The sequence below is a fragment of the Cyanobium sp. HWJ4-Hawea genome (genome assembly GCF_024345815.1).
Classification (GTDB): domain Bacteria; phylum Cyanobacteriota; class Cyanobacteriia; order PCC-6307; family Cyanobiaceae; genus Cyanobium_A.
In genome coordinates this window covers 1-42,444 of the sequence record NZ_JAGQBV010000017.1, presented here as the reverse complement: position 1 = coordinate 42,444, position 42,444 = coordinate 1, and the positions used below count along the sequence as shown (strand labels likewise).

At 61.0% G+C, this 42,444-nt stretch carries 47 protein-coding genes; 28 read left to right on the top strand and 19 right to left on the bottom strand.

Annotation, left to right across the window (positions count from 1 at the left end):
- Positions 1-1,230: succinate dehydrogenase (quinone) flavoprotein subunit (gene sdhA, locus KBY58_RS05665; RefSeq protein WP_255003371.1), on the top strand; the 1,230-nt coding region annotated here is incomplete at its 5' end.
- A complete protein-coding gene (locus tag KBY58_RS05660; protein WP_255003370.1) occupies positions 1,227-1,985 on the top strand; it encodes a succinate dehydrogenase/fumarate reductase iron-sulfur subunit in 759 nt (252 codons plus the stop codon). The genes sdhA and KBY58_RS05660, both read left to right, overlap by 4 nt.
- On the opposite strand, the gene KBY58_RS05655 is transcribed toward KBY58_RS05660, so the two are convergent.
- The 4 genes from KBY58_RS05655 to KBY58_RS05640 are packed head-to-tail and all read right to left on the bottom strand — an operon-like array spanning position 1,936 to position 4,267.
- Positions 1,936-2,271 carry a hypothetical protein gene (locus KBY58_RS05655; RefSeq protein WP_255003369.1) on the bottom strand — a complete coding sequence of 112 codons (336 nt, stop codon included), beginning with the start codon at positions 2,269-2,271 and terminating at the stop codon, positions 1,936-1,938. The two genes, KBY58_RS05660 and KBY58_RS05655, sit on opposite strands and share 50 nt — an antisense overlap.
- 39 nt (positions 2,272-2,310) lie before the next feature.
- Positions 2,311-3,312: a type I glyceraldehyde-3-phosphate dehydrogenase gene (gene gap / locus KBY58_RS05650; RefSeq protein WP_255003368.1), complete on the bottom strand. Its 1,002-nt coding sequence runs from the start codon at positions 3,310-3,312 to the stop codon at positions 2,311-2,313.
- Between the two features lie 25 nt (positions 3,313-3,337).
- Entirely contained in the window at positions 3,338-3,763 is a 426-nt protein-coding gene (locus KBY58_RS05645) for a hypothetical protein (protein WP_255003367.1), read from the bottom strand.
- 12 nt (positions 3,764-3,775) lie between these two features.
- Positions 3,776-4,267 (bottom strand): pentapeptide repeat-containing protein, encoded by a 492-nt coding sequence (locus tag KBY58_RS05640; RefSeq protein ID WP_255003366.1) that lies wholly within the window; start codon positions 4,265-4,267, stop codon positions 3,776-3,778.
- 70 nt (positions 4,268-4,337) lie between these two features.
- Here KBY58_RS05640 and KBY58_RS05635 point away from each other — a divergent pair, with 70 nt between their 5' ends.
- The 7 genes from KBY58_RS05635 (at position 4,338) to secF (ending at position 10,367) form a co-directional block, all read left to right on the top strand.
- Entirely contained in the window at positions 4,338-4,700 is a 363-nt protein-coding gene (locus KBY58_RS05635; RefSeq protein ID WP_254933350.1) for a YraN family protein, read from the top strand.
- Between the two features lie 39 nt (positions 4,701-4,739).
- Positions 4,740-5,561 (top strand): 16S rRNA (adenine(1518)-N(6)/adenine(1519)-N(6))-dimethyltransferase RsmA, encoded by an 822-nt coding sequence (rsmA, locus tag KBY58_RS05630; protein ID WP_255003365.1) that lies wholly within the window; start codon positions 4,740-4,742, stop codon positions 5,559-5,561.
- Positions 5,562-5,570: 9 nt separating this feature from the next.
- Entirely contained in the window at positions 5,571-6,536 is a 966-nt protein-coding gene (gene ispE / locus KBY58_RS05625) for a 4-(cytidine 5'-diphospho)-2-C-methyl-D-erythritol kinase (RefSeq protein ID WP_255003364.1), read from the top strand.
- Positions 6,536-6,865 carry a DUF3082 domain-containing protein gene (locus tag KBY58_RS05620; protein ID WP_255003363.1) on the top strand — a complete coding sequence of 110 codons (330 nt, stop codon included), beginning with the start codon at positions 6,536-6,538 and terminating at the stop codon, positions 6,863-6,865. The genes ispE and KBY58_RS05620 overlap by 1 nt, the downstream gene beginning before the upstream one ends.
- 64 nt (positions 6,866-6,929) lie before the next feature.
- A complete protein-coding gene (locus KBY58_RS05615) occupies positions 6,930-7,913 on the top strand; it encodes a pyruvate dehydrogenase complex E1 component subunit beta (RefSeq protein ID WP_255003362.1) in 984 nt (327 codons plus the stop codon).
- A 1-nt stretch (position 7,914) separates the two neighbouring features.
- A complete protein-coding gene (gene secD / locus KBY58_RS05610) occupies positions 7,915-9,393 on the top strand; it encodes a protein translocase subunit SecD (protein WP_255003361.1) in 1,479 nt (492 codons plus the stop codon).
- Positions 9,390-10,367 (top strand): protein translocase subunit SecF, encoded by a 978-nt coding sequence (gene secF / locus KBY58_RS05605; protein WP_255003359.1) that lies wholly within the window; start codon positions 9,390-9,392, stop codon positions 10,365-10,367. Before secD ends, secF begins: the two co-directional genes overlap by 4 nt.
- Positions 10,368-10,553: 186 nt before the next feature.
- Here the strand turns inward: secF and KBY58_RS05600 are convergent, their stop codons facing one another.
- The 4 genes from KBY58_RS05600 to mnmH are packed head-to-tail and all read right to left on the bottom strand — an operon-like array spanning position 10,554 to position 14,125.
- On the bottom strand, positions 10,554-11,555 hold the full coding sequence (locus tag KBY58_RS05600) for an AI-2E family transporter (protein WP_255003358.1): 1,002 nt from the start codon (positions 11,553-11,555) through the stop codon (positions 10,554-10,556).
- Positions 11,552-12,640, bottom strand: a complete 1,089-nt coding sequence (locus KBY58_RS05595; protein WP_255003357.1) for an AI-2E family transporter — start codon at positions 12,638-12,640, stop codon at positions 11,552-11,554. The genes KBY58_RS05600 and KBY58_RS05595 overlap by 4 nt, the downstream gene beginning before the upstream one ends.
- A 4-nt stretch (positions 12,641-12,644) precedes the next feature.
- The gene (psb28, locus tag KBY58_RS05590; RefSeq protein WP_255003356.1) at positions 12,645-13,046 is read right to left on the bottom strand and encodes a photosystem II reaction center protein Psb28; all 402 of its coding nucleotides are present in this window, start codon (positions 13,044-13,046) and stop codon (positions 12,645-12,647) included.
- A gap of 23 nt (positions 13,047-13,069) precedes the next feature.
- Entirely contained in the window at positions 13,070-14,125 is a 1,056-nt protein-coding gene (gene mnmH / locus KBY58_RS05585; protein ID WP_255003355.1) for a tRNA 2-selenouridine(34) synthase MnmH, read from the bottom strand.
- A gap of 61 nt (positions 14,126-14,186) precedes the next feature.
- Between mnmH and KBY58_RS05580 the strand changes: the two genes are divergently transcribed.
- A complete protein-coding gene (locus tag KBY58_RS05580) occupies positions 14,187-14,909 on the top strand; it encodes a GUN4 domain-containing protein (RefSeq protein ID WP_255003354.1) in 723 nt (240 codons plus the stop codon).
- Positions 14,910-14,953: 44 nt separating this feature from the next.
- On the top strand, positions 14,954-15,337 hold the full coding sequence (locus KBY58_RS05575) for an ATP-binding protein (RefSeq protein ID WP_315858034.1): 384 nt from the start codon (positions 14,954-14,956) through the stop codon (positions 15,335-15,337).
- Here the strand turns inward: KBY58_RS05575 and KBY58_RS05570 are convergent.
- Positions 15,334-15,627: a DUF6439 family protein gene (locus KBY58_RS05570; protein ID WP_254933337.1), complete on the bottom strand. Its 294-nt coding sequence runs from the start codon at positions 15,625-15,627 to the stop codon at positions 15,334-15,336. The two genes, KBY58_RS05575 and KBY58_RS05570, sit on opposite strands and share 4 nt — an antisense overlap.
- A gap of 53 nt (positions 15,628-15,680) precedes the next feature.
- On the opposite strand from KBY58_RS05570, the gene KBY58_RS05565 reads away from it, so the two are divergent.
- Complete coding sequence (locus KBY58_RS05565; protein WP_255003353.1) at positions 15,681-15,956, top strand: hypothetical protein; 276 nt, start codon at positions 15,681-15,683, stop codon at positions 15,954-15,956.
- Between the two features lie 4 nt (positions 15,957-15,960).
- Here KBY58_RS05565 and KBY58_RS05560 read toward each other — a convergent pair whose 3' ends face one another.
- Together KBY58_RS05560 and glnA are read right to left on the bottom strand one after the other, a co-directional pair.
- A complete protein-coding gene (locus KBY58_RS05560; RefSeq protein ID WP_255003352.1) occupies positions 15,961-17,058 on the bottom strand; it encodes a class I SAM-dependent methyltransferase in 1,098 nt (365 codons plus the stop codon).
- 62 nt (positions 17,059-17,120) lie between these two features.
- On the bottom strand, positions 17,121-18,539 hold the full coding sequence (gene glnA / locus KBY58_RS05555; RefSeq protein ID WP_255003351.1) for a type I glutamate--ammonia ligase: 1,419 nt from the start codon (positions 18,537-18,539) through the stop codon (positions 17,121-17,123).
- Positions 18,540-18,748: 209 nt separating this feature from the next.
- On the opposite strand from glnA, the gene KBY58_RS05550 reads away from it, so the two are divergent.
- Both KBY58_RS05550 and KBY58_RS05545 read left to right on the top strand, forming a co-directional pair.
- Positions 18,749-19,267, top strand: coding sequence for an allophycocyanin subunit beta (locus KBY58_RS05550; RefSeq protein WP_255003350.1), 519 nt, complete (start codon positions 18,749-18,751; stop codon positions 19,265-19,267).
- A 51-nt stretch (positions 19,268-19,318) separates the two neighbouring features.
- A complete protein-coding gene (locus tag KBY58_RS05545; protein WP_255003376.1) occupies positions 19,319-20,500 on the top strand; it encodes a pyridoxal-phosphate-dependent aminotransferase family protein in 1,182 nt (393 codons plus the stop codon).
- Here the strand turns inward: KBY58_RS05545 and KBY58_RS05540 are convergent.
- Positions 20,442-20,960, bottom strand: coding sequence for a nucleoside deaminase (locus KBY58_RS05540; RefSeq protein WP_255003349.1), 519 nt, complete (start codon positions 20,958-20,960; stop codon positions 20,442-20,444). The two genes, KBY58_RS05545 and KBY58_RS05540, sit on opposite strands and share 59 nt — an antisense overlap.
- 57 nt (positions 20,961-21,017) lie before the next feature.
- On the opposite strand from KBY58_RS05540, the gene KBY58_RS05535 reads away from it, so the two are divergent.
- Together KBY58_RS05535 and KBY58_RS05530 are read left to right on the top strand one after the other, a co-directional pair.
- Positions 21,018-22,448 (top strand): pyridoxal phosphate-dependent decarboxylase family protein, encoded by a 1,431-nt coding sequence (locus KBY58_RS05535; protein WP_255003347.1) that lies wholly within the window; start codon positions 21,018-21,020, stop codon positions 22,446-22,448.
- Positions 22,441-22,653: a hypothetical protein gene (locus KBY58_RS05530; protein ID WP_255003345.1), complete on the top strand. Its 213-nt coding sequence runs from the start codon at positions 22,441-22,443 to the stop codon at positions 22,651-22,653. Before KBY58_RS05535 ends, KBY58_RS05530 begins: the two co-directional genes overlap by 8 nt.
- Here the strand turns inward: KBY58_RS05530 and KBY58_RS05525 are convergent.
- The 4 genes from KBY58_RS05525 to KBY58_RS05510 are packed head-to-tail and all read right to left on the bottom strand — an operon-like array spanning position 22,586 to position 27,331.
- Complete coding sequence (locus tag KBY58_RS05525; protein ID WP_255003343.1) at positions 22,586-24,139, bottom strand: YcjF family protein; 1,554 nt, start codon at positions 24,137-24,139, stop codon at positions 22,586-22,588. The genes KBY58_RS05530 and KBY58_RS05525 overlap by 68 nt on opposite strands.
- A 15-nt stretch (positions 24,140-24,154) precedes the next feature.
- A complete protein-coding gene (locus tag KBY58_RS05520; protein ID WP_255003342.1) occupies positions 24,155-26,314 on the bottom strand; it encodes a transglycosylase domain-containing protein in 2,160 nt (719 codons plus the stop codon).
- Positions 26,295-26,762 carry a signal peptidase II gene (gene lspA, locus KBY58_RS05515; protein WP_255003341.1) on the bottom strand — a complete coding sequence of 156 codons (468 nt, stop codon included), beginning with the start codon at positions 26,760-26,762 and terminating at the stop codon, positions 26,295-26,297. The genes KBY58_RS05520 and lspA overlap by 20 nt, the downstream gene beginning before the upstream one ends.
- Positions 26,759-27,331, bottom strand: coding sequence for a biotin transporter BioY (locus KBY58_RS05510; protein ID WP_254933327.1), 573 nt, complete (start codon positions 27,329-27,331; stop codon positions 26,759-26,761). The genes lspA and KBY58_RS05510 overlap by 4 nt, the downstream gene beginning before the upstream one ends.
- Before the next feature lie 81 nt (positions 27,332-27,412).
- Between KBY58_RS05510 and KBY58_RS05505 the strand changes: the two genes are divergently transcribed.
- Positions 27,413-27,643 (top strand): NAD(P)H dehydrogenase assembly family protein, encoded by a 231-nt coding sequence (locus KBY58_RS05505; protein WP_254933326.1) that lies wholly within the window; start codon positions 27,413-27,415, stop codon positions 27,641-27,643.
- Between the two features lie 31 nt (positions 27,644-27,674).
- On the opposite strand, the gene KBY58_RS05500 is transcribed toward KBY58_RS05505, so the two are convergent.
- Both KBY58_RS05500 and KBY58_RS05495 read right to left on the bottom strand, forming a co-directional pair.
- Entirely contained in the window at positions 27,675-28,949 is a 1,275-nt protein-coding gene (locus KBY58_RS05500) for a M16 family metallopeptidase (RefSeq protein WP_255003340.1), read from the bottom strand.
- A complete protein-coding gene (locus KBY58_RS05495; protein ID WP_255003339.1) occupies positions 28,946-30,214 on the bottom strand; it encodes a M16 family metallopeptidase in 1,269 nt (422 codons plus the stop codon). The genes KBY58_RS05500 and KBY58_RS05495 overlap by 4 nt, the downstream gene beginning before the upstream one ends.
- A 68-nt stretch (positions 30,215-30,282) precedes the next feature.
- Between KBY58_RS05495 and KBY58_RS05490 the strand changes: the two genes are divergently transcribed.
- The 11 genes from KBY58_RS05490 (at position 30,283) to KBY58_RS05440 (ending at position 41,027) form a co-directional block, all read left to right on the top strand.
- Positions 30,283-31,017 carry a phycocyanobilin:ferredoxin oxidoreductase gene (locus KBY58_RS05490; RefSeq protein WP_255003374.1) on the top strand — a complete coding sequence of 245 codons (735 nt, stop codon included), beginning with the start codon at positions 30,283-30,285 and terminating at the stop codon, positions 31,015-31,017.
- The gene (locus tag KBY58_RS05485; RefSeq protein WP_255003338.1) at positions 31,017-31,937 is read left to right on the top strand and encodes an efflux RND transporter periplasmic adaptor subunit; all 921 of its coding nucleotides are present in this window, start codon (positions 31,017-31,019) and stop codon (positions 31,935-31,937) included. The genes KBY58_RS05490 and KBY58_RS05485 overlap by 1 nt, the downstream gene beginning before the upstream one ends.
- 53 nt (positions 31,938-31,990) lie before the next feature.
- Positions 31,991-33,121, top strand: a complete 1,131-nt coding sequence (gene devC, locus KBY58_RS05480; RefSeq protein ID WP_255003373.1) for an ABC transporter permease DevC — start codon at positions 31,991-31,993, stop codon at positions 33,119-33,121.
- Positions 33,122-33,129: 8 nt separating this feature from the next.
- Entirely contained in the window at positions 33,130-33,813 is a 684-nt protein-coding gene (locus tag KBY58_RS05475; RefSeq protein WP_396099543.1) for an ATP-binding cassette domain-containing protein, read from the top strand.
- A 36-nt stretch (positions 33,814-33,849) separates the two neighbouring features.
- Entirely contained in the window at positions 33,850-34,005 is a 156-nt protein-coding gene (locus tag KBY58_RS05470; RefSeq protein ID WP_011293689.1) for a hypothetical protein, read from the top strand.
- Between the two features lie 122 nt (positions 34,006-34,127).
- Positions 34,128-35,063: a glycosyltransferase family 2 protein gene (locus KBY58_RS05465; RefSeq protein WP_255003337.1), complete on the top strand. Its 936-nt coding sequence runs from the start codon at positions 34,128-34,130 to the stop codon at positions 35,061-35,063.
- Between the two features lie 111 nt (positions 35,064-35,174).
- Positions 35,175-35,888, top strand: coding sequence for a 30S ribosomal protein S2 (rpsB, locus tag KBY58_RS05460; protein ID WP_254933319.1), 714 nt, complete (start codon positions 35,175-35,177; stop codon positions 35,886-35,888).
- 55 nt (positions 35,889-35,943) lie between these two features.
- On the top strand, positions 35,944-36,603 hold the full coding sequence (gene tsf, locus KBY58_RS05455; RefSeq protein WP_255003336.1) for a translation elongation factor Ts: 660 nt from the start codon (positions 35,944-35,946) through the stop codon (positions 36,601-36,603).
- A 42-nt stretch (positions 36,604-36,645) separates the two neighbouring features.
- Positions 36,646-37,764 carry a hypothetical protein gene (locus KBY58_RS05450; RefSeq protein WP_255003335.1) on the top strand — a complete coding sequence of 373 codons (1,119 nt, stop codon included), beginning with the start codon at positions 36,646-36,648 and terminating at the stop codon, positions 37,762-37,764.
- A complete protein-coding gene (gene recG / locus KBY58_RS05445; RefSeq protein ID WP_255003334.1) occupies positions 37,728-40,286 on the top strand; it encodes an ATP-dependent DNA helicase RecG in 2,559 nt (852 codons plus the stop codon). The genes KBY58_RS05450 and recG overlap by 37 nt, the downstream gene beginning before the upstream one ends.
- A gap of 21 nt (positions 40,287-40,307) precedes the next feature.
- Positions 40,308-41,027 (top strand): M15 family metallopeptidase, encoded by a 720-nt coding sequence (locus KBY58_RS05440; RefSeq protein ID WP_255003331.1) that lies wholly within the window; start codon positions 40,308-40,310, stop codon positions 41,025-41,027.
- Here the strand turns inward: KBY58_RS05440 and KBY58_RS05435 are convergent.
- Positions 41,024-42,444 (bottom strand): NADPH-dependent assimilatory sulfite reductase hemoprotein subunit (locus KBY58_RS05435; RefSeq protein WP_255003329.1); only part of this gene is annotated, 1,421 nt, incomplete at its 5' end. The genes KBY58_RS05440 and KBY58_RS05435 overlap by 4 nt on opposite strands.

Sequence of the window (42,444 nt, the reverse complement as noted above, 5' to 3'; positions counted from 1 at the left end):
ACAAACGTCTATTACCTCTCAACCAATGCCCTGAAGTCCAATGCCAGTGCGATCTGGCGCGCCCACCAGCAGGGGGCATTGTTTGCCAATCCCTGTTTTACCCAAATCCATCCCACCTGCATTCCCAGCGGGGATGCCTACCAAAGCAAGCTCACCTTGATGAGTGAAAGCCTGCGCAACGATGGCCGGGTCTGGTTGCCGCTCACCCCTGGAGATTGCCGCCAGGCCGACCAGATTCCCGAGGCAGAAAGGGACTACTTCCTAGAGCGTCAATACCCCAGCTACGGCAACATGGTGCCCCGGGATGTGGCCTCGAGACGGGCCAGGGAGCTCTGCAATGGCGGCCGTGGGGTGGGTCCCGGTGGCCGATCCGTGTATCTAGATTTTAACGACGCCATCCAAAGCCAGGGTTCAGGGGTGATTGGGGCGCGTTACGGCAACCTATTTGAGATGTATCAGCGGATCACAGGTGACGATCCGATGCGATCACCGATGCGGATATATCCCGCACCCCATTACACGATGGGAGGCCTGTGGGTGGACTATCACCTAATGAGCTCGATTCCGGGGTTGTTTGTGCTCGGTGAGGCCAATTTTTCGGAGCATGGCGCCAATCGGCTTGGAGCCAGTGCCCTAATGCAGGGTTTGGCCGATGGCTACTTCATTGCGCCAGCCACCGTCACGGCCTGGCTGGCCGAGGCCGGTGCCCTGGGCCAGGGGGATTCCCCGCTCCAGGAGGCCTGCCGGGAGGCGATGGACAGGGCTGGGCTGCGTATAAATGGTTTGCTGGCCGTGGCTGGCGATAGGCCCGTCGACAGCTTCCACCGTGAGCTGGGGCATTTAATGCTGGAACACTGCGGTATTAGTCGCAGCGCCGCTGGCCTACGGGCCGCTCTGGTGGCAGTGGCCGATTTGGAAGGGCGTTTTCAGCGGGAAGTTCGGGTGCCAGGCGAGGCGCTGGAGCCCAATGCGGAGCTGGAGAAGGCCCTACGGCTCAGTGATTTCTTTGGTCTGGCCCAGTTGATGCTCCGGGATGCCCTGGCCCGGGAGGAATCCTGCGGGGCCCACTTCCGGGAGGAGCACCAGAGCCCGGAAGGTGAGGCCGTCCGCGACGACAAAAACTTTGCCCACATTGCGGCCTGGGAATATCGGCAGGGCGCTGATCCAATCAGGCACCAGGAGCCCCTCGCCTTCAGCCAGCTCCAGCCCAGCACCCGCAACTACCGATGATTAACCAGCTCTCCCTGAACCTGCGGATTTGGCGCCAGGAAAGGGCTGACCGGCCTGGCAGCTATGTCAACTATCGGCTGGAGCAGGTCTCGGCAGATCTCTCCCTGCTCGAAGCTCTAGACCTACTCAATGAGCAATTAATTGTGTCGGGTGAGCGGCCGGTGCTTTTTGAGCACGATTGCCGCGAGGGAATTTGCGGCAGCTGCGGCTTCCTGGTCAATGGTCAGGCCCATGGTCCCCAGGCGGCTACCACCGTTTGCCAGCTCTATCTGCGCCGTTTCAAGGACGGCGACACCCTCACCCTTGCACCTTGGCAGGCGAAGGCATTCCCCTTGATCCAAGACTTGGCCGTGGATCGAGGCGCCCTTGATCATCTGATCGAGGCAGGCGGTTTTTGCTCGGTAAATACCGGCAGTGCCCCAGATGCTAATGCCCTATTGGTGGGCCGCCAGCAGGCCAGTTCAGCCTTTGAAACCGCCACCTGTATCGGCTGTGGTGCATGCGTAGCAAGCTGCCGCAACGCATCCGCCAGCCTGTTTGTGGCCGCCAAGCTGGCCCACTTGGCCCAGCTTCCCCAGGGGCAACCAGAGCGCGCGACCAGGGCTGAAGCGATGCAGCGGCAGATGTTGAAGGAAGGTTTTGGAAGTTGCAGTAGCCAGCTCGAATGTGAAGCGGTTTGCCCCAAGCAGATTTCCGCCGATTGGATCAGCTGGATGCATGGTGAGCGGCGCAGGTTGGCTGAAAGCGGCGGATGAATTGTTCGAGCTGCATTGGCCCACAGCGGCGCTGCCAATTACTTGAATTGGGGTAGCGCCGCCAGCACTCAAGGCTGATGCCGTGGGCTTTCTGCTCCAGGCGGTATTGATAACTGCAGTCGATACCGCATGCCTGCCCCCTGAGCTCACTTGGCAGCAGACCTTCGCAGGCGATGGTGGCTGCCAGCCAGGCAGCCACATCCTGGGGCCGGCCAGCAGGGAGCAGCAGGTTTAGGGGCGGCTGGGAACCCTGGCTGCTGAAGGTGAGGATGGCTTTTGGACCCACGGGGCAAGGAGCGACACCCTTACCTGTGCCACACCTGTCTCAGACAACCGTCGCCATGTGGAGCATCAGGTCAAGGCACTTGCAGCTGTAACCCCATTCGTTGTCGTACCAGGCGACCACCTTCACGAAGGTGTCGGTGAGGGCAAGGCCGGCGCCGGCATCGAAAACCGAGGTGCAGCTCTCACCGAGGAAATCGCTGCTGACCACTTCGTCTTCGGTGTAGCCAAGGATGCCGGCCATGGGCCCCTCAGCCGCTGCCCGCATGGCGGCCTTGATCTGCTCGTAGCTGGCCGGCCTCTCCAAGTTCACCGTCAGATCCACCACCGAGACGTCGGGGGTGGGCACCCGGAAGGACATCCCGGTCAGTTTGCCGTTGAGTTCAGGGATCACCCGGCCAACCGCCTTGGCGGCGCCGGTGGAGCTGGGGATGATGTTCTGGCCGGCACCTCGGCCACCGCGCCAGTCCTTGGCCGAGGGGCTATCGACGGCCTTCTGGGTGGCTGTGGTGGCGTGCACCGTGGTCATCAGGCCGTTGACGATGCCGAAGCTGTCGTTGAGAACCTTGGCCATCGGGGCCAGGCAGTTGGTGGTGCAGCTGGCATTTGAGACCACGTCTTGGCCTGCATAGCTGCTGTGGTTGACCCCCATCACAAACATCGGCGTTTCGTCCTTGGAGGGGGCGCTCATTACGACCCTTTTGGCGCCGGCGTTGATGTGGGCACGGGCACTTTCATCAGTTAGAAAAAAGCCGGTGCTTTCCAGCACGTAATCGGCGCCAATCTCCCCCCACTTGAGCTGGTTGGGATCGCGCTCGGCCGTAATGCGGATGCTCTTGCCGTTGACCACCAGCTGGCCGTTTTCTATGCGTACATCACCCTGGAATCGGCCATGGGTTGAGTCGTAGCAAAGCATGTAGGCCAGGTACTCCACATCGATCAGGTCATTGATCCCCACCACCTCAACTTCGCCCAGGCTGCAGGCCCGGCGAAAAGCGAGGCGGCCGATGCGACCAAAACCGTTGATACCGATGCGAATGGCCATGGACACTGACTAGTCAAAAACCAACCTAGGAGCTTTCTCCTAGGTCATCGTCTTCGAGTAGCAATTGCTGAAAAACGGTATACAGCTCGGCATCCCCCATGCCAGGGGCCCGCTTGGGTTTCCCCGTGTTGGTGGGGGACTTCCCTGAAGCAGCTTTATTCGGGAGAGCTGCTTGGGGAGGAGCCACTGCGGTGGCCCGCTGCCCCTCGGCCTTTTTGAGTCTTTCCAGCAGATGGGGGGGCACCGTTCCATCGGGGCTTACCTGCATCAATTCGCGAAAAAGGGCATCCGGGTCCTCTTCGGTTTCGACCCGATGGCGCCTCTCGCTGGCCCTAGTGCCTGCAGCTGCCTGGCTGGGGATGTCGCTGTTTTGGACAGGTGTAGGCAGGGCTTTAGGCAGGCTGCGGCCCAGCTCCTTAAGCCGCTCCAGGCTGTGGGCGTCAAAGCTCATGGCACACTCCGCTCAACTACACCCAAGGGTGTCGCGGGTGCTGCGACCTGTCACTGAATTGCTGCCATGGGCACTGGCGCACAGGGTTTTCAGGGCATCGGCGCGCAGCGGCACATTGGTGAAATCGGCGCCCTCGATCACTACATTCTTGAATTTGGTGTTGAACGCAAAGGCGTCTTCGAGCACGGCATTGGTGAGGTTGGTGCCATCGAAGATCGCTGAATCGAGGGTGGCCTCCTTCAGGTTTGTGTTGCTTAGGTCCGCATCCTGTAATTTCGCGCCAAAGAGGCTTGCCCCCTGCAGGTCAGAACCGGCAAAGGTTGCATCCCTCAGGTTCGTGAGATTGAAGGTGGCTCCCCTCAGCTCCTGGCCGCTGAAATCGGCCCCAATTAATACCTGCTTGGCCACGTCCATGGCCGCGTAGGCGGGCTGGGCAAAAACGCCTGAGAGAAGCAGGCATAGGGCACAAAGCAGCCCCCAAACAGGGCTGTGGCGGCGGGCCATGGCGGCTGTGCAACAAACCCCAGCCTACGAACCTTCCCGGTGGGAACCATGGGCTAGCGGCAATTTTCCGATGGCCTTGCCCCCAAAAATTGGCGGTGGTTGGGCCGAGCAGCGGGCCCTGGGGCTCCTGCGTCAAAACGGCTGGCAAATGCTCGATCGCAACTGGCACTGCCGCTGGGGGGAAATCGACCTACTGCTCCATAAGGCTGGTCGGTTGCTTTTGGTGGAGGTGAAGGGTCGCAGCAGCAGTGGCCGAGATGGCTGGGGTTTGGCCGCCATCAACGTTCTCAAGCGCAAGCGCCTGGAGAGGGCCTTTAGTTGCTGGCTGGCGGAGCATCCCCACTGGCAACACAGCACCCTGGAACTGGTGGTGGCCCTGGTGCCCCTTCCACCGGTAAGAAGGCCAGTGCGTTGGATCCGCTGGGGGCATTAGGTACTTCGCCAGGCAATCTGGGGCGAGGAGTTAATAGCCATGGGCTTTGCCGCACACCGCGCCCGTAAACGTTTCGGCCAGCACTGGTTGGTTGATCAAGGTGTGCTGAGGGCGATTGTGGCGGCTGCCCAGCTAGGTGCTGGGGATAGGGTTTTAGAGGTGGGGCCTGGCCGGGGCGCCCTTACGGAAAAACTGCTGGAATCCCCGGCTGCTGCGGTGGCGGCGGTGGAGCTGGACCGGGATCTCGTGGTCGGCCTGAGCGGGCGATTTGGGGGGGAGCCCCGCTTCAGCCTTACGGAGGGCGACGTGTTGGCGGTGCCGCTGCCAGAGGCCACCAAGGTGGTGGCCAACATCCCGTACAACATCACAGGCCCCCTACTGGAGCGGCTGGTGGGTCGATTGGATCGGCCCATAGAGCAGCCCTACCAACGGCTGGTGTTGCTGGTCCAACAGGAGGTGGGGGAGCGAATTCGCTGCATGCCGGGCAGCAGCAACTATTCAGCCCTAAGTGTGCGGATGCAATTGCTGGGCCATTGCCAGAGCATCTGCCCCGTGCCGCCTCGCTGCTTTCAGCCACCCCCCAAGGTGATGTCAGAGGTGATTGCCATCGATCCCCTACCGGCTGATCAACGGCTGGCCCCAGCACTAGCTCGCACCGTCGAACAACTGCTTAAGCGCTGCTTCCTGGCCCGTCGCAAGATGCTGCGCAATACCCTCGCGGGCCTTCAGCCAGAAGCCAGGCTGGAAGCCCTGGTGGCTGAAGCTGGTGTCAGCCTGCAACAACGGCCCCAGGAGCTGACCCCCTCCCAGTGGGTGGCCCTGGCGGCCGGCTTGAATCACAGCACTTCCGACCTGGGATAGAGCGGCGCCATGGCCCAGCTGACGGTTTCTTCCCCCGCCAAAATCAACCTCCATCTCGAGGTGTTGGGCCAGCGCAGCGATGGCTTCCACGAGTTGGCGATGGTCATGCAGACCATTGATTTGGCCGACACCCTCAGGTTCAAAACCACGGCGGACGGCCAGATCCAGTTGGAGTGCAGCCGCCCTGACCTGCCCACCGATGCCAGCAACCTGGTTTTGCGGGCGGGGGAGTTGCTAAGGGCCCGCTCTGGTTTCCCCGAACTGGGCGCCCATATTCAGCTGGATAAACGCATTCCGATCGGTGCTGGCCTGGCCGGGGGCTCGAGCAATGGGGCGGCCGCCCTGCTCGGCCTGAATCGGCTCTGGGGCCTGGGATTTGAGGCTCCAGAGCTAACGGCCATGGCCGCAGAACTTGGTTCAGACATGCCCTTTTGCATGGCAGGCGGCACCCAGCTCTGTTTTGGCCGCGGTGAATTGCTTGAGCCCGTGCTGCCTGCTGCAGCAGGCACCTTGGCCGTGCTGTTGATCAAGCAGCCCGAGGCCCACGTCAGTACCCCCTGGGCCTACGGCCGCAGCAGGGAGCTGCGCGGCGACTTTTACCTGAGCGAGGAGCAGGAATTTGCCCAGCGCCGCGATGCCCTGCGCCAGAACCCCCTACTGGCCCAATTGGCCGAGGGGCGCTGCCCCCCCAGGCTGCGAAATGATTTGCAGCAACTGGTGGAGCCGGAGGTGGAGAGTGTCCGCGGTGCCCTGGCGTTGTTGGCCCAGCTATCTAATAACTCCCAGACAGCAAACCCCCAGCTTTCCCCACCCCTGACTGTGGCGATGAGCGGTTCGGGTCCGAGTTGTTTTGCCTTATTTGCTGACCTGGGCCAGGCGACGGCCGCCCACGGCCTCTTGGCGAATGCCCTTGAGACGGCAGGATTTGAGGCCTGGTGCTGCTCTTTTAACCCGGTGGGTGTCAGCCTGATCTGATGGCAGATATGAATACTGATCAAAACCCACCTGCCCCCCAGGAGGCTGGGCCGCCCCGCAAGGGGCCCCTCAGTTTTCTTTCCGGCTCGATCACGGCAGCTCTGCTGGGCTGGCTTTGTCTGGGGTTGAGCCAGCGGGTTGTGGCCCATTACGCCCTGCATCCGCCGGTTTTTGCGGCCGCCTTCGCCCAAAGCATTGCCACTGCCATCAAAACCCTGGCTGTGGGCATGTGTTTTCTGGCCACCTTCAGTTTTGGCTTCATCGCCTTAGGCCTGTTTTTAGTCTTCATCCGCAGCCTGTTGCCGATTAAGGCCGAAGAATCGGCCTAGCCCCTCGCTTGCAAGGGGTGTGAGTGTCTGAGATAGGTTGACCCCAACCGGTTCAAGCCAACTCGTGGCAGAGACGCTGCTGTTCAACGCCCTGCGCGACGCCATTGACGAGGAAATGGCCCGCGATCCCCACGTATGTGTGATGGGAGAGGACGTCGGCCAATACGGCGGCTCCTACAAGGTGACCAAGGACCTCTACGAAAAATATGGCGAGCTGCGGGTGCTCGACACCCCGATTGCCGAGAATGGCTTTACTGGCATGGCGGTAGGTGCCGCGATGACGGGCCTGCGCCCAATCGTCGAGGGCATGAACATGGGCTTCCTGCTCCTGGCCTTCAACCAGATCTCCAACAACATGGGGATGCTCCGCTACACCAGTGGCGGCAACTACACCATCCCCACCGTGGTGAGGGGCCCCGGGGGTGTGGGGCGCCAGCTAGGAGCGGAACACAGCCAGCGGCTAGAGGCCTATTTCCACGCGGTTCCGGGCATCAAGATTGTGGCGGTGAGTACGCCCACCAACGCCAAGGGCCTGATGAAGGCGGCGATTCGCGACAACAACCCCGTGCTCTTCTTTGAGCACGTGCTCCTCTACAACCTCTCGGAGGAAATCCCTGAAGGTGATTACATCTGTGCCCTTGATCAGGCTGAGGTGGTCAGGGAGGGCAGGGACGTTACGGTTTTGACCTACTCGCGCATGCGCCATCACTGTTTAAAGGCAGTGCAGCAGCTGGAGCAGGAGGGTGTGGATGTGGAGCTGATCGATTTGATCAGCCTCAAGCCCTTCGACATGGAGACCGTTGCCAGGTCGATCCGTAAGACCCACAAGGTGATTGTGGTGGAGGAATGCATGAAGACCGGTGGCATTGGAGCCGAATTAATTGCCCTGATTACTGAGCATTGTTTCGACGACCTAGACGCCCGCCCGATCCGGCTCTCTTCCCAAGACATCCCCACCCCTTACAACGGCACCCTGGAGAACCTGACGATCATTCAGCCCCACCAAATCGTGGAAGCTGCCAAGGCACTCCACACAGGCCAGATCTGAGATGGCACGTCAGCAGGGGTGGTTTGCCCTGATTTTGGCCCTGGCGATTGCGGCAGGAGCCCTGGTCCTAAATGTGCCGCCGCCCTTGGGCCTGGATCTCCAAGGCGGAAGCCAGCTCACCCTCCAGGTGCTCCCCAGTGGGGCGATCAAGAAGGTGGAAAAGGAACAGCTGGAATCAGTAAAGGAGGTTTTGGATCGGCGCATTAATGGCCTCGGGGTATCCGAATCAACCCTGCAAACCGTTGGCAATGACCAGCTGATCCTGCAACTGCCCGGTGAACAGGATCCCAGTAGGGCAGCCAAGGTGCTTGGCACCACAGCGCTGCTTGAATTTCGGGCCCAAAAAGCTGGCACCGATGCGGAAATGCAGGGCCTGTTGAAACTCAAGCGCCAGGCCACTGCTGCCAGGATCAAGGCGGCCAGTGAAGATCCATCGCCCGACACGAAAATCAAGGCAGAGGAACTGGCGGACGCTCTCAAGGCCCTGGGCATTGCTGTGCCCCCAGGCAGCAGTGAAACCGATCAACTGGAGCTGTTGCTGGCAACGGTTAACACCAAGATCGTTGGCCTCTATGAGCCCTCCCAGCTCACCGGCAAGGATTTGGTGGGTGCGGGCCGGCAGCAGCAGCAAACTGGCAACGGCTGGGATGTGACCCTGACTTTCAACCGTGAGGGCGGCGAAAAGTTCGCAGAACTAACTAAGTCGATTGCCGGTAGCAACCGTTTGCTCGGGATCGTTTTGGATGGACGCTCAATCAGTGAGGCCAGCGTGGGGCCCCAATTCCAGGTGGCAGGAATTACGGGAGGTGCCGCCAGCATTACGGGCAATTTCAGCTCAGAGGAGGCCCGGGATCTGGAGGTTCAGCTCAAGGGTGGCTCCTTGCCCCTACCGGTGCGGGTGATCGAACAGCGCACCATTGGGGCAACCCTGGGCACTGAAAACGTGCGCCGCAGCCTGGTGGCGGCCCTTTCTGGCTTGGCCCTAGTGGCCCTGTTCATGGTGGTTGTTTACCGCCTGCCTGGGGTGGTGGCAGTGATCGCCTTGAGCCTCTACGCCCTGTTCAACCTGGCCATCTACTCACTGATTCCAGTCACCCTCACCCTGCCGGGGATCGCGGGATTCATCCTCTCAATCGGCATGGCAGTGGATGCGAATGTCTTGATCTTTGAGCGGGTCAAGGAGGAATTGCGCTCGGGCAACACCCTGATTCGCTCAATGGACACCGGCTTTTCCCTGGCCTTCTCTTCGATCATTGATGGCCATGTGACGGGCCTTATCAGCTGCGTGGCCCTATTTGCCCTGGGCACTGGCCTGGTTAAGGGCTTTGCCGTAACCCTGGCAATCGGTCTGCTGCTGAGCCTGTTCACCGCCCTCACCTGCACCCGCACGATCCTGCGACTGTTGCTCAGCTACGGCGCTTTGCGCCAGCCCAACTATTTCCTACCCGCCAACCAATTGCCCGTCAAAGCAGCCGGATGATTTCTTCAGCTTCCACCCCTTCTCAGCCCCGTTTTCGGATCAGTCGCCACCGGCATACGGCCTGGTGGGGTTCCGGTGTGGCCGCCATTTTGAGTGTGGTCGGCCTGGTCCTCTGCTGGTTAAACCCATCTATTCAGGCGCCCCTCAAGCCTGGCCTTGATTTCACCGGCGGCACCCAGATCCAGCTGGAACGGGTCTGTGACCAGCAAGCCTGCTCTGGGATCAGTGCCCCTGAGATCCAGGCGGCCCTTGCCCAGTTGAGCCTGCCCGCCCAGGACGGCCAGCCGGCCCCAAACCTGGCCAATGCGGTGGTTCAGGTACTTGATCAGGGCCACTCCCTAGTCATGAGGCTCCAGGACCTGGGCCCCATCCAGACGGCAGCCCTGGTGCAGCAGATGCCAAAAATTGTGGGTCCCCTTGATCCAAATGGCATTTCTGTGGACACGATCGGGCCAACCCTTGGCCAACAATTACTGCAGGGCAGCGTTCTTTCCCTTTTGGTGAGCTTTGCCGCCATCGCCGTTTATATCACTTTTCGCTACAACGGTGTCTTTGCCTTCCTGGCCCTTTTCACCCTTGGCCACGATGTTTTGCTTACCTGTGGAGCCTTTGCCTGGCTTGGCTTATTAGCCGGTGTGGAAGTGGATTCCCTTTTTGCCGTTTCCCTAATTACGGTTGCTGGCTATTCGGTAACTGACACAGTTGTGGTTTTTGACCGGATCCGTGAACAGCGCACAACCCTTGCCGATTTGCCGCTAGTTGAACAGGTGGATGTGGCTGTTGATGCAACCCTCACCAGATCCTTGTACACATCTCTGACCACCATTTTACCCCTGCTGGGCTTGATATTTTTTGGCGGCGCTAGTCTCTTCTGGTTTGCGGTGGCGCTGACCATAGGTATTGCCGTGGGTAGTTGGTCAAGTATCGGTGTTGCCCCCACACTTTTGCCAGTGCTTTCTAGGCCCCGCAATTGAATCAGCCACTTCGCTGGCTGCCATTTTTTTTGGCGGTTCTGGCAATTCTTGATTTACGAGTCGAGTTGGTGCTGCTACTAGATCACTTCACATTTACTAGCTTGGCAACGGGGATTGCAACCCATCCCTTGGCTATTGCTGTGCTGGTGTTTATGCCGTCGTTAATACGTCGATATCGCTAGTTGATCAAGCCCAGCGATCCATTAGCTCCTTGACGATCACTTCCTCGCATATCACCTGTAAAACAACTACCAGCGGCAGGGCAAGCAGCACCCCCGGCAGCCCCAGCAGGGCCCCTAGGCACAACTGGGCCATCAGGGCAACTGTGGGGAGCAGGTTCACCGTGCGGCTTAGCAGGATTGGCGTGATTAGGAATGCTTCAACATTCTGAATGATCAGCCTTAGAATCAATACCTGAACCAGGGCTGTTGGTGATACCAGCAGAGCCACCGCAAGGGGTAGCAAGGTGGCCACCGTAGGGCCAATGGTGGGCACAAAGGTGAGCAGACCACAGGCCAATGCACTCAGTAGGGCCAAGGGTATCTTTAAAAGCGACAGGCCTGCCCAGGTAAGTAGGAAAACGCTTGCCGCCGAAATTGTCATGCCGGCTAGCCAGCCACCCAGGGCTACGCGGCACTCCCCAAGCACTTCCTTGGTCTTATATCTCCAGAGCTTTGGGGTGATCGCAATTAGGAGGTTTTGATGATTGCGAGGATCTAATGCCAACAGCAGGGCAAGTAAGACCATCAATAGCAACTGAATGCTTGTGTTTGCGGCCCCGCCCGCCAGGCCTAGCAGCTGGCTGCCCACCGGCTGTAGTTTTTCCAGTAGTCCGGGTTGAAGCAACTGGTTTTCTATGGAGGGCAGCCAGGTCACATGGCTTGCCATCGTCACTATTCGCTGAGACAGCACCGGGATCAGGATCGAGAGCTGGTTGATCTGATCGAGCAGCTCAGGAATTAACAGCTGTCCCAGCCAGCCCCCAACAACCACGATCGCCACGATCACGCTTACCAGGGCGGCCGGGCGATTCAGGGGCAGGATTCGACGCAACAGGGTGATTGGCACATCCAGGGCCACTGCCAGTACTACGGCCCCAAACAACACCAGCAACACCCAGCGCAGTTCCCAGGCCAGCAGGCCCAGCACCACAAGCGCCAGCAGGCCAAGCAGAGCCCTGTTGTTCATGTCGGGCGCATCCTTTTCCAGGGATCCAGCACATCACGAATTAGCACCTCCCGCACAATTACCTGCAGGCATACGGCCATCGGTAGGGCTAGCAATAGGCCCAGGGGGCCAAAGATCACGGTGAAAAGCAGTTGGGCAGCCAGGGTTAGGCCCGGCAGCAACCTCAACTGGTGGTGCATCACGGATGGGGTAATTACATAGCTCTCCAGGTTTTGGACGGTTATGTAAAGCAGTAACACGGCCAACGACTTCCAGGGCGCGTCTAGCAGGGCGACGGCCATGGGGAAGACCGTGCTCAGGGTGGGGCCGATGTTGGGAATGATGTTGAGCAGGCCGGCCAGCACGGCATTGGCTGCCACCAACTTCACCCCCAGCAGGCTTAGGCCAATGGCCGCCAGCGTGCCCACGCAAAGGGAGCTGATCAGGACCCCCACCATCCAGGCACTGAGGGCATCACCGCAGAGGATCAATACCTGGCGCAGCCGGCGTCGGTAAAAGGATGGAGCCAGCAGTACAACCACCTCCCTATAGGGGGTTGGCTGAATGGCGACCATTAGGCCAACCGCGGCCACGAACAGACCTTGCAATACGGCGCCACCCAGGCCACTTGCCAGGCCCAGGAGACCCATCAGGCTGGCCAGCCAATTGGTTCGGCCAGCGTCCTGGCCGCCGAAATTGATTTTGCCAAGCTCTCCATTGCCGAACCGGTCCCTAAGCCAGCTGAGATTTCCATCTCCCTGGCCATAGATCATCTGACCAACATTGCTTAGGCCGGTGCGCAGTAGTTGCGCCAGGGTGGCTGCGGCATCAGGCAGCTTGGCCAGGAGTTGGCTGAATTCCCCCACAAAAGGAGGGATCACCACCGTGGCAATTAGCAACGCCGCCAGCAGAATCGTTCCGAGGCCTAGGGCCAGGGCCACTGGGCGGGTACAGCCCAGCCTTTGGCGCACCCAATTGACCAGGGTGCAAAGGGCTATGGCCACCACTACGGCGGCAAACAGGATGATCAGGCTTTGGCGCAGGCTCCAGAGCAAGGTGGCGGCTGCCACCAAGGCAAGAATCCCTAGCCATTGGCCAAATTTCAACGGATCAGTCCCCTTCGGGCTCCTGGCCACCTTCGGGCTCCTGGCGCCCTTCCTGTTCGGCCTCTTCCTCCTTGCCGGCGAAGCCGAGATCGTGACTTTCGGCGTAGCGCTGGGCAAAACGCATGAAGCGCTCGAAATCTGCGCTTGTCTTCCAGGTATAGGTGGCCTCTAGGGCCGCAGCCTTGCCGTTGACAAACCGGGCGTTGACCTCCCTCGTCACCATCTGGCCCTCCTCATCGAGCATGTACATGCCGCCGATATCCCCCATCGCTTCTGGGGCTAGGGCCTCAGGCTGCTCAAAAACAAAGATCGCTTGGCCCGTGCGGCCGTCCCGCGAGCGGGTCATGCGGATGTCGGGCACGACCGGTTCATCCACCCCTTGGAAGAACTGAATGGCAGCGCCCATAGCAACCGGATTAAAAAATGATCTTAAAGGTGGCTGGTTGCGACAAGGGCCCGCGCCAGTAGTTGTTTAGAAGCTTCTTGGTCGTCAAGACCGGCCAGATCGAGGCTGGCCAGGGCCGGCTGCTGGCGGCGGGCCAGTTCGTGGTCGTAGCAGCGGTCGTAGTAATCGAGCATCTGCCCACAGGCTTCCTGCAGGTTGCCCGTGGCGATGGCCCCAAGGGCGATGGCCGTTCGCTGGGGGCCCAGGCGCCTGGAAATGCGCTCGGTTGCCTCCGCAAGTTCGCCCCGGTCGTGGGGGCCGTAAACGGCCACTAGCCGCTCCAATCGTTCGACCATGGGCCGCTGGATTTCAATGGTTGGGGCCTGTTGCATTTGGCGCCAGATGGGGGTTGGGATGCGGCATCGCCCCACCTGGGCGCTCTCCGCCTCAACCCAGATCCAGCTGTCATCTCGACAGCCATCGAGCACGGAGGCCAATTCGTTTTCGAAGTGCTCATTGCTTGGCTGGGGCGCCTGACCCAGCCCGCCAAAGCTGCTACCGCGGTGGTTCGCCAGTCCCTCGAGGTCCAACACCTGCTGGCCCTGGTCCCTTAGGGCCAGCAATAGATCGGTTTTGCCCGTGCCAGTCCGGCCACTGAGCAAAAGCAGTCGCCTGGGTTGCTCCAAGCTCGCCAAAACCCATTGTCGATAGGCCTTGTAACCCCCCTCAAGCAAAAGGCAGGGTTGGTCCCCAACCCCCGCCAGCCAGGCAATGCTGGCGGACCGCATGCCACCCCGCCAGCAGTGGATCCGCAGGGCTTCCTGGCTTTGGTCCGGGTCAGACTGATGGCCGGCAAGGGCTCTGCCGAGCTCGGCCAATTTCGGGCCCACCAACTCCAGCCCGAGTCCCACAGCCGCTGCTCGGCCCTGCTGCTTGTAAGCGGTGCCCACCAGGGCCCTTTCCTCATCAGAGAAGAGCGCCAGGTTGCGGGCCCCGGGAATGTGGCCTTGGCCAAATTCTCCTGGGCTGCGCACATCAATGATCGGCCCAGGTTCCTGGAGGAAACTTTCGACCGACAACCGCGGGCAGTCGGCTTCCATCACGGGCCCCTATCTCTGCTGACATAGTGGGCCATACGAGGCACGAGCACTTTCGGTACCCATGCTTTCTGGCCCCCAGGTCACGGCAACAGCTAGCCCAGAAGCGCTGCTTGACACCTTTAGGGCAGCCTCCCAGCGCCAGAAGCGTGCCCTGATTACCCAGCTTGAGCAGAGGCTGCCTGAGCTGCAGCCGCTGCTGGCGGGCGAGCTCGATCATTTCGATGCCACCGGCGACGATTGGGCTGCAGGTCTATTGATCCAGTGGCTGGTGGCCGAGCCAGGGTACGAACGAGATCAGTTTTTTGGCCAATACCCCTCCGGCTGGCTGGCAACCCCCAGCTCCCAGGGCATTGATTACGCCCCCCTGCAAAAAGCCCTTGTTTTGCAGGAGTGGGAGGAGGCAGACCGACTGACCAGCTCGATCCTGCGGGAGCTGGCTGGTGGGGAAGCCGTTAGGCGCGGCTACGTCTATTACAGCGAGGTCGCTGCCATGGGAGCGGCAGATCTAGAGAGTCTTGATCGTCTCTGGGTTTGCTTCTCTAGGGAGCGATTTGGTTTTTCCGTTCAAGGGCGTCTGCTGGGGGCCTGTAACGGCCGCTGGGAGGACCTATGGCTCAAGCTTGGGTGGAAGCAGGGGGGCATTTGGACCCGCTATCCTGCCAGTTTTGATTGGTCAATTGGGGCCCCAGAGGGCCATATGCCCCTGGTAAACCAATTGCGGGGCGTTCGGCTCATGGATGCCCTGCTTCAGCAACCTGCCTTGCAACAGCGGATCAAGACCTAGGGTTTTGATCTCTCCAGAGCCTGGAGCAGACGGTGCTGCGTTGGTTGAATTTCACAACTCCATCCACCCTTCAGCTGGGCTCCCTTGTGGAGCTGCTCCTGAACCCTGTGCCTTGCCCCAACCTGCAGGCCCAGTTGCATTTGGGATTACATGAGGCCCTGGTCAATGCAGTGCGCCATGGCAATGGCAATGATCCTGAAAAATCCGTCCGGATCCGCCGCACAGAAACCACCAATTGGTTGGTTTGGCAGGTCCAGGACGAGGGGCCAGGCATCCCCCCCCATTGCCGCAGGGCCGATCTTTGTGGGCAGCTAGATGCCTCCCATGGCCGGGGCCTCTTTCTGATTCACCACTGTTTTGACGATGTGCGCTGGAGTCGTCAGGGCAACAGGGTGCAGTTGGCCGTAAGGCGCGAGCGGCCCTGCTAATGGCCGTGGCTGGGGCAGCCGGGATCACTAACCTCCGCCCTAAGCCATTGCAGGGCATGCTCGGTCAAGGCAATGGCGCGCTCACGGGCCTCGGTGGGCCGGCTGTGGCCAGGTTCATCGCCATGCAGCAGCAGTACAAGGGCGGCAGCCAGTTGCTCAGCCCCCCGGCGGGGGCGCTGGTGTTTGAGGGCGTGCCAGTCACGCTCGCCGATTACCAATTGGCGCTGCAACTGTTCGGCCAATTCGCGGCTGCCCTCGGGCCAGCAGGCATGGGGTCGGCTTTGGGCCACTAGACGGAGCTACTCGGCAGGCCCCATCCTGGCCGTAGATCGATTGCGTTGGCATGGTCAGACCCGTAAGGCATTCGCTGCGCCAGCCTGTGCGCCAACCAGTGCGGCTTTTCCACCTCCTAGATGGGCTCCTGACCCAGGCGGCCCTGGCAAAGAACTGCAGTGGCTCCTACCAACGCCGCCATCGCCAAAGACTGGCCATGGCCCAACGGCTTTTGGATCCCTTACCGCCCGAACTGGTGCCCCCGAACCAGGGTGAGACCTTGTTCTGGCGTTCGCTGCGCTGGGGCACGGGCGGCTTCCTAGTTGCCCTTTTGCTGAATCGCTAGGTCTTCAATTTGACGGTTTGCGGGCAGTCCAGATGCGGGTCATGAAGTGGGATTCCCCCGCCACAGCCTCGAATCCGGCCTGCTTGAGGCGATCGTCAATCGGGTCGCTGATGTAGTCGCGGTAGTAGGGCTCATGGAAGACACGCCTGAAGTTTTCCATCACCGTGCTGAATTGGGGCGAATCGGCCAGCTGGACGGAATCGGCCAATACCAGCACTCCCCCCGGCTCCAGCAGCCGGAAGCAGTCGTTGAGGACGTTTTGGCGGGCTTCGCCCGGTAGTTCGTGGAACAGAAATACGCAGGTAATGGCCTGATAGGAGCCGTCGGCGAAGGGCATGGCCTCGCCATTGCCCTGCACAAGCTGGGGTAGTTCACCGGGCAATTCGCTCAGCCAACGGTTGGCCTGCCTCAGATAGGCGCTTGAAAGATCCAGCCCGACCATTTGGGCCTTGGGCAGGGCCCCCCTCAATTGCCTCAGGGTGCGGCCGGTACCCGTAGCCACGTCAAGGACCCGAATCTGGCCGGCCGGTCGATCAGCAAAGGCCTTGAGACCCCGCAGCAGGGGGGCGATTACCCGGCGCCGCATCGGATCGGCGGTGCCGTTGAAAAGAATTTCGACTTGGAGGTCGTATAGGGCTGCCGAGTGGTCGCTCAGGTAGCCGTCGGTTTGGTGGTGGAAATTTTGTAGGTAGTAGTCGGGAAAATCGCCCTGGTCCACATCATCTGGCAGGTCACGCACATTTCGCTCCTTGCGGCGATTCCAGGTGCTGGGCATGTCCAGCCAGATCAGGGGGTAGCGACTGGCCCAATCCAGCCATGGTGCAGCAAATAGCAGGGAGGTCGGATAGAGGCCCTGCTCAGCCTCCTGCCAATCACGCTCCTGCAGCGTTTCCATCGAAGCCTTGAGCCTGCCCATCAGCTCCGGGGGCGCCGGAACCGTTTTGGGAGTGCCCTCGGGGGCAAGCACCCCCATCAACTTTGTGCTCACCTCCTTATGGGCCAAACCCAGCAAGCTCTTGCCCTGCTGCATGGTTTGGTAAGCCAGCTTGGTGAGCTGATCGGGCATGGCGTCGTCTTGCGGAGCTGTTTGCTGTGCACCCATTCCAACAAAAAAGCCCCGGGATCGCCGGGGCTGGAACCAACTAGCTGAATTGGCTGGCTTGATCAGGCGTCGTAGTACATCGTGTACTCGTGGGGATGGGGCCGCTGGCGCAGCTGCTGCACCTCCTCGTATTTCAGGGCAATCCAGTTGTCGATGAAGTCTTCCGAGAAGACACCACCAGCTAGTAGGTAATCCTTGTCAGCCTTTAGGGCTTCCAGGGCCCCGTTGAGGGAGGAGGGCACGGTCGAGATTTTTGCCAGCTCCTCAGCCGAGAGTTCGAATAGGTCCACGTCGGTGCCATCGCCCGGGTCGATCTGGTTTTTGATGCCATCGATTCCCGCCATCAACATCGCCGAGAAGCCGATGTAGGGGTTGGAGAGGGCATCACCGGAGCGGAATTCAAGGCGCTTGGCCTTGGGGCTTGGGCCGGTGAGCGGAATGCGAACCGCAGCTGAGCGGTTGCCCTGGGAATAAACCAGGTTTACGGGGGCTTCGAAGCCCGGCACAAGCCGCTTGTAGCTGTTGGTGGTGGGGTTAGTGAAGGCCAGGAAGCTGGGGGCGTGCTTCAGCAGGCCACCGATGTACCACCGGGCGGTCTGAGAAAGATTGGCGTAGGTGCCTTCGCCAAAGAAAAGGGGATTTCCACCCTTCCATAGGCTCTGGTGCACGTGCATGCCACTGCCGTTGTCTCCGAAGATCGGCTTGGGCATGAAGGTGGCTGTCTTGCCGTACTTCTTGGCAATGTTGCGCACCACGTACTTGTAAATCATAACGTTGTCGGCGGCGCTAATCAGCTCCGCAAACTTGATCCCGAGCTCGTGTTGGGCAGTTGCCACCTCGTGGTGCTGCTTTTCAACTGGGACACCCAGGGAAGCCATGGTCAGCAGCATTTCGCTGCGCATGTCCTGGAGAGTGTCGTTTGGCGAGACCGGGAAATATCCCTCCTTGAGCTGGATTTTGTTGGCAAGGTTGCCGCCCTCCTCAAGCCGATCGGTGTTCCAGGGGGCCTCAACCGAATCAACGCTGTAAAAACTCGAGCCGTTGGCACTCTTGTAGCGGACGTCGTCGAAGATGAAAAATTCGGGTTCCGGGCCGAAGAAGGCAGTGTCTGCCATGCCGGTGGAGGCCAGGTAATTGAGGGCCTTCTGGGCCAGGGCCCGGGGGCAACGGCCATAGGGCTGGCCGCTGCGCGGCTCCTGAATGGAGCAGATCAGGCTGAGGGTTTTGTGGCTGTAGAAGGGGTCAATCCAGGCGGTGTTGGGATCGGGCACCATTGCCATGTCCGATTCGTTGATGGCCTTCCAGCCCCGAATCGAGGAGCCATCAAAGGCCACCCCCTCGGTGAACGACTCTTCGTCTATTAGGCCGTTGCAGACGGTGAGGTGTTGCCACTTGCCGTGTAGGTCGACAAATTTCAGGTCGATGAGTTCGATGCCCTCGTCCTTGATTTGACGCAGGACCTCTTGGGCTGTTTTGGCCATGTCTAAAGGGAAGGGAAAAGCCGATCCGATGCGGCGTTGACGGGAACGTAAGTACCCACCGAACTCGATTTTGTATCGGTCGTAACAAAATTCCAGCTGGTGCTTGCGTAACCGTTTCTGTCAGATTCCCCAAATCCCCTATCTGGCCTGGGTTTTGGCGAAATGTAGGTGCTAGTTTCAACTCGCAGCTGCGTCGATTCACTCCCGCCATGCGCGATGCCATTACCGGCTTGATTGGCCGTTACGACCAGCTGGGCCGCTACCTCGATCGAGACGCGATCGATCGGATCTCCACCTATTACTCGGAGTCGGCCCTGCGCCTGGCGGCCGTCGAATTGATCAACCGCGAGGCCACGGAGTTGGTGCGGGAAGCTGCGCAGCGCCTTTGGCTGGAGGATCCTGAGTTGATCCTGCCGGGTGGGAATGCCTACACCACCCGCCGACTCTCGGCCTGCCTGCGGGACATGGACTACTTCCTGCGTTATGCCAGCTACGCCCTGATCGCTGACGATTCGACGATCCTCAACGAGCGGGTCCTCAATGGCCTCGATGACACCTATAAGAGCCTGGGTGTGCCAACGGGACCAACCGTGCGCAGCATTTACCTGCTGGCGGATGTGGTCTGCGAAAAGCTTTCAGAAGAGGGCCTGGAGGCCAGCTCAGTAGTGCGGGCCCCTTTCGAGCATCTCTGCCGTGGCCTTGCTGCCACAAACGTCCGCGCCCGCTAGAGCCGCTGACTAATCTCGATTTCAATCCATTCCGACCGGTCTTTGGCTCCTATTTCCGTGCAGCAACCCATTAACGATTCCCATCGCCGCACGCTCGATCCGATCGCTACGCCAGAAAGGCTTTTGCTGGGCCCGGGCCCATCGAATGCCCATCCCACGGTGTTGCAGGCCATGGCCCGCATGCCCATCGGCCACCTGGATCCCCTCTATGTAGAGCTGATGGGGGAGGTCCAGGAACTGCTCCGCTACACCTGGCAGACAGACAACCGCCTCACCATTCCCATGAGCGGCACCGGCAGTGCGGCCATGGAGGCCACCCTCGCCAACACGATCGAACCGGGAGACAAGGTTCTTGTGGCGATCAAGGGTTACTTCGGCCTGCGCCTAGCCGACATGGCTGGCCGCTATCGGGCCGATGTGGTCACGATTGAGCGCCCCTGGGGCCAGGCGTTCAGCCTGGAAGAGATTGAACAGGCCCTGGAAACCCATCGCCCAGCAATTTTTGCAATCGTCCATGCCGAAACATCCACTGGCATTTGCCAGCCGATGGATGGCATCGGTGATCTTTGCCGTAAATACGACTGTCTGCTGCTCCTAGATACGGTCACTTCCCTGGGGGCTGTGCCTCTCTACCTAGATGATTGGAAGGTGGATCTGGCCTACAGCTGCAGCCAGAAGGGCCTCAGTTGCCCCCCTGGTTTGGGCCCCTTCAGCATGGGACCAAGGGCCGAGGCCAAGATGATGGGCCGCTCTGGGAAGGTGCCCAACTGGTATCTGGATGTGACCCTGCTTAACCAGTACTGGGGTAGCGATCGGGTCTATCACCACACGGCACCGGTAAATATGAATTTCGGCATGCGCGAAGCCCTGCGCCTGCTGGCCGAGGAGGGCCTAGAGGCCTCCTGGAACCGCCATCGCAGCAATGCGGAGTATTTGTGGGCGGGCCTGGAGGGCCTTGGCTTGGACATGCATGCCCCAGAGCACCTGCGCCTGCCCACCCTCACCACCGTGCGAATCCCTGAGGGGGTCAATGGCAAGGCCTTCACCCAGCACCTGCTGAACGAGCACGGCATCGAGGTGGGCGGTGGCCTGGGTGCCCTGGCCGGCAAGGTTTGGCGTGTGGGGCTGATGGGCTACAACAGCCAAAGGGCCAATGTGGATCGGCTCCTCAACCTCATTGAGACTGAGTTGCCGGCCTTCCGGGGCTCCGCCCCTGTTGCCGCCGCTGTTTGAACCAGGCCTCCAGTTGATCCCTGGCCCTCTCCTCAAGTAAGCCCCCCTCCACCTCCATCTGGTGGTGGGCGCTGGGGTGGCCGGCCAGGTCTAGGCAGCCACCTAGGGCGCCCCGTTTGGGGTCGGCTGTTGCAAATATCACCCGACCCATGCGGGCCTGCACCAGGGCTCCGGCGCACATCGGACAGGGTTCGAGGGTTACAAGGAGGGTGCAATCGTTGAAGCGCCATTCACCCCGCAGTCGGGCCGCCTGGCCTAGGGCCGCTAGCTCGGCATGGCCCAACGGGTCGTTGTGGAGGTGTCTGCGGTTGCTGCCCCAGCCCATGGAGCGGCCCTGGCCATCAAGAACAACTGCTGCCACTGGGATTTCGCCCTGCTGGCCCACCCTGGCGCCGTAGCGCAGTAGGCGTGCCATCCAGAGCTCAAGCTCCTGTGGGGGGATCGTCGAGCCGTAAACCATGGGCCACTTGTAGCCCAACCTCCACAGGCGAGAATGGTTTGACCTGACATTTCACCGTTGGCGAGCGCTAAACCGGCCCACCAGGTTTGCCAGTCGCTGCCCTTTGCCAACCCTGCCCAGTTCGATCCCGCCCTGCAGTTGTTTTTGGAGCAGGCCAGCAGCCAGCTGTGTAGGTGGTTGGGGTCGGCAGATAGCCGGCCGCCCCTGCCAGGGCTGAGTGTGTTGCCAGAAGTTGAGCCCCAGCAGCGGGGCCTGGGCCATGACCAGCTGCTGGCCGACCTGCAACTGGTGATGGAGGGGGCCTACAACCCGGGCCACCCTGGAGCCCTTGCCCACCTCGATCCGCCTCCCCTGACCGGATCGGTGGTGGCTGATCTGATCTGCGCCGGTTTGAACAACAACCTGCTGGCCGAGGAACTGGCGCCGAGCCTGAGTCGCCTGGAGACAAGCGTGATTGCCTGGCTTGCCTCCCAGTTGGGGTTGCCCGAGGGCAGTGGCGGGGTGGCCGCCAGTGGGGGAAGCCTTTCAAACCTGATGGCTCTTGTGGTGGCCAGGGCCGCGCGGGGTCTACAGGGCCGTCAGGACGCGGTGGTGTTGGCCAGCGCCGATGCCCATGTGTCCCTGGCTAAGGCCCTAATGGTGATGGGGCTGCCCCGGCAGGCCCTGCGGGCCATTGCGATCGATGGCGACGGCCGCCTCAATTGCGATCAGCTGGAGCAGGTGCTGCAGCAATTGCGCCTGCAGGGTGTGCCCGTATTGGCTGTCGTGGCAACGGCAGGCACCACCGTGCGGGGAGCGGTTGATCCGCTGGAGCCCATGGCCACCCTTTGTAATCAGCACGGGGTTTGGCTGCATGTGGATGGGGCGATTGGAGCCGTATTTGGCCTGGCGCCTAACCACCGCCATCGGGTCGAGGGCATCGGTAGGGCTGATTCGCTCACGGTCAATCCCCAAAAGCTGCTGGGCATCACCAAGACCTCATCGGTGTTGCTGCTGGCAGAGCCCCAGTTGCTCTCCGATGTCTTTCACACCGGGCTGCCCTACATGGAGCCCAGTTGGGGGGGGGGCCATGGTGGCGAGAGGGGATTGCAGGGCAGTAGACCCGCCGAAATCCTCAAGCTCTGGCTGGGGCTGCGCCAGTTGGGCATGGAGGGGATCGGAGCGATTCTTGATGGCGCCATCGACCGGCGCCGTCAGCTTTCAGCTCTGTTGGCTGGGGAATCGGGCCTGAGGCAGGTGGGCGGAGCCACGCATTTGCTGGCCTTTACCCCGGCGGGGTTAAGCCCCGAACAGGCCGGGATCTGGAGTGAGCAGACCCGCCAGGACCTGCTCTCCCACCAGCTAATGCTTTCAAGGCCGCTGTATCAGGGCCACCACCATCTCAAGGCCGTGCTCGGCAACCCCCACACCCAGTCGAGCCACCTTGAGCAATTGGCGCTCATCCTTCAGGCTTCGCTTAGTGCATGTGGGGCTAGACAGCGTGGCTGATACCAAAAAGCGCTGGGTGGCGATCGTCACCGGCGTGATCTCTGTGCTGATCGCCATTTTTTATCTGGCCCTTGTCACCGTGCTCGATAGCCGTGGGCCGATGCAACCCCCACCACCGGAGGCGATGGGCCTGTTGCCTAGTCCTGGGGCGGGCGCGGTGGCAGCTGGCGCTCCCGTTCCGAGAGAGGTTCAACCACCCGGTTGAAGGCCACCTCCAGAAAACGTTTCAATACCCCCTCCCTGCGGCCCAGGTCGTAGTGCTGCCTAACCACCTCGGCAACACCGCCGTCACCCCAATCCTGGTCTCGCTCGAAGTAGGTGATGAAGCTCAGCCCAGCCACCCGGGTCAACCAGGCTGCAGTTATGGCCTGGATTGCCCTGCTAACTACCAGCGCTGGCAGATTGAGGCTCATCGCCGCCGTAATAAGGCCTACGCCCCCCTTGACCAGCCCCAGGCCTGCGAGGGTTCGGCCAACCGAAAGGGCCAGCTCCTGGGCACTTTGGCGGCTGAGGCTGATGCCATAGATCTTGGCTATCTCAACCACCATCTGGGCATTCACCGCGGCTGCCCCGAGCAAGTCGATGCCGGGGATTGGCGTAATTGCCAACACCCCTGCGCCGATCCACATGTTGCGATCCACCACCACCTCGCCATCCCTGCGCCTTTGCTCGGCAAGTAGGTCCCTGCTCGATTGATTGAGCTGGCGACATTGGAGCAGCAGGTTGTCGGCGATCAGATTTTCACCGTCTGCATAGAGCACGGCGGCGATCCGCACCAGCAGGGCCTCCACCTCAGGTGAGGGTTGCAGCGGCCTCGCCCCTGGCATCGGCAGGCTCTGGGGTGCTGCGCTGGCTGGAATCACATCTGCGCTATCGATTTTGCCGCGGCTGCGTTCGCGCAGCAGTTCAAGCAACCTCTGCTCCTCCCGCTCGCCCCTGAGATCGCATTTGTTGAGCACCAGGATCAGGCGCTTGCCCAGCTCAGCAAGGGTGGTGAATACCTCCATTTCTGCTGCCCGCAGGTCGCCATCCACCACTAAGAGCAGTAGATCCGCCTTGCTTGCCTGCTGGCGGGATAGTCGTTCCCTTTCGTGGCCAGCGCTGCCCGCTTCCAAAATCCCCGGGGTGTCCACCAGCCAGACCGCCCGCTGCAATCCCTTCAGCCTGAGCCGATAGCGCTGGGATTGGTCGGTGCTGCCCATGGCAGCCCCCACCTTGCCCACCAATTCCCGCAGCAGGGCGCGAATTAGGGAGGTCTTGCCAGAGGAGCCGGCACCAAAGACCACGATCACCAGATCGCCCCGCTCCAGCTCCTCCTGCATCCGTTCGCGCTCCTGTTTCAGGGCCTCTCGCTCGACCGCATCCCTAACCCGTTCAAGGGTTTGCTCAATCGCCTCAAGATTTTGTTTCGCCGCTTCTCTGGTGGTGTTTGCGGCAGTTGGCGGCCGGGCCGAGGCCTGCCTGCCGTTGCGCCGATTAATCGCCGAGGTGATCCAGGGCCAGGCCAGCTGGGCCACCAGCAGCACAACGCCCAAAAAAATGATCGCCATCACCGGCCCGACCAGGCCGTAGGGCAAAAACGAACTGAGTTGCCAGGTCAGCTGGTTAACCAGCTGCAGCACCATCCCCAGGCCAACCAATGCCGCCACAGCTAGGCCGGCAATCAACCACAGGCGAGTGCGCAACTTCAAAGCTCTGGGGTACCCCTACAAATGGTTTGATCGAATGATCTCGCCCCAGAGTTGGGCGGCAAGGGCACTGCTGGCCGCGGTTGGACTGTTGTCATCGTTGCCCAGCCATATGCCGATCACCCAATGCCGTTTGGGTTCGTAGCCCACAAAGAGCAAATCACGGCCGGAGTTGGTGGTGCCAGTTTTGCCGCCTTCCTGACCCCCCAGGTATGCGGCCTGGCCAGTTCCGCTTTGCACCACGGCCCTCAGCAGCTGCTGCATCGCCTTGGCGGTGGCCTGGGAACTGATCCGCCTCCCCGGTGGAGTGGCTGCGGGGTTTTGGCGGCAATTGCTGGCCCCTGCAGCCGAACAGGTCTCCGCATCGGAGAGGCGGCGAATGCTCGTGGGGGCATGCCACAGGCCGTTGTTGGCTACGGCGCCATAGGCGGCCGTCAGTTCGAGCAGGGTGACCTCGCTTTGGCCAAGGGCCACCCCAGGAACGGCAGCCAGGGGGGTGGTGATGCCCAGATCCCTTGCTTTCTGCACAAGCGTTTCCAGGCCCACCCGCTGGGCAAGGCGCAGGGCCGCGGTATTGCTGCTGCGGGCAAAGGCGGAGCGCAGGCTGATGCGGCCCTGGCAATCACTGCCAAACGATTGGCCAAGCCAATTGAGGGGGGAACAGCTAACCGCGTCTTCTGGGCTGGCTCCCCGTTCCAGGGCCGCCAAATAGGGCACCAATTTGAAGGTGCTTCCAGGCTGGCGCAGGGCCATCGAAGCTCGATTGAATTGGCTTTGTTGGTAGTCGCGGCCACCGGCAATCGCCAGAATTCCGCCATTGCGGTAGTCGAGCACCACTACCGCCCCCTCCATAACACCCATTGCCTTGCTGGCGTTAAGCCGTTGGCGAAGCAGTTTTTCCACCTGCTCCTGCAGGGGCCGATCCAGGTAAGTGTCGATTAGGAAATTGCCTTCAATTGCCACCTCCCTCCCAACTGCCCGATCAAGATCTCGGCGCACCTGATCGGTATAAAACGGTGCACCCCGCAGCCTCTGACTGCTCTTGCAGGCATCCGGCGAGAGGGCAATGGCGCTGCGGCGGGCCTGCCTGGCCTGATCATCCGAAATCCGACCCGTATCAGCCATCTTGGCCAGCACTGCGTTGCGTGCCGCCAGGGCTGCGGAGGGATCGAAGCAGGGGTCATAGCCATTGGGTGAGGGCAGGAGTCCAACCAGCAGGGCCGCTTCTGGTAGCTGGAGTTGGGCTGCGGGTTTGCCGAAGTAATGGCGGGAGGCATCCTCAAAGCCCCAGCCCACGCCGAGGTAAACCCGGTTGAGATAGCTGAGCAGCAGGTCCCTTTTGCTGAAGCGGGCCTCCAGTTGTAAGGCGACCAGCAGCTCTCTCCACTTGCGCTCAAGGGTTTCGCCCTGGCCAACCTCATCGGGATAGAGGGTTCTCGCCAGTTGCTGGGTGAGGGTGCTGCCCCCCTCCAAAACCCTGCCGCCCAGCAGATTGGTGACCAGGGCCCTGGCGGTACCAACGGGATCAACCCCCGGATGCCACCAAAAGCGGCTGTCCTCGCTGGCCAGCAACGCATCAATCAGCACACCGGGATAGTGGCGCAGGCCATTGGGCTCTCGATGCCGCAGGGCATCGGCGGATGTGATCGGTTTGCCCTGGCGGTCATAGAGCACCAGGGGGCCCCGCACCGCCGCCAGGCTTCCCCGAATCGGCGATTGAACCAGCGATAGGCCAAGTAGCAGTAGGCCACTGCCGGCAATGCCTGCCCCCACCAGGCTTGCGGTGCGAATCGCCCTTTGCCATTGGGGCATCGGCCGAATTTGGAATTCCAATTCCGGAAGGCCTCCCTGCTGGCTTGGTCCAAAGCGCACGCTGTCGCCATCACAAAGCAACAAATCCCGCACCCTCCTGTTGCGCCACCAGATCCCGTTGGTTGAGCCCTGGTCACTGAGCAGCCATTGATGGCCCTGCCGCTCGAGCAGGGCATGGTGACGACTTACGGCGTTGTGCTCGATCGTGATCTGGCAATCGCTGCCCCGTCCGATCCGATAGGCCCCGCCATGCACTGCGACTGGATGGCTGGGTTGACCGGGCAGATGGATCAGCACCTGCACCTGGGCCGGTTCGCGGAACCTCAGCCAGCGGCGGCGAAGCCGCTCAAGGGTGGGATTTGCCATGGCCCCTCAATAAGTCGATGGCAAAAAACAGCACGGCCAGGTTGATGGCCACATCAGCCCCATTAAAAATTGGGAACTGGATGGGCACCAGGGCGAGGAAATCCACAACTGCTCCAGCTCTCCAACGATCAAGCCCATTGCCGATTGCCCCACCAAGCACGAGGGCAGTCCCCAGTTGCCTGAGCAGGCTGATCGATCCGTGGCGCTCACACCAGACCACCACCCCTATGGCCACCGCCAAGCTGACCACGGCCAGAGGTTTAGTTGAGCCGGTCAACAGGCTGAAGGCAGCGCCGGTGTTGTGGGTCAGCTGTAGGTCCATTAGGCCAGGTAAAAACTGCACTGGCCTCTGCGGCAGAAGGTTTGTGGTGGCCCATAGCTTTGAGAGCTGGTCCAGCAAAGCCACCAAAATGGCCAGGCCGTAGACGAGGGGCCGGGAGCGTCTCACGCTTCGATCAGCACAAAGCGGCGCAGGCCAAGGGCCAGGGGAGCCACGGCGCAAATAACCAAAATCTGGGGAATCAGGGGGGCCAGGCTGTAGCTAATCAGCAGGGGCACCAGATTTCCCCCCCAATTGCCCACCAGGGAACCCAGTAAGAGGTTGAGCAGCCCGCATCCCTGCAGCACGGCCAGGCCCACCAGGCTGGCCCCAAGCAAGCCGATCAGGTCCCCCATGCCGCTCTGGCGGGCCAGTTTTCCCGTAATCCAGGCTGCCGGTACAAAGCCGGCCAGGTAGCCAAAGCCAGGATCGAGCACATAGCTGGCCCCACCACCTCCCTGGAAAACCGGTAGCTGGAGCAGGCCCAAGCTCAAATAGGCCACCGCCGCCAGCAGGGCACTGCGGGGGCCGCAAACCAGGGCCGTGAGCAGGAGGGCCGGTACTTGCAGCGTTACCGGCAGGTTCGTGATCGTGATGCCCGTACTGCTCGGCAGGGGGAAGGCCGCCTGGATGAGGCTGCCCACCAAGATCAGCAGGAGGCCGGCGATGGCTCCGCTCCAGATGGCCAGGGACCGCAATTGCTCATCTATCCACTGAATACCAGTTTGGGGTCTTAAGCGCGATCCGCACCTAAGTTCGCCGAACAAAGGCTTCGATCCATGGAAGATCTTCCCCTGACCATCGGCGCCAACGTTCGCTTGTTGAAGCAACCCTCTTTTTTAAAGACAGCTGATCCCATGCCGATGCTGCGTCCCCCGGACCTGGTCGACCTCGAGGAGACGGGTGCAGTTGTGGCGCTTAGGGCAATCAACCAGGTGGCGGTACGGTTTCGTCGGGGCACTTTTTTGATTGATGCCGCTGACCTGGGACCCGCTATTGAGGTGCCCTAACGCCCCGGCCTGTTACCAATAAAATCCCTTCCTACCAGGACCTCCCATCCCAGCAGGCGCTGGCCTGGCTGATCGCTTCCCCCGGACCGCAAAGGCTCAGACAGGGCTTGGCAAGGTGCCTTTGGGCTGCATCCAGCAGGGCTTCAGGGGTAAGGGTTTCGGTGCGCTGAAGGTTCTCCTCAATGAAGCTGGCGGGTAGGCCGTGGCCGAGCACAAGGGCCTGGCGGTCGGCAATTTGCCCGCATGTCTGGCGCCCCATGGCGTCCTGGCCCCGGTATTTGGCCTTGGCCAGCTTGAACTCAGCAGCGCCAAGGGGCTCATTCAGCATCCTTTGCCACTCATCAAGTAGGCAGCCGCAGGCCTCAGATGCCCTCTCAAGGGAAGTGGATAGGTGCCAGAGGAAGGGGGTGGAGCCTCGACGGGCGGGCATGTGCACCCCCACGTCGTAGGCAAGACCGTGCTCCTCTCGCATCACCACAAACAATCGGCTCGACATTCCCATCCCTAGATGGGCCTGGAGAATGCGCAGGGCCAAGGCATCTGGATGGCCCAGGGGAACGGTCGCCACGCCGAGCATCAGCACCAGTTGCTCCGTGTCCTGCTCCAGCCCGGCCAGGCCCTTTTTTTCCTTCTCAAAAGAGGATTTTTCTACACTGGCCTTTGGCATCTGGGTATGCCAAGGGCGATCTTTTAATTGCCTGTTCAGTTGTTGCGGGAGCTCCGAGGGAACCGATCCGGTGAGCACCAATAGGGCCCCTTCTTCACCCAGAGAGGGCAGCATGGTAAGCAGTTGCTCACGGCCCAGCAGGGCAAGCTCCGGCTCGATTCCCAGGGGATCGTGGCCATAGGGACCACTGCCAAAGAGCTGGGATCGGATTTGGTCGTGGGCCAGCTGGAAGGGATCTTCCTGTTGGCGCTGCAGGGCCTGCAGGTTTAGGTCCCGTTCAATGGCCACTTGGCCTTGTTCGATCAAGGGCTCCAGCACCATCGAAAGCAGCAGGCCCACGAGGGTCTGGGCATCGCTGGCCGCACATTTGAGACTTAAAACCAGGCTGTCCTCGCTGGCCTCACTGCGAAGGCCTGCCCCATAGCCCTCGACCAGATCGGCCAGGGCATTTGCATCCAAGCTTCCACAGCCCCGGGCCATGGAGCCCGCTAGTAATTGGTGGGCGCCACGCTGGCCAGGCCTATCGCCGCTGCTACCACCCCGAATCCAAAGCCTGGCAGCAACGATCGAGGGGCCCGGGCGGTCTTGCCATATCAGGGGCAATCCACCCTCAAGTATTTCCTGGTTCCAATTGTTCACGCGGGCAGGGCCTCCAGCACAAAGGCTCGCTGGGGATCAAGGCAAGGCAGCATCTGGTTGTGCAACCTTTCGGCACTCCATCGCTCCAGCAGGGCCAGGGGCGTTTCCAGGGCAGGGGGCCTGCCCCAGAGGGCATTGCTGCCTATCAAACCGGCCACTCCCCCGGGTGCCTCGAGGCCAAAGCGATAGCCATTTGCCACCAGCCGCTGGGCCCGTTGCCACTCGGATTCACCCAGGGGTTGCTCCATTAACTCTTGCCATACCTGGCCTATGGCGTCCCTTACGGCGGGCAGGTCCTCCACGTCGCAGACCGCTTCAAGCAGGGCAAAGCTGCCGCTTTCTAGGGCATGCAATTCGAGGTCGATGCTCTCAACAATGCGCAGCTGTTCACGCAGCCGATCCACCAGGCGACTGCGCCTGCCTTCCGCCAGCACCGTGGTGAGGATGTCGGCTCCCATAACGGCCTCCAGCTCGGAGGCCTTGGGCATCGGCCAAAGCATCAGAAGCCTGGCCGATTCCAACCGCGGTAGGGAAATGCGGTGTTGGCCAGCTGCCACCTCCAGCATTTGCCCCGGCGGGGGCCCATCCACCACCTTCAGCCTGGCCAGGGCGCTGGAGTTGAGATGTTGTTCAAGTTCCAGGCCCTCCAGCTGGCCGGCCATGGCCAACACACAGCGATTGGCCCCATAGAGACGTTGACCAAAAGCCCCCATCGCCGCCGGGGTATGGCCAAGCAGGGCCTCCCTTTTGCCCAGGATTGCCTCGCCGTAGGGATGGTTCGGACAGCCCATGCTCAGGAGGGTTTGTAGGGCCACCTCATCGGGCTGGTCCTGGCTTTGGGCTAATTCCTCAAGAACCACCTGGCGCTCCATGTTGAAGGCCTCTTGATCAAGCCTCGGCTCCAGCACCAGCTCCATCAACAGCTCCAGTGCTTCGGCTGCCGCCACTGGGGGAATCAGCAGATGGAAGTGCACATCATCAAAACCCGTGGCCGCATTGCTTTGGCCTCCCAGGGCCTCGATGCGCCGATCGAATTCCCCAGCGGCCAAGGTGCGACTGCCCTTAAAAACCATGTGCTCAAGGAAGTGGGCCATGCCGCTTTCCCCTGGGCCCTCGAAAGCACTGCCAGCCCGGCACCAAAAATCAATGCAGACAAGGGGTGCGCTTTCCATCGACAGGCTTACTACCCGGGCCCCATTGCCAAGCACCCACTCGTGGGGTTGGTTCAGGCCAGGCAGGAGGGTAATCGCTTCAGCCGTGGACAAGACAGCAACCGTGGCAAGATCTGCATTCTGCTGGCTGCAAGCCGTTCGTGAGCGCTGCCCCCTCCCCCATGCCCCTATCCGGCAAAGGCAGCGTCCATCCCTTGGTGGATGCCCTGGCAGGCCAGATTCGCCATCGCTGGCAAAGCTTGCCTGGCCTTGAGGAGCTCAGCATTGATCCTGAGCTGGAGGAGATCACCGGCCAACTCGACGGCAATGCCCTCTTCATCAGCAATGAGCTGCGCCGGTGCCATGGCCTGCGCAAATTGCATCTAGAAACGGCCCGGCTCGGAGCAGGCCTCCAGATCCTCCATTGCGTGCTTTTCCCCGACCCCTGCTTTGATCTGCCCGTGTTCGGGGCAGACATCGTCGCCGGTCCCGCGGGCATTTCCGCGGCGATTGTGGACCTTTCTCCTGTTTGCGGGAAATTGCCCGCATTAGTTGACGAAGCCCTTGCCAGTAGGCCTGCTCGCAGCTATTCCCAGCGCCGGGAGTTGCCGCCCTGGGGTTCGATTTTCTCGCCCCATGTCTGCTTTGTAAGGCCCTCCACCGTCGAGGAGGAGGGTTGGTTCATCGATGAGGTGGGCGATTTCATCGACGCCCTGGCCTCGGCCATTGATGGCACCAGCCCCGATGCCCCCGATGCACCGGCCAGCATTGAGCGTTGGCGGGGCCAACTGCGCTACTGCCAGCAGCAAAAGCAAAACGACAAGACCCGCAGGGTTTTAGAGAAGGCCTTCAATCCCGCCTGGGCTGATCGCTATATCGAGGAACTGCTTTTCGACGATCCCCTCCCCCCGGTTTGATGTTCGATCAATTGCGCCAAAGCCCCAAGAAGGTTGCCCTTGCCACTGGCTCGTTGGTTTTGCTTGGCCTGCTGCTTGCTGGTTTGAGGGCCCAACTAGCTCCCAAGCCCCAGGCCCCAGCACCTTCCCCGAAGGCGGCCGCCCTGCCTGAGTCCGTATCTGCCCTAGGTCGGTTGGAGCCGGATGGCGACATTCACAAATTGGCTGCCCCCCTTGGCGCTATGGGGGGTAGCCCCAGGATTGCCAGATTGCTTGTCCAGGAAGGGGACCCAGTGGTTAGGGGCCAGCTCCTGGCCAGCTTCGACAGCCGGCCCGGCCTACTTGCAGATCAGTCGTTGCTGCAAACCCGAATCCTCAATACCACCCAGCAACTCCGATTACTGGAGCGGGATACCAACCGCTATCGCCGCCTGGCCCAGAGCGGCGCCACACCCTCCGGCGACCTGGATAACCGGGAGGTGAAGCTGCTCGAGCTGCGGGGCCAGCTGGCCCAGGCCCGGGATCAATTGCGTAAGACCCAGACTGAACTTGTGCAGAGCGAGTTGCTATCGCCCATTGACGGCCGGGTGCTGCGAATCCTGGCCCGGCCCGGGGAGCGACCCGGCAGTGAGGGCATTTTGGAGCTGGGTGCCACCGACCAGATGCAAGCGGTGGCTGAGGTTTACGAAAGCGACATCAGCCGGGTGCGATTGGGACAACCCGTGAAATTGATCAGTGAAAACGGCGGCTTTGAAGGAACCATTAGGGGGCGGGTGGTTCGCATTGCCCCCCAGGTTCGCCAGCGAAAGATGCTCTCCACGGACCCCACCGGTGATGCCGATGCCCGGGTGGTGGAAGTGCGCATCAGCCTTGATCCTGTTGGAGCAGAAAGGGTGCAGCGCCTCACGGGCCTAAAGGTGATCGTCCGCTTCCAGCCGTGAACCCCCTCAATTGGCTAAGGGCCCGATGGGCTGAGCGGGGTATTCCCCTTTCAATGCTGCTGCTTACCCGTCAGCCCGTGCGGTTGGCGGTGGCCCTGGCTGGCATCAGCTTCGCCGGAATTCTGATGTTCATGCAGCTCGGCTTTCGCGATGGGCTTTTCGACGCCAGCGTCACCATCCACCGGCTATTTGACGCCGATTTAGTGCTGATTAGCCCCCGTTCCAGCAGCTCCGTGAGCATGGCGGGCTTCCCCCGGCGGCGCCTTGTACAAGCCATGGCCGATCCGAGCGTGGAGGGCATTACTCCGGTGCACTGGAACCTATTGCTTTGGCGTAATCCCGAAACCCGTGCCACCAGATCAATTCTGGCCCTGGGCTTTGAACCCAATGACACCCTTTTTTTAGGATCTGATTTGGCTCCCAAGACCAGGGTTCTGACGGAAAAGGGGCGGGTCCTATTCGACGAACTTTCCCGCCCGGAATTCGGTCCGGTGAGCAGCTGGTTTAAATCTGGGCGCACCGTGGAGAGCGAAATCTCAGGCAAGCGGGTCCGGGTTGGCGGGCTGGTGGCATTGGGCACCTCCTTTGGCGCCGACGGCAATTTGCTCACCAGCAGTGAAACCTTTCTTTCCCTGCAGCCAAATACCCCCCCCGGCAGCATTGAGGTGGGCCTCATACGGCTGCAGCCTGGAGCCGACCCCCAGACGGTTTTGGCCCGTCTGAAAAAACGCCTGCCGGCGGATGTGAAGGTGCTCACCAGGCAGGGCTTCATTGATTTCGAGCAGGACTACTGGCGAACCAGCACCTCGATCGGTTTCATCTTCACCCTGGGAGCCGCCATGGGCTTTGTGGTGGGTTGCGTGATTGTCTACCAAGTGCTCTATTCCGACGTCAGTGATCACCTGCCTGAATACGCGACCCTGATGGCCATGGGCTATCCGCTCTCCAGCCTTGTGGGGGTGGTGGCCCGGGAAGGACTGCTCCTCGCTGCCTTTGGCTACCTGCCTGCCTATGCCGCGGGCCAGGGCCTCTATTTATTGGTGCGCAATGCCACCCAACTGCCAGTTGCCATGGACACGACCCGAGCTGTGACTGTCTTTGTGATGATTTTGGTGATGTGTATGGGTTCGGCCACCCTGGCGATGCGACGACTGGCCGATGCGGACCCGGCGGAGATTTTCTGATGGCCGCGATGGTTCAGCTCACTGGTTTGGTCCACAGCTATGGCAGCGGTGCCATGTGCCGGCAGGTGCTTCGGGACATCAACCTCAAAGTTGAAGCTGGTGAGGTGGTGTTGCTCACAGGCCCTTCAGGCTGCGGCAAAACAACCCTCCTGACCTTGATTGGGGCTCTGAGACAGGTACAGGAAGGTTCTGTTCAGGTCTTTGGCGAGGAGCTGCGGGGGGCAAGTCGGTCCCGCCGCCTGCGCCTACGGCGCCGCATCGGCATGATCATCCAAGGCCACAACCTGCTGCGCTGCCTCACGGCTGAGCAAAACGTGCAGATGGGTGCGGACCTCCTCAAGGGCCCTGGCTATCGCGCCCGCCGGGATATGGCCCGCCACTGGCTGCGGGCCGTTGGCCTGGGTGACGAAATGGACAAGCTGCCCCATGACCTCTCTGGCGGGCAAAAGCAACGGGTGGCAATCGCCAGGGCCCTGGCCGCCAAGCCCCAGTTGCTGCTCGCGGACGAACCCACCGCCTCCCTGGATTCGCGCACCGGTCGTGAGGTGGTTGAGCTGCTCAAGGGCCTGGCCAAGGAACAGGGCTGCGGGGTGTTGATGGTCACCCACGATCCCCGGATTGTCGATGTGGCCGACCGGCTTGTGCAGATGGAGGATGGGCAGCTGCGCCTTGGGGCCTTCGCCATTGGCTAGGATGGAATTTGGAATTTCATTGAGTACACGGCTCGCATGTCCAAGCGCAGGAACCTGAAGAAGGAAAAGCAGGAGCGCAACCGCGCCTACGCCCGCAAGTTCAAGAAGCGCAAGCTCCGCAACGATGGCCGCGGTGAAGGTGCAGGCAACGGCGTGACCGGCACTGCCAACAACGGCGGCGCTGCCGATTGATCTGGCTTTTCAAAGCCAATGGGCTTTGCATAGGCAATTGGCTCTACAGCCCCCTTTGATCAGATTCAGTTACCTAGTTGGGGATCCTGCGGGATCTCCTTTTTTTTGCCCCCATAGCGGCCATGTTCATCAGCGTTGTCATACCCACCTACAACCGCCTGCCAATACTCCAGAAGTGCCTGGCGGCCCTTGAGTGCCAGCAGATTGGGGCACCCATCGATGGCTATGAGGTGGTGCTCGTCGACGACGGTTCCACCGACGCCACGGTTGATTGGCTGACCCAAAGCGCCAGCGGGCTCCCCCATGTGCGCCTGATTCAGCAGAGCCACGGCGGACCAGCCCAGGGCCGCAACAGGGGGGTGGAACATGCCCAAGGCGATGTGATCGTCTTTATTGACAGCGATTTGGTGGTGGAGGATGATTTCCTCTTGGCCCATGCCAGGGCGCTGGAGCGCCAATGGCAGAAGCAGGCCAACAGGCTCTGCTTTACCTACGGGGCGGTGATCAATACCGCAAATTTTGCTTCCCCCAGCAGTGAACCCCACAAGCTGCGTGACCTTTCCTGGGCCTATTTCGCCACTGGCAATGTGGCCATTGATCGCCAGCTCCTAGAGCGCTCCGGCCTTTTTGATCCCCGCTTTCACCTCTATGGCTGGGAAGACCTGGAATTGGGGGAACGACTGCGCCGCCTAGGAGTTGTGCTGGTGCGATGCCCAGAGGCGGTTGGCTACCACTGGCACCCAGCCCTGGGCCTGGAGCAAATTCCAGATCTGATCCGGGTCGAGCAGGAACGATCAAAGATGGCCCTGGTCTTCTTCCGCAAACACCCCACCTGGAGGGTGCGGTTCATCATCCAGTACACCCGTTTGCACTTTCTTCTGTGGGAGCTCCTAACCCTTGGCGGACTGCTCAATGAGCGCAGTTTGAGGCCCCTACTGGGGTGGTTGATTCGCCGCGGCCAGGCCTCCTGGGCCATGGAGTTGTTGCGACTGCCCCTCAACCGCATAGGAGTGCGGGCCATCTACAGGCAGGCAAAGGCGGCTAGCCCCACCATTTGATAACTTGAACTAGTCCCAACACACCGCACACCTGCATGTTTCGGGTGATGGCAGCACGCTTTTCGTGTTCCGTCCCTGGCAGGTGGAGGCAAACCCGAAACCCTTGAAACCATGGCTGTCGTAACTCTCGCCGAAATGATGGAGGCTGGTGCCCACTTTGGGCACCAAACTCGCCGCTGGAACCCGAAGATGTCGCGCTACATCTACTGCGCGCGCAACGGTGTCCACATCATTGACCTCGTGCAAACCGCCGTTTGCATGAACAATGCCTACAAGTGGACCCGCAGTGCCGCCCGCAGCGGCAAGCGTTTTCTGTTTGTCGGCACCAAGAAGCAGGCCTCTGAAGTGATTGCCCTGGAGGCCACCCGCTGTGGTGCCTCCTATGTGAATCAGCGCTGGCTGGGCGGCATGCTCACCAACTGGACCACAATGCGGGCCAGGATTGATCGCCTCAAAGATCTGGAGCGCATGGAGAGCTCCGGTGCCATCGCGATGCGTCCCAAGAAGGAAGCTGCCGTGCTGCGCCGGGAGCTGGAGCGCCTCCAGAAGTATCTCGGTGGCCTGAAAAACATGCGCCGCCTGCCTGATGTGGTGGTGCTGGTTGACCAGCGCCGAGAGTCGACCGCCGTGCTCGAGGCCCGCAAGCTCGACATTCCCCTGGTGTCGATGCTCGACACCAACTGTGATCCCGACCTCTGCGATGTGCCCATTCCCTGCAACGACGACGCCGTTCGTTCCGTGCAGTTAGTGCTGGGTCGCCTGGCCGATGCGATTAACGAAGGCCGCCATGGCTCCAATGAGCAGGGCCGCGACGACGACGCCTGAGTAACCATCTAATTCTTATTGTCGGATCTAATCCACTTCAATCCACCCCATAACCATGGCTGAGATTTCAGCGAAATTAGTAAAAGAGCTGCGCGACAAAACGGGCGCAGGAATGATGGACTGCAAAAAAGCCCTGTCCGAAAATGGCGGGGATACCACCAAGGCCACCGAATGGCTGCGCCAAAAGGGCATTGCCACTGCGGAGAAGAAGGCTGGCCGCACCGCCGCTGAGGGCTCCATTGGCAGCTATATCCACACCGGTGCACGGGTTGGCGTGCTGGTCGAAGTCAACTGCGAAACCGACTTCGTCGCCCGTGGCGAGGCCTTCCAGGAACTGCTGCGCAATGTGGCGATGCAGATTGCGGCATGCCCCAACGTGGAATATGTCTCCGTAGATGAGATTCCAGTAGCGGTCTCCGATCGCGAGAAGAAAATCGAGATGGGCCGCGACGACCTAGACGGCAAGCCCGAACAGATGAAGGTGAAGATCGTCGAAGGCCGCATTGGCAAGCGGCTGAAGGAACTGGCCCTGCTGGACCAGCCGTACATCAAGGACAGCACCATCAACGTTTCCGAATTGGTCAAGCAGGTGGCGGGCAAGGTGGGAGAAAACATCCAGGTGCGTCGCTTCACCCGCTTCACCCTGGGAGAAGGGATTGAGGTTGAGAAAATGGACTTCGCCGCTGAGGTTGCCGCCATGGGCGGCGCTTCTTGATAGCTTCCATTTATCTCCTGCATCGCCCCTGAGCTTCCTGATATGGATCTGCTCGTCGATGCCAGGCTGGAGCTGGAGCGCTTTGGTGAGCAGCTGAGTAGCAGCAATCCCGAGCTCTATCGCCATCTGGCCCTCTACCTTCAAGTCCTGCGTCAAGGCCTGTTGAACTCGCTTCAGCAGGCCTGTTTTCATGTCTCAACCCAGATTGATCCCCAGCGGTATTTGCAGCTATCGCAGCGGCGGCGGCAGCATCTTCACCTGCGATTAATCAGCCTGGCAAGCCGCGCCAGCAGCCTGCTCACGGTTGAGCAGCTCTGCCAGCTAGCCAACCAAATGCATAAAAATCGGCTCCGCAGCCACCGCAACCGCCAGCAAAGGCTGTTTGAGGCCCTGCAGGGTCAAGGCACCAACGATGGGCAGATTTCCTCCCAGGGCCCTGTCAACTCCCTTAATCCATCCTTTAGGCCACCAGAGGGATCAGTAAACCTGGGCCTAGCCCTGCCCCTGGGGCGGAATTTTTTGGGCGAGACGGGTCTGGCAGCCTTAATGCCCAGCGAAGTTGTGGATCGGCTCCGCTCCGATGGTCCCCAGGAGGATGAAGTCCCGGTGATTGATCAGCCGGGCGCACTCGAGGCGATGGCGGCAGTATTTAGTGAGGCCTTTTCCAGCTTCGATGATTCCCCTGAAGCCAGCACCCCCTGGGATGGGGGGCAATTGCCAGTTAATCCAGCCACCCTGCTGCGCTGGCTAGAGGGCTTCGAGCGGGCCCTGGTCCAACGGCTGCGCAACCTTTCCCATGCCGTGAATGTGGAGTTGTTGCGCCAGGAGGTCACCTCCAGCCTGTTGCCGGTTTCACTGCTGGATGCCGTGCTGCAGGGGCAAATGGATCCCCTCACGGCACCGACAAATGTGCTGCGTCTACAGCTGCCCCTGATGGCCGAGGATTCGTCACCCTCCATGGAATCGGTTGCAGTTTTGCTGCGGCTTGCTGATCTTGAGCAAGACCAGCCCAAATTGCGCACCTGCCGTTCCCGACTCCAACAGCACCACCAGGAGGTACGCAGAATGGCCCAGCAATATCGTCGTCTTGAGCGGCGGGTCCAAGCATTGGAGGCGGAAAAGCTTTGGCTGCAGGACATCTCCACAGCCAAGAACTCCTAGGTGCCCAGCCGCTAAACGATTGGCTTAAAACCCTTCAGCAGGCCCTCCAACTGGAGGCAGATAGGGGCTTTACCAATCTCCAGGGGCGGCAGGAGCGATTTAACGGCTTCATGGTCCGCTGCCTTGGCGACGGTCCGCCGCTGGATGGGTTGCAATTAACCGCATCGGAGCCAAGGCCTGAGGTCGCTGCGGCGCTCCTGCGCCTAGGGGAGCTGGGTGCAGCATTTCAGGCCTATGACGCCCAGTCCCTTTCGAGGCGCCAGACCCTGGTGCGCCAAAGCCGGGAGCGGCTGCACCAGTTGCGCCAGGTCCTGCAGCCCCCATCCCCAGTTGGGCCGCCAAGGTTGCGCCTACCCGACCACATAGATGGCCCAGCCAAGGGAGCGGGGGGCACGAACTCCTGGGGCAACCTTGATCCCGATGCCCCCTTGGCAGAGATCAAGGGCGTCGGGCCAAAAACAGCCACTCGCCTAGCCCAGCTTGGTCTGTTTGTAGTCAGAGATTTAGTGCACTATTACCCGCGCGACTATCTCGACTACGGCAATTTGGTCAGGATCATGCAGCTGGAGCCAGGCCGTACCGCCACCATCGTCGCCACGGTGCGGCGCAGTAACGCATTCGCCAGCCCCCGCAATCCCAACCTCTCGATCCTGGAGCTCCATCTAACCGACATCACAGGCAAAATCCGGGTCAGCCGCTTTTTTGCGGGCAAGCGTTTCTCCACACCAGCCTGGCTAAAGGGTCAGCAACGGCTGTTTCCCCCCGGGGCCACCGTGGCCGTAAGTGGTTTAGTCAAGGAAACCCCCTACGGCCCTGGTTTTACCGATCCCCTGATGGAGGTGCTGGAGAGTCCGAATGCTCCAGTGCAGTCGGAAAGTATCGGCCGGCTTCTGCCTGTCTACGGCCTCACCGAGGGGCTGGGGGCCGATCGACTGCGCTCAGCCCTTTCCTCAGTGTTGCCCCTGGTGCGGGGCTGGACAGATCCCCTGCCAGAGGCCATCAAACTGGCCCAGGGCCTGATTGGCAGGTCGGAGGCACTCCAACTAATCCACCAGCCAAAAGACCAGGTAGATCTGCAGGCCAGCCGTCGCCGCCTGATCTTTGACGAATTCCTATTGCTCCAACTCGGCCTGCTGCAGCGCAGGCACCAGCTGCGCCAGCGGCCGGCCCCAGTCCTGAGTCTTGCCCCTGGCCGTGATGCCCTCGTCCAACGCTTTCTCGAGCTGTTGCCCTTTGCCCTCACCGGCGCCCAGGAAAGGGTGCTGGCCGAGATTCGCCAGGATCTGCTGCGACCCCAGCCCATGGCCCGGCTAGTCCAGGGGGATGTGGGCAGCGGTAAAACCGTCGTGGCCCTGGCCTCGCTCCTCAGTGCCATTGAGGCCGGTTGCCAGGGGGCATTGATGGCGCCCACGGAGGTGCTGGCGGAACAGCACTTCCAGAAACTGGCGGAGTGGCTACCCCAGCTCCATGTGACCACAGCCCTTTTGACGGGATCAACGCCGGCTGCCCGCCGCCGGGAATTGCTTCAGGACCTAGTCAATGGCCAGCTCCAACTCCTGGTGGGCACCCATGCCCTGCTGGAGGATCCGGTTCAATTTGCCCGCCTTGGTTTGGTGGTGGTGGATGAGCAGCACCGCTTTGGGGTGCGCCAACGCAACCGGTTGCTGGCCAAGGGCCTCCAGCCCCATCTGCTGACCATGACCGCCACACCCATACCGAGGACCCTGGCCCTTTCAGTTCATGGCGACCTGGATGTGAGTCAAATAGACGAACTACCGCCAGGTCGCCAGCCAATCAAGACCCTGATGCTCAAGGGCGGGAAACGGGAGCAGGCATATGGCCTGGTTAGGGAGCAGGTGAATATGGGTCAGCGGGCCTACGTGGTTTTGCCGCTGGTGGATGAATCGGAAAAGCTTGACCTGCGATCGGCCGTGGAGGTGCACCGCCAACTGCGTGATGAGATATTCCCGGATCTCAGGGTGGGCCTGCTACACGGCAGGCTGAATAGTGCCGATAAACAGGCGGCCATTGGCGCCTTTGCCCGGGGCGAAACCCAGGTTTTGGTTAGTACCACCGTGGTGGAGGTGGGGGTGGATGTGCCAGAGGCCAGCGTGATGGTGATTGAGCACGCAGAGCGCTTTGGCCTGGCCCAATTGCACCAATTGCGGGGCCGGGTGGGCCGGGGCGCAGCCGCCTCCTACTGCCTATTGATCAACGACAGCAGCAATCCCCAGGCCAGGCAACGACTTGATGTCCTGGTGCGCACCAGTGATGGCTTTGAAATCGCCGAAATGGATCTGCGCCTTAGGGGACCTGGCCAGGTTTTGGGAACCCGCCAATCTGGCCTTCCAGATCTCGCCCTTGCCAGCCTCACCGATGATGGGGAAGTCCTGGAGTTGGCCCGCCAGGTGGCCCAGCAGATCACATCTCAGGATCCCGAATTGACCTCCCATCAGGGTTTGGCCGGGGCCCTTGCCGACCAACGCCGGCGCCACATTGAACAGGCCTCAAGACTCAACTGATCATCACCAACCATCGCCGCCATGGCAAATGCCCCAAATGTCAGGCCCTGGCACCAGGTTGAGATAGCCGAAAATGGGGAACCGTTATTTGATATCCCCAGCCAATTCCACCGGCTTGAACCCCACCCCTATCAATCCCTTGGTGCGCCCTATGGCCGGGGATTAAGTCCCTTTCGGCTTCGCCAAGGGGTGGTGCAAAGGCTGCTTGCCGCCCAGGCCCAATTGCAATCCCACCATCCAGATTGGCGATTGGCGATTTTTGATGGTTGGCGCCCGGTGGAGGTACAGGCGTTCATGGTGGAGCATGCATTTGAAACGGAATGCGCTAGCCGCGGCCTGGGCCTGCAAAGCAGCCCAGCGGCACTCGATGCGGTGAGAGCGGAGATTGGGCGCTTTTGGGCACCGGCCAGCGAAGATCCCCTCACTCCCCCACCCCATAGCACTGGGGCTGCGGTTGATCTCACCCTGGCTGAAATCGATGGCCGACCTCTCTCGATGGGGGGCGACATCGATGCGATTGGTTCGATTTCCGAACCAAACCACTACGGCACCATGGCGATAACCAATCCAGAATCTCCTGAAGGCCAGTGGCACCGGCAGAGGCAATTGCTTGCGGCCGCCATGGCCTCGGCTGGTTTTGCCCAACACCCCAATGAGTGGTGGCATTTCAGCCATGGGGACCAGCTGTGGGCCTGGCGCAGTAAGCGACCCATGGCCTGCTACGGCAGGGCTCCTGCCTAATGGGCCAGCAGCTGCTCGACGGCGGGGCGACCCGAGCGCTCAACAAATTCCCCGAAGCTGCGGCGTCCGCCGACATCCTTCCAGGCCCTAAGCAGGGGCTCAAGGGTGGCTTCCAGCTGGTCGAGGGGCATCTTCTCGAGGTAAGGCTCGGCCAGCCGGCTGAGGTTGGGTGTGCCCCCCAGCCAAAGCTGGTATTGATCTAGCCCGCTGCCCACCAAGCCAATCTCGGCCATGTAGGGGCGGGCGCAGCCATTGGGACAGCCCGTCATTCGCACCAGCACGGATCGCTCAATGCCAAGGCTGGCAAATTGGCGCTCCAGGCGCTCCAACACGCTGGGAAGGATGCGTTCAGCCTCCGTAACGGCTAGGCCACAGAGCGGCAGGGCCGGACAGGCAATGGCATGGCGGGCGAGGGGTGCCGGTGCCTCGGGCGCTTCAAAGCCAAGCTTGATCAGGGCGTCGCGCACGGTTTTGCGCTGGGCATTGCCGATGTTGCAGAGGAGTAGGTCTTGGTTGGGGGTTACGCGCACCTCTAGTTGGTAGGTCTCTACCAAATTCCTCAGGCCCCGCTTCAAGTCACCCGCCAGGCGGCCGCAGAGAATTGGTATGCCAACGAACCAAAGCCCCGCACTTTGGCGCTGCCAACCCAGGTAATCCTCGAGCTTGGCCTTTGGCTCTACCCGCATCCCCTTGATGGGGTGTTTGAAGTATTTCTCCTGTAATTCAGCCCTAAACCAGTTGACGCCCCGATCGTGAATCAGATATTTCATCCGGGCATGGCGGCGCTGCTGCCTGTCTCCGAAATCTCGCTGAAGAGCAACGATTGCCTGAATTAAATCGAGCACATCTGGGTAGGCCACGTAGCCCAGGGGATCCGCCGTGCGAGCAAATGTCTCCTCCTTGTTGTGGGTGCGGCCCATGCCACCACCCACGTAGACATTGCAACCCTGGGGCCGGCCCTGGGGATCGCAAAAAAGCACCAAACCAATGTCCTGGGTGAGCAGGTCCACGGAGTTGTCGCCGGGCACGGTGACGGCCACCTTGAATTTTCTGGGCAGGTAGGTGCTTCCGTAGAGGGGTTCAGAGCCATCGCCACTGAAGACCGCACCTTCCTGCTGGCGTGCCTTGACCTTCTTAACTGCTGCTGCCGGCTTGATTCTGTAGCTGAGATCCCCATCTACCCACAGGTCGAGGTATGAGCCCTCCGCTGCCTGGGGTGTGAGCAGGTCGGCAATTTGATCCGCTAATTCACGGGCAGCCGGGTAGCCACCACGTTCAAAGGGGGCGGCGGGAGCCATCACATTGCGGTTGATATCCCCACAGGCCGCCAGGGTGGAGCCCATGTGACGCACGATTGTGCCAATCACCTCCTTGAGATCAGCCTTGGCAATTCCATGCATTTGGAATGCCTGCCTGG

Coding starts and splice junctions, on each gene's coding strand:
- KBY58_RS05475 (WP_396099543.1), top strand. CDS start 33,130: ATGGTTCAGCTCACTGGTTTGGTCCACAGCTATGGCAGCGGTGCCATG.
- rpsB (WP_254933319.1), top strand. CDS start 35,175: ATGGCTGTCGTAACTCTCGCCGAAATGATGGAGGCTGGTGCCCACTTT.
- devC (WP_255003373.1), top strand. CDS start 31,991: ATGCTGCTGCTTACCCGTCAGCCCGTGCGGTTGGCGGTGGCCCTGGCT.
- KBY58_RS05565 (WP_255003353.1), top strand. CDS start 15,681: ATGGTCAGACCCGTAAGGCATTCGCTGCGCCAGCCTGTGCGCCAACCA.
- KBY58_RS05660 (WP_255003370.1), top strand. CDS start 1,227: ATGATTAACCAGCTCTCCCTGAACCTGCGGATTTGGCGCCAGGAAAGG.
- tsf (WP_255003336.1), top strand. CDS start 35,944: ATGGCTGAGATTTCAGCGAAATTAGTAAAAGAGCTGCGCGACAAAACG.
- KBY58_RS05600 (WP_255003358.1), bottom strand. CDS start 11,555: ATGAACAACAGGGCTCTGCTTGGCCTGCTGGCGCTTGTGGTGCTGGGC.
- KBY58_RS05465 (WP_255003337.1), top strand. CDS start 34,128: ATGTTCATCAGCGTTGTCATACCCACCTACAACCGCCTGCCAATACTC.
- KBY58_RS05645 (WP_255003367.1), bottom strand. CDS start 3,763: ATGAGCTTTGACGCCCACAGCCTGGAGCGGCTTAAGGAGCTGGGCCGC.
- KBY58_RS05490 (WP_255003374.1), top strand. CDS start 30,283: ATGCCCCTATCCGGCAAAGGCAGCGTCCATCCCTTGGTGGATGCCCTG.
- KBY58_RS05440 (WP_255003331.1), top strand. CDS start 40,308: ATGGCAAATGCCCCAAATGTCAGGCCCTGGCACCAGGTTGAGATAGCC.
- ispE (WP_255003364.1), top strand. CDS start 5,571: ATGGCCCAGCTGACGGTTTCTTCCCCCGCCAAAATCAACCTCCATCTC.
- KBY58_RS05620 (WP_255003363.1), top strand. CDS start 6,536: ATGGCAGATATGAATACTGATCAAAACCCACCTGCCCCCCAGGAGGCT.
- rsmA (WP_255003365.1), top strand. CDS start 4,740: ATGGGCTTTGCCGCACACCGCGCCCGTAAACGTTTCGGCCAGCACTGG.
- mnmH (WP_255003355.1), bottom strand. CDS start 14,125: ATGGAAGCCGACTGCCCGCGGTTGTCGGTCGAAAGTTTCCTCCAGGAA.
- KBY58_RS05635 (WP_254933350.1), top strand. CDS start 4,338: ATGGCCTTGCCCCCAAAAATTGGCGGTGGTTGGGCCGAGCAGCGGGCC.
- KBY58_RS05640 (WP_255003366.1), bottom strand. CDS start 4,267: ATGGCCCGCCGCCACAGCCCTGTTTGGGGGCTGCTTTGTGCCCTATGC.
- KBY58_RS05485 (WP_255003338.1), top strand. CDS start 31,017: ATGTTCGATCAATTGCGCCAAAGCCCCAAGAAGGTTGCCCTTGCCACT.
- psb28 (WP_255003356.1), bottom strand. CDS start 13,046: ATGGGCGCTGCCATTCAGTTCTTCCAAGGGGTGGATGAACCGGTCGTG.
- KBY58_RS05520 (WP_255003342.1), bottom strand. CDS start 26,314: ATGGCAAATCCCACCCTTGAGCGGCTTCGCCGCCGCTGGCTGAGGTTC.
- KBY58_RS05470 (WP_011293689.1), top strand. CDS start 33,850: ATGTCCAAGCGCAGGAACCTGAAGAAGGAAAAGCAGGAGCGCAACCGC.
- KBY58_RS05540 (WP_255003349.1), bottom strand. CDS start 20,960: ATGGTTTACGGCTCGACGATCCCCCCACAGGAGCTTGAGCTCTGGATG.
- secD (WP_255003361.1), top strand. CDS start 7,915: ATGGCACGTCAGCAGGGGTGGTTTGCCCTGATTTTGGCCCTGGCGATT.
- glnA (WP_255003351.1), bottom strand. CDS start 18,539: ATGGCCAAAACAGCCCAAGAGGTCCTGCGTCAAATCAAGGACGAGGGC.
- KBY58_RS05560 (WP_255003352.1), bottom strand. CDS start 17,058: ATGGGTGCACAGCAAACAGCTCCGCAAGACGACGCCATGCCCGATCAG.
- KBY58_RS05450 (WP_255003335.1), top strand. CDS start 36,646: ATGGATCTGCTCGTCGATGCCAGGCTGGAGCTGGAGCGCTTTGGTGAG.
- KBY58_RS05580 (WP_255003354.1), top strand. CDS start 14,187: ATGCTTTCTGGCCCCCAGGTCACGGCAACAGCTAGCCCAGAAGCGCTG.
- secF (WP_255003359.1), top strand. CDS start 9,390: ATGATTTCTTCAGCTTCCACCCCTTCTCAGCCCCGTTTTCGGATCAGT.
- KBY58_RS05550 (WP_255003350.1), top strand. CDS start 18,749: ATGCGCGATGCCATTACCGGCTTGATTGGCCGTTACGACCAGCTGGGC.
- gap (WP_255003368.1), bottom strand. CDS start 3,312: ATGGCCATTCGCATCGGTATCAACGGTTTTGGTCGCATCGGCCGCCTC.
- KBY58_RS05505 (WP_254933326.1), top strand. CDS start 27,413: ATGGAAGATCTTCCCCTGACCATCGGCGCCAACGTTCGCTTGTTGAAG.